This window comes from Streptomyces sp. NPDC051976 (assembly GCF_040680795.1).
In the GTDB taxonomy this organism is placed as follows: domain Bacteria; phylum Actinomycetota; class Actinomycetes; order Streptomycetales; family Streptomycetaceae; genus Actinacidiphila.
The window spans coordinates 115,344-164,069 of the sequence record NZ_JBFAXL010000015.1 but is presented as its reverse complement, the minus strand read 5'-3'; the positions used below and the strand labels follow the sequence as shown (position 1 = coordinate 164,069).

General features: G+C 70.7%; 41 protein-coding genes (1 of these 41 cut by a window edge). 26 read left to right on the top strand and 15 right to left on the bottom strand.

Features of this window, described 5'->3' with window-relative positions; genetic code table 11:
• Positions 1–87: 87 nt before the first annotated feature.
• Entirely contained in the window at positions 88–1,236 is a 1,149-nt protein-coding gene (locus AB0M29_RS18110; RefSeq protein ID WP_365383599.1) for a lytic polysaccharide monooxygenase, read from the bottom strand.
• 286 nt (positions 1,237–1,522) lie between these two features.
• On the opposite strand from AB0M29_RS18110, the gene AB0M29_RS18105 reads away from it, so the two are divergent.
• The 3 genes from AB0M29_RS18105 to AB0M29_RS18095 all read left to right on the top strand — a co-directional run bounded on the left by AB0M29_RS18105 (position 1,523) and on the right by AB0M29_RS18095 (position 6,494).
• Positions 1,523–2,755, top strand: coding sequence for a cellulose-binding domain-containing protein (locus AB0M29_RS18105; protein WP_365383597.1), 1,233 nt, complete (start codon positions 1,523–1,525; stop codon positions 2,753–2,755).
• A gap of 135 nt (positions 2,756–2,890) precedes the next feature.
• Positions 2,891–4,972: a cellulose binding domain-containing protein gene (locus tag AB0M29_RS18100; RefSeq protein WP_365383595.1), complete on the top strand. Its 2,082-nt coding sequence runs from the start codon at positions 2,891–2,893 to the stop codon at positions 4,970–4,972.
• Positions 4,973–5,720: 748 nt separating this feature from the next.
• Entirely contained in the window at positions 5,721–6,494 is a 774-nt protein-coding gene (locus AB0M29_RS18095) for a hypothetical protein (protein WP_365383594.1), read from the top strand.
• Positions 6,495–6,676: 182 nt separating this feature from the next.
• On the opposite strand, the gene AB0M29_RS18090 is transcribed toward AB0M29_RS18095, so the two are convergent.
• Positions 6,677–7,801, bottom strand: coding sequence for an FAD-dependent monooxygenase (locus AB0M29_RS18090; protein ID WP_365383592.1), 1,125 nt, complete (start codon positions 7,799–7,801; stop codon positions 6,677–6,679).
• Between the two features lie 102 nt (positions 7,802–7,903).
• Between AB0M29_RS18090 and AB0M29_RS18085 the strand changes: the two genes are divergently transcribed.
• Together AB0M29_RS18085 and AB0M29_RS18080 are read left to right on the top strand one after the other, a co-directional pair.
• Positions 7,904–8,641 carry a helix-turn-helix domain-containing protein gene (locus AB0M29_RS18085; protein ID WP_365383591.1) on the top strand — a complete coding sequence of 246 codons (738 nt, stop codon included), beginning with the start codon at positions 7,904–7,906 and terminating at the stop codon, positions 8,639–8,641.
• Between the two features lie 219 nt (positions 8,642–8,860).
• On the top strand, positions 8,861–10,351 hold the full coding sequence (locus tag AB0M29_RS18080) for a glycoside hydrolase family 6 protein (protein WP_365383589.1): 1,491 nt from the start codon (positions 8,861–8,863) through the stop codon (positions 10,349–10,351).
• Between the two features lie 124 nt (positions 10,352–10,475).
• On the opposite strand, the gene AB0M29_RS18075 is transcribed toward AB0M29_RS18080, so the two are convergent.
• The 3 genes from AB0M29_RS18075 to AB0M29_RS18065 form a co-directional block, all read right to left on the bottom strand.
• Complete coding sequence (locus tag AB0M29_RS18075) at positions 10,476–10,919, bottom strand: hypothetical protein (protein ID WP_365383588.1); 444 nt, start codon at positions 10,917–10,919, stop codon at positions 10,476–10,478.
• Positions 10,920–10,921: 2 nt separating this feature from the next.
• Positions 10,922–11,389 (bottom strand): MarR family transcriptional regulator, encoded by a 468-nt coding sequence (locus AB0M29_RS18070; protein WP_365383586.1) that lies wholly within the window; start codon positions 11,387–11,389, stop codon positions 10,922–10,924.
• 80 nt (positions 11,390–11,469) lie between these two features.
• Entirely contained in the window at positions 11,470–12,639 is a 1,170-nt protein-coding gene (locus AB0M29_RS18065; protein WP_365383585.1) for a metallophosphoesterase, read from the bottom strand.
• A 396-nt stretch (positions 12,640–13,035) separates the two neighbouring features.
• On the opposite strand from AB0M29_RS18065, the gene AB0M29_RS18060 reads away from it, so the two are divergent.
• Both AB0M29_RS18060 and AB0M29_RS18055 read left to right on the top strand, forming a co-directional pair.
• Positions 13,036–13,578, top strand: a complete 543-nt coding sequence (locus AB0M29_RS18060; RefSeq protein WP_365383583.1) for a hypothetical protein — start codon at positions 13,036–13,038, stop codon at positions 13,576–13,578.
• A 254-nt stretch (positions 13,579–13,832) separates the two neighbouring features.
• A complete protein-coding gene (locus AB0M29_RS18055; RefSeq protein ID WP_365383581.1) occupies positions 13,833–14,150 on the top strand; it encodes an EthD family reductase in 318 nt (105 codons plus the stop codon).
• An 86-nt stretch (positions 14,151–14,236) separates the two neighbouring features.
• Here AB0M29_RS18055 and AB0M29_RS18050 read toward each other — a convergent pair whose 3' ends face one another.
• Complete coding sequence (locus tag AB0M29_RS18050; protein WP_365383579.1) at positions 14,237–17,320, bottom strand: carbohydrate-binding protein; 3,084 nt, start codon at positions 17,318–17,320, stop codon at positions 14,237–14,239.
• A gap of 212 nt (positions 17,321–17,532) precedes the next feature.
• Complete coding sequence (locus AB0M29_RS18045) at positions 17,533–18,450, bottom strand: LysR family transcriptional regulator (RefSeq protein WP_365383578.1); 918 nt, start codon at positions 18,448–18,450, stop codon at positions 17,533–17,535.
• A gap of 62 nt (positions 18,451–18,512) precedes the next feature.
• Between AB0M29_RS18045 and AB0M29_RS18040 the strand changes: the two genes are divergently transcribed.
• The gene (locus AB0M29_RS18040) at positions 18,513–19,445 is read left to right on the top strand and encodes an alpha/beta hydrolase (RefSeq protein ID WP_365383576.1); all 933 of its coding nucleotides are present in this window, start codon (positions 18,513–18,515) and stop codon (positions 19,443–19,445) included.
• Positions 19,446–19,480: 35 nt separating this feature from the next.
• Here the strand turns inward: AB0M29_RS18040 and AB0M29_RS18035 are convergent, their stop codons facing one another.
• Complete coding sequence (locus AB0M29_RS18035) at positions 19,481–20,092, bottom strand: TetR family transcriptional regulator (RefSeq protein WP_365383575.1); 612 nt, start codon at positions 20,090–20,092, stop codon at positions 19,481–19,483.
• Positions 20,093–20,198: 106 nt separating this feature from the next.
• Between AB0M29_RS18035 and AB0M29_RS18030 the strand changes: the two genes are divergently transcribed.
• The 7 genes from AB0M29_RS18030 to AB0M29_RS18000 all read left to right on the top strand — a co-directional run bounded on the left by AB0M29_RS18030 (position 20,199) and on the right by AB0M29_RS18000 (position 28,579).
• The gene (locus AB0M29_RS18030) at positions 20,199–20,852 is read left to right on the top strand and encodes a hemerythrin domain-containing protein (protein WP_365383574.1); all 654 of its coding nucleotides are present in this window, start codon (positions 20,199–20,201) and stop codon (positions 20,850–20,852) included.
• Positions 20,849–21,535: an SDR family oxidoreductase gene (locus AB0M29_RS18025; RefSeq protein WP_365383572.1), complete on the top strand. Its 687-nt coding sequence runs from the start codon at positions 20,849–20,851 to the stop codon at positions 21,533–21,535. The genes AB0M29_RS18030 and AB0M29_RS18025 overlap by 4 nt, the downstream gene beginning before the upstream one ends.
• Before the next feature lie 92 nt (positions 21,536–21,627).
• Positions 21,628–23,781, top strand: coding sequence for an ATP-binding protein (locus tag AB0M29_RS18020; RefSeq protein ID WP_365383571.1), 2,154 nt, complete (start codon positions 21,628–21,630; stop codon positions 23,779–23,781).
• A gap of 129 nt (positions 23,782–23,910) precedes the next feature.
• Entirely contained in the window at positions 23,911–25,194 is a 1,284-nt protein-coding gene (locus AB0M29_RS18015) for a hypothetical protein (protein WP_365383569.1), read from the top strand.
• Positions 25,194–25,982 carry an alpha/beta hydrolase gene (locus AB0M29_RS18010; protein ID WP_365383568.1) on the top strand — a complete coding sequence of 263 codons (789 nt, stop codon included), beginning with the start codon at positions 25,194–25,196 and terminating at the stop codon, positions 25,980–25,982. The genes AB0M29_RS18015 and AB0M29_RS18010 overlap by 1 nt, the downstream gene beginning before the upstream one ends.
• A gap of 31 nt (positions 25,983–26,013) precedes the next feature.
• Positions 26,014–27,612, top strand: coding sequence for an acetolactate synthase large subunit (locus tag AB0M29_RS18005; RefSeq protein ID WP_365383566.1), 1,599 nt, complete (start codon positions 26,014–26,016; stop codon positions 27,610–27,612).
• Positions 27,613–27,757: 145 nt separating this feature from the next.
• Positions 27,758–28,579, top strand: a complete 822-nt coding sequence (locus AB0M29_RS18000) for a thaumatin family protein (RefSeq protein WP_365383565.1) — start codon at positions 27,758–27,760, stop codon at positions 28,577–28,579.
• Positions 28,580–28,597: 18 nt separating this feature from the next.
• Here the strand turns inward: AB0M29_RS18000 and AB0M29_RS17995 are convergent, their stop codons facing one another.
• Positions 28,598–31,528 carry a BTAD domain-containing putative transcriptional regulator gene (locus AB0M29_RS17995; RefSeq protein WP_365383564.1) on the bottom strand — a complete coding sequence of 977 codons (2,931 nt, stop codon included), beginning with the start codon at positions 31,526–31,528 and terminating at the stop codon, positions 28,598–28,600.
• A 142-nt stretch (positions 31,529–31,670) separates the two neighbouring features.
• On the opposite strand from AB0M29_RS17995, the gene AB0M29_RS17990 reads away from it, so the two are divergent.
• On the top strand, positions 31,671–32,495 hold the full coding sequence (locus AB0M29_RS17990; RefSeq protein ID WP_365383562.1) for a hypothetical protein: 825 nt from the start codon (positions 31,671–31,673) through the stop codon (positions 32,493–32,495).
• 48 nt (positions 32,496–32,543) lie between these two features.
• Here the strand turns inward: AB0M29_RS17990 and AB0M29_RS17985 are convergent, their stop codons facing one another.
• Together AB0M29_RS17985 and AB0M29_RS17980 are read right to left on the bottom strand one after the other, a co-directional pair.
• On the bottom strand, positions 32,544–33,089 hold the full coding sequence (locus AB0M29_RS17985) for a sigma-70 family RNA polymerase sigma factor (protein ID WP_365383613.1): 546 nt from the start codon (positions 33,087–33,089) through the stop codon (positions 32,544–32,546).
• 190 nt (positions 33,090–33,279) lie between these two features.
• Entirely contained in the window at positions 33,280–34,122 is an 843-nt protein-coding gene (locus tag AB0M29_RS17980) for a lytic transglycosylase domain-containing protein (RefSeq protein ID WP_365383561.1), read from the bottom strand.
• A gap of 471 nt (positions 34,123–34,593) precedes the next feature.
• Here AB0M29_RS17980 and AB0M29_RS17975 point away from each other — a divergent pair, with 471 nt between their 5' ends.
• From AB0M29_RS17975 to AB0M29_RS17940, 8 genes are all read left to right on the top strand, one after another.
• Positions 34,594–34,986, top strand: a complete 393-nt coding sequence (locus AB0M29_RS17975) for a hypothetical protein (RefSeq protein WP_365383559.1) — start codon at positions 34,594–34,596, stop codon at positions 34,984–34,986.
• On the top strand, positions 34,983–35,267 hold the full coding sequence (locus AB0M29_RS17970; RefSeq protein ID WP_365383558.1) for a hypothetical protein: 285 nt from the start codon (positions 34,983–34,985) through the stop codon (positions 35,265–35,267). The genes AB0M29_RS17975 and AB0M29_RS17970 overlap by 4 nt, the downstream gene beginning before the upstream one ends.
• 83 nt (positions 35,268–35,350) lie before the next feature.
• Positions 35,351–35,638: a hypothetical protein gene (locus AB0M29_RS17965; RefSeq protein WP_365383556.1), complete on the top strand. Its 288-nt coding sequence runs from the start codon at positions 35,351–35,353 to the stop codon at positions 35,636–35,638.
• 17 nt (positions 35,639–35,655) lie between these two features.
• Positions 35,656–36,405: a hypothetical protein gene (locus AB0M29_RS17960; protein WP_365383554.1), complete on the top strand. Its 750-nt coding sequence runs from the start codon at positions 35,656–35,658 to the stop codon at positions 36,403–36,405.
• A 1-nt stretch (position 36,406) separates the two neighbouring features.
• On the top strand, positions 36,407–37,564 hold the full coding sequence (locus AB0M29_RS17955; protein ID WP_365383552.1) for a hypothetical protein: 1,158 nt from the start codon (positions 36,407–36,409) through the stop codon (positions 37,562–37,564).
• A gap of 174 nt (positions 37,565–37,738) precedes the next feature.
• Entirely contained in the window at positions 37,739–39,232 is a 1,494-nt protein-coding gene (locus tag AB0M29_RS17950) for an SCO6880 family protein (protein ID WP_365383551.1), read from the top strand.
• Entirely contained in the window at positions 39,229–40,941 is a 1,713-nt protein-coding gene (locus tag AB0M29_RS17945; protein ID WP_365383549.1) for an ATP/GTP-binding protein, read from the top strand. The genes AB0M29_RS17950 and AB0M29_RS17945 overlap by 4 nt, the downstream gene beginning before the upstream one ends.
• Entirely contained in the window at positions 40,938–42,740 is a 1,803-nt protein-coding gene (locus AB0M29_RS17940) for a TraM recognition domain-containing protein (RefSeq protein ID WP_365383547.1), read from the top strand. The genes AB0M29_RS17945 and AB0M29_RS17940 overlap by 4 nt, the downstream gene beginning before the upstream one ends.
• A gap of 79 nt (positions 42,741–42,819) precedes the next feature.
• Here AB0M29_RS17940 and AB0M29_RS17935 read toward each other — a convergent pair whose 3' ends face one another.
• On the bottom strand, positions 42,820–44,058 hold the full coding sequence (locus AB0M29_RS17935; RefSeq protein ID WP_365383545.1) for a hypothetical protein: 1,239 nt from the start codon (positions 44,056–44,058) through the stop codon (positions 42,820–42,822).
• A 312-nt stretch (positions 44,059–44,370) separates the two neighbouring features.
• Between AB0M29_RS17935 and AB0M29_RS17930 the strand changes: the two genes are divergently transcribed.
• Together AB0M29_RS17930 and AB0M29_RS17925 are read left to right on the top strand one after the other, a co-directional pair.
• A complete protein-coding gene (locus AB0M29_RS17930) occupies positions 44,371–44,892 on the top strand; it encodes a DUF4913 domain-containing protein (protein ID WP_365383543.1) in 522 nt (173 codons plus the stop codon).
• A gap of 80 nt (positions 44,893–44,972) precedes the next feature.
• Positions 44,973–46,262, top strand: coding sequence for a hypothetical protein (locus tag AB0M29_RS17925; protein ID WP_365383541.1), 1,290 nt, complete (start codon positions 44,973–44,975; stop codon positions 46,260–46,262).
• A gap of 122 nt (positions 46,263–46,384) precedes the next feature.
• Here the strand turns inward: AB0M29_RS17925 and AB0M29_RS17920 are convergent, their stop codons facing one another.
• From AB0M29_RS17920 to AB0M29_RS17910, 3 genes are all read right to left on the bottom strand, one after another.
• Entirely contained in the window at positions 46,385–47,287 is a 903-nt protein-coding gene (locus tag AB0M29_RS17920; RefSeq protein ID WP_365383539.1) for a LysR family transcriptional regulator, read from the bottom strand.
• An 87-nt stretch (positions 47,288–47,374) separates the two neighbouring features.
• A complete protein-coding gene (locus AB0M29_RS17915) occupies positions 47,375–48,103 on the bottom strand; it encodes a TetR/AcrR family transcriptional regulator (protein ID WP_365383538.1) in 729 nt (242 codons plus the stop codon).
• Positions 48,104–48,431: 328 nt separating this feature from the next.
• A protein-coding gene (locus AB0M29_RS17910; RefSeq protein WP_365383536.1) for a thioesterase family protein crosses the window boundary here: on the bottom strand, positions 48,432–48,726 show its 3' portion. The gene runs 182 nt beyond the window's last position; only the last 295 of its 477 coding nucleotides appear in the window; the start codon falls outside the window, past its right edge; its stop codon occupies positions 48,432–48,434.

Below are 48,726 nucleotides of genomic sequence, written 5' to 3'. Positions count from 1 at the left end.
GGCGACCGGTCGGGGGCGGCAGCCCCCCCGCGCGGGGTGACTCCGGCCGCACGCCATCGGGACGTTGGCGTCAGGTGCGTCAGCGGGTCAGGAGAGCGTGCAACTGATCGAGCCGATGGGGAGGTTGTTGCCGGTCGAGTTGGCTGTGAAGCCGAAGGTGGTCGAAGCGCCGCCCGGTGGGATCGTGCCGTTGTAGGCGGCGTTGCTGACGCTGACGGTGCCGCCGCTACTGGACTGGATGCCGTTCCACAGGTTGGTGATCTGCGTTCCGGTACCAGGTGTCCAGGTCACCTTCCACTGGCTCGACGGCGTGGTGCCGTGGTTCATCACCGTGACCTGTCCCTGAAAGCCGCCGCTCCAGGCGTTGGACACCTCGTACAGCGCCATGCAGGAGCCGGGGTCGGTGCCGCCGGTCGTCCCACCGGACGTGGTCCCGGAGGTCGTCCCACCGGTTGTGGTCCCGCCGGTGGTGGTGCCTCCTGTGGTCGTCCCGCCGGTGGTGGTGCCTCCCGTGGTGGTCCCGCCGTTGTGGATGCCGGTCACCTCGCCGTGGCCGCCGTCGAAGGCGATGTCGGAGCAGGAGAAGAAGTTCTCGTTGCTGTCCGAGCGGACCCACTGAATGAAGATCATCGCGTTACCCGAGCGGTTCGCGGGGAGCGCCTGGTCCCAGTAGTAGTGGCCGCCGTCGGTTCCCGGCGATCCCACCGCGGGCGGGTTGGTGCTGCTCCCGATCTGTTCCAGGTCCGCCCAGGCCAACGGGGTGGTGGGGGACCAGCCCTGCTTGGTCACGTACACCCGGAAAGTGCCCGGGTGCGCGGCCCAGTTGCTGTACTGCAGCTGGATCGAGGAACCGGAGGTCAAGTGCGTCCGGGGCCAGTCGTCACGCGCCGCGTTGTAGGCGGCGAAGTCGTACGGCGACTTGTTGCCCGCGCTGCAGAGCGTCCCGTCGGGCACGTAACCCTGGCCGCGACCGGCCGCGTTGGAGTCGAGGACCGCGAACCAGTTGTACAGGGACGTCGATCCGCTCTGTGCGAGCGCCGCGGCGCAGGCGGGGTTGGTCGGGGTGAGCGCACCCGTGGCGCTCAGGGCGTCCTCGTAGCACAGGTACGTACGCGAGCCGGGCATCATCGCGACGCCGTGCGCCTGCGCGGAGCTCTGGCCGAGAAGGACGATGCCGAAGGCGGAGAGCAGCAGGGCGAGAGCGGCGGATAAGGACAGTTTCCAGTTTCTCTTCACTGTGGTGACCTTTCCGGGAACCTCCCCGGGGCCGTGGCTCACCGCCGCCGGGCCGCCGGGGCGGCGTGGGGGGAGGAGACGACCCGAGTGTGGGAGCGCTCCCATTCGGTGAACCTAACAGTGGATCAAAATCCTGTAAATACCGGCGGCGAGGCCATCCACGGCGTTGCCTCGGTGCTCCGGAGTGACGCCTGCGTTGACAGCGGGCAGTTGAGGCGCTGTGATGATGGGAGCGCTCCCACATTCCCGAAGCACCCCCCACGCACGCTTCCGGAGGAGGCCGTCCATGCCTGCTCGCGCTGTTCGCTCTCGCGCGTCTCGACTACCTCGATTACTCCGCGGCCCCTGGGCGGCGGTCACGGCCGCTGCCGCACTGGCCGTTTCGCTCCTCGTCGCGCTGCCCACCAGTGGCTTCGGCGCGACGACGTCCGGATGCCGCGTCGACTACACCGTGAACGAGTGGACCGGCGGCTACACCGCCCAGGTGCACGTGACCAACCTCGGTACGGCGCTGAGCGGTTGGCAACTGACGTGGACGTACGCCGGAGACCAGCAGGTCACCTCCGCCTGGAACGCGACCGTCAGCCAGAGCGGCCGTTCCGTGACCGCGGTCAACGCCTCGTACAACGGCGCGGTGGTCGGCGGCGGCACCGTCGACTTCGGCCTCCAGGGCACCCTGCGGTCGGGCGGCCCTCAACCGGTCGACTTCGCCCTCAACGGCGCGTCCTGCGGCGACGGGAGCACTGTGCCGCCGACGACACCGCCGACGACTCCTCCCACCACGCCGCCGACCACGCCGCCGACCACTCCTCCCACCACATCGCCGCCCACCGGCTGCGGCAACGCCACCATATGCACCGGCTTCGAGGACCAGGCCGGTCCCGCCCCGTCCGGGGACTGGCGGTTCACCGCGCCCGACTGCCAGGGCACGGGAACGGCCGCCATTGACACGGCGGTCGCCCACAGCGGCTCGAAGTCCCTGCGGGTGAACGGGCAGGCGGGCTACTGCAACCACGCTTTCGTCGCCTCCACCGCGGACCTCTCGTCGGTCGGCCCGGTGCTCTACGTCCGCATGTGGGTGCGGCACACCACCGCCCTCCCCGCCGCGCACGTCACCTTCGTCTCCATGCCGGACTCCTCCCAGGGCGGCCGGGCGCTGCGCGTCGGCGGCCAGAACGGCGCCCTCCAGTGGAACCGGGAGAGCGATGACGCCACGCTCCCGGCGCAGAGCCCGGCCGGGGTGTCGCTGAGCAGCCCGCTGCCGACGCTCGTATGGCAGTGCCTGCGGTTCGCCGTCGACACCTCGGCGCCGAACCTCGACACCTGGCTCGACGACAGGCAGATACCAGGACTGCACGCGGACGGCGTACCGACGCCGGACATCGACCAGCAGTGGCTCTCGCGCACCACGCCGCCGAGGCCGACGGCTCTGCGACTGGGCTGGGAGAGCTACGGGACCGGCGACGACACCCTGTGGTTCGACGACGTGGCGGTCGCCTCCTCACCGCTCGGCTGCTGAAGCCGCGACAGCGCCACGGCGCGCGGGGATTGACAACCCGTCATTCCGAGGGAGAAATTTGGGAGCGCTCCCACGCGCTCTCCGAAGCCCTACGCACGCCCCCCCACGTCCCGCCTCTCGAAGGTGAGAACTTCCGTGCGATCGACCCGTCCCACCACCATGCCCTGGCGCCGACGCCTCGCCGCCGGAGCCTCGGCGGCCGCACTGTCCGCCGCCCTGCTCGCGGCCGGCGGCGCCGCCCACGCCGACACCTCGCCGCCCTCCGGCGTCGACGTGACCGTCAACGCCAATGAGGGCCAGGGCACGATCCCCACCACCGGCTACGGCCTCAACAGTGCGGTCTGGGACTCCCAGATGAACGCACCCGAGGTGCAGGACCTGATCAAGGCGGCCAGTGTCGGTGTGCTGCGCTACCCCGGCGGCAGCTACGGCGACATCTACCACTGGCAGACCAACACGGCCCCCGGCGGCTACGTCGCCCCGGGCACCGACTTCGACTCCTTCATGGGCACCGTCAAGAAGACCGGCGCCCAGCCCATGCTCATCGCGAACTACGGCTCCGGCACCCCGCAGGAGGCCGCCGACTGGGTGCGCTACGCCAACATCACCAAGGGGTACGGCGCCAAGTTCTGGGAGGTGGGCAACGAGCTGTACGGCAACGGCCATTACGGCTCGGGCTGGGAGACCGACCAGCACGCCGACACCTCGCCGACCGCGTATGCGCGGGGCGTGCTCGACTACGTCTCGGCGATGAAGGCCGTGGACCCCGCCGTCAAGGTCGGTGCCGTTCTGACCATGCCGGGCAACTGGCCCGACGGGGTGATGGCGAGCGGTGAGAGCGCGGACTGGAACCACACGGTCATCCCGATCATCGCGGGCAAAGCCGACTTCGTGATCGTGCACTGGTACCCGAGCGTCTCCGATCCGGTGCACATGCTGGACTCGGTCTCTCAACTGACCGGCGAGCTGGGCCAGTTGCGTGACGAGCTCGACGCGGCGGGCGCGGCGGGGACACCGATCGCGCTGACCGAGGTCAACGGCACCGTCGACCAGGACACCCAGCCCGACGCCCTGTTCGGCGCGGACGCCTACCTGACCGCCCTGGAGCACGGCGTGTTCACCGTGGACTGGTGGAACACCCACAACGGCGCGGGCGCGATCGGCACCGCACCCGACGGCGCCACCGACTACGGTGACGAAGGCGTGCTGTCCAGCGGAGGCTGCACCGGCGCGGTCTGCGAACCTCCCGTCAACACCCCCTTCCCCGCGTACTGGGCGATCCGGATGCTCAGCCAACTCGGAACACCGGGCGACCAGTTGATCGGCGCGGGAAGCACCAGCACTCTGGTGACCGCGCACGCCGTGCACCGGGCCAACGGCGACCTGAGCGTGATGCTGATCAACAAGGACCCGTCCGCGGCGCGGGACGTCACACTGCACTACGCGGGCTTCACCCCGGACACCTCCGCGACGCAGACCGTGTCCACCTACGGCGACGAGGCCACGTCGATCGCCACCTCCACCTCCGCGTACTCCGACACGCGCACCCTGCCGCCGTACTCGATCACCACGGTCACCCTGCATCCGCGGGCGGGTACGGCGTCCGCGCTGACGGCGCCCGGCAGCCCGCGGGTGACGGCGGCGACCGACACGACCGCCACGGTGAGCTGGACCCCCGCCACGGGCGGCACGGTCACCCGGTACGAGGTCTACCGCCAGGTCGGCACGGTCAGCGAACTGCTCGGCAGCTCCACCGGCACCTCGCTCACCGTGCCCAACCTGACGCCGGGATCCACGTTCACCTGGAACGTGCTGGCCAGGGACGCCGACGGCAAGCTGTCCCGTCCGTCCGACCCGCTCACCGTGCGCACCGGCACCCCGGCCGCGTCCACCTGCCAGGTGTCCTACCAGCTCACCGCCGGCTGGGGCAGCGGCTTCAACGCGAGCGTCACGGTCACCAACACAAGCCCCGCCCCGATCACCGGCTGGACGCTGGCCTTCGACTTCCCCAGCACCGGCCAGTCGGTCGCCGGGTTCTGGAACGGTCATGTCACCCAGAGCGGCCGGACCGTCGTGGCCACCCCGGTGGACTGGAACAGCACCCTCGCCGCGAACGGCGGGAACTCGGCGTCCTTCGGGTTCACGGGCGCCAACACCGGTGCCAACCCGCCGCCGACCGTCTTCACCCTGAACGGCACGGTGTGCAGCACGCGGTGACCGCGATCCTCTTGCGGTGAACGGGGCCCGGTCCGGCGCGTCATGCCGGTCCGGGCCCCGGGGCTTTGGCCTGATGGCCGCCAACCTCCCCAACCACCCCTCAAGTAGTGGATCAGAATCCACGCAGACCCGCCGTCCGGCCGCCGCCGTGTCCAGGCTGGCAAGGCGCCGCCACCACCCTGGACACGGCCGGACATGGCACCACAGTCCGGGCACTCCGCCTCGCGCGTTGTCACCTCCGCTCCGCCCGGGACACGTTGGTTGACATGCCTCCAATCCAGGTGTCACACTTCGGAATTGAAGGTAGAGGTGTGTCCAAAATCCCCTCGGGCACGTCTTCCCGTATTCCCCCCGTATCCGGCCTTTCGGTTCGGATCCACGGGCCGGTGATTGTGGACCATCGGGTCAGGGACGTAGAAGTTCCTTGAAATCCCGGCAACGATCTGGAATGAACCCCACTCCACCGGCATGTGCTGGCCGTCCGCTGTCCACGTGCCGGTGGAACTGCCTTGCTGTGTGCGGCCATTGGAAGCACAGGAACTTCCGCTTGCCCAGCCTGGGCTCGTGACTGGACCCAACGCGCCGCGGAAGCCCGCAGGTACTCCACCCGGCCAACGTCAGCCGCGCGTCGGCTGCGTGGTTTCGGCACTCGTATGCAGCTCCACGGCACTCCTTTTTGCTGTCGGAGAATCAGATAGCCCGACTCTGCTGAATTCCCATTGGTCAAGAATCCGTTGAGGTGAAGCACATGGACAAGCACAACGCGGCGATGGACGTTCCGGGCGGGTGCGGCGACAGCCGCGCGACGTATCTGGACAAGCCGCAGCGGCCGGAAACGCTGGATCTTGCCTTCGAGGAGAACGTGCCCGTCTCGGCGATCGGGACACTGATCGTCAAGGCTCTGCTGGTCACCCATGTGGTGACGCTGCCGCCGTTGATGGTGATCCTTGTGCAGTGGCTGATGGGCGATGACATCAGCACGGCTCTGGTGTTCGTGACCGTTGCGCTTGCGATGTCGGTGTATTCGGCCGTGCTGTTCTACAGCAGGGTCACCGAGCCGGTGGCCGAGTGGCGGGTTCTCCTCGACGAGCGCCGGCACCGTGCGGCTGATGTCTTCCAGCAGATCAACATCACACTGCGGGATCTGCACAGCACGCCGCTCGTTTCTGCCCAGTTGGTGCGTCCTGAGAGCGGCCAGGACGTCCACCACCGGCTGCAGGTGAGCGAAGGACGCTACCGCGCGTACGTGACGGTGTTCTCCCAGGGCTCGGCCCTCTATGTGGGCTGGACCATGTGGAGTTCACGCCGGGGATATCTCCTGCTCGGCCACTTCTTCGGCGGCATGCTGGCCAGCTTCGCCGGGCAGGACGCCGACGAGAAGCCGGTCATACGCGCCGAGCGGCCCAGGGTCATGGTCGAGGCGGTCCAACTGGCTTGTCTCGCGGGTCTGTCCACGGCGGCGGAGGAAGACCGTTCGGTGGCCGGGACTCCCGACTCTCCCGCCGCTCGCACGCTCGTCTGACGGCGAACCGGACGGCGATCCGGGCGGCAACGGGCGCCCGCGCATCCTCGCCGCGAACGGGTCCCGGTCCGGCGCGTCACGCCGGACCGGGACCCGGGGCTTGGGCGCGGACGGCTGCACCTTCGACGCCTCCCCGCGCCAGCGGTTCAAGACCGCGTCCCGACGTCACGTACGGGTCCGCCTCAGGACAGTCTCGCCTCGGGGGCGAAGGCAGGCAGCCTCTCGAGAGAGGTGCGCACGGCCTCGGCGCCGTAGGCGAACATCTGCCGCTCGTAGGCGTCGACCGCGCTGAGCAGATCCTGGCGGCCGGCCTTGGCCTCGATCAGGCAGCGGCGCAGCAGGGCGGCGTCGCGCAGGGCGGTGTTCGCGCCGTTTCCGCCGGTGGGGGAGGTGGCGTGGATCGCGTCGCCGAGCAGGGTGACCGGGCCGGAGGCCCAGCGCTCAGCGGGCTTGACCACCCGGATGGACAGCAGCGCGCTGTTGTCCGGGTCGGCCTGCTCGATCAGCGCGCGCAGGAGCGGGTGCCAACCTTCCATCCGGGACAGCACAGCGTCCTGCGCGGTCAGGTCCTCCGGGGAGCCGTTGGGGGGAAGGATCATGGCCCAGCGGACGTAGTCACCGATGTCCGGCAGCGTGACCTCGGGAGCCAGCTGCTCGGCGGCCTGCTGAGGCGGAGTACGGAAGCGCATCGCGCCGAGCAGCAGGCTGACGCCGTCGCCGGTGATCTTCGAGCCGTATGCCTTGGACAGGCCGGTGAACTCCTCGGTCAGCGGGGTGCGGCCGATGACGAACCGCACGCCGGTGTCGGTCGGGGTGGTGTGCGGCGACAGCACCCCGCGGACGGCTGAGGTGACGCCGTCCGCGCCGACGAGCAGGTCGGCGGTGGCCGGGTCGCGCCGGGCGAAGCGGGCCTGGACGGTGCCGTCGGCCGCCACGTCGTAACCGGTGAGCGCGGCATCGGTGTGCACGGTCAGGCCGGTCAGCAGCAGGTGCCGCAGCACCTGCCGGTCGACGACGATGCCCGTGCGGCCCGCACCCATCCTGCCGACCTCGTTCAGCCGCGGGTCAAAGATCAGCTGCTCGGCGGAGGCGTCCATGACGATCTCGTCCAGCAGCGGGTGCCAGCGTGTGGGCAGGCAGTCGCGCACCGCCTGGAATCCGGTCTCGTCCAGCACGAGCCGGTAGCCCTGGAACCGCGCGACGATCCCCGGGTCGCGCTCGAACACCTCGGCCTCGATCCCGGCACCCCGCAGACCCTGCGCCAGGGCCAGACCTCCCAGACCCGCTCCGACGACGGAAACCCGCATCCCACACCTCCGCGACAACCAGCATCGAACGAACTTAGTTCGTTCTTGACGATCTAAGTTCTACGCAACGAACTTAGTTCGTGTCAAGCTATAGTGGACGGCATGCCCGCCGATCCCCGCCGACACCGCGCCGCCCGCCACGCCCCACCCGCGGCGCAGGCTGCCGCTCAGGCCGCCGCCCCGGCGCCGCGCAAGCAGCCCATCACCGCCGAGCGGATCACCGACGCCGCCCTGGAGGTCATCGCCACGGAAGGCTACGACGCCCTCACGATCCGACGCGTCGCCGCCGTACTCGGCACCGGCCCGTCGTCGCTGTACGCGCACATCGCCACCAAGGACGACATCGACGAGCTGCTGATCGGCAGGCTCTACTCGCAGGTCGTGCTCCCCGCACCGGACCCGGCCGCCTGGCGCGAGCAGTTGCTCGCCGTCTACACGCAGATCCGCGACCTGTACCTGAAATACCCCGGAGTCCCGCGCGCCGCCCTGGCCGTGGTGTCGACCAACCTGGACACGCTACGGGTCGGCGAAGGAATCCTGGCGATCCTCCTCGCCGGTGGCATCGAACCCAGGACCGCCGCATGGGCCCGCGACGCACTGTCCCTCTACGTCTGCGCCTACGCGCTGGAGCAGTCGATGGTCCGGCAACGGCGACGGCGCCAGGACCAGGAATGGGTCCTCGGCCACGAGGAGTTGCTGGACCGCTTCACCGCACTGCCCGCCGAGCGGTTCCCGCACACCCAACGCCATGCCGCCGAGCTGATCTCCGGCACCGGACACGACCGCTTCGAGTTCACCGTGGGCCTCCTGACGAACAGTCTGCGGCCCGCATCCGGCTGACCCGAGTCCCTGAGGCGGTCCCGCGGGTGGACCGCCCGGCAACGGTGTGCAGGCGCTGCCGCGCGGCTGAAAATGCATCCCGCACAGGGGATTACGCACTCTCGTCACAGTGGCTAGGCTCGCCCCGGTACGACATGGGAGCGCTCCCATGCTGCATCCGCGGAATCCGCCCTCACCTTTGAGGGCTCTCTCCCCCCCACGAGAGCACGGAGGACAACTGTGACACCCCCCACCGGCACCCCGCGCCCCGCCCAGGCCGCCGAGGCCCCCGCGCGCGGGTCGCGCCTGCGCAAGGCCACGGCGCTCGGCCTGGCCGCGGGCCTCGCCGCCACCGGTATCGCGCTGAGCACCGAGATGACCGCGGGCGCCGCGGCGCAGGGCAGCCTCCCCGCCGGGACCCAGCTCTACAAGGACCCCAACTCCCAGGTCGTTCGCTGGGTCGCCGCACATCCTGGCGACTCCCGTCAGCCGATCATCGCCCGGCGGATCGCCAGCCAGCCGCAGGCGGTCTGGTTCTCCAACTACAGCCCTTCCACCGTCACCAACGACGTCAAGGCGGTCACCACAGCGGCGGCCGCCGGGGGACAGGTGCCGGTGCTGGCCGTGTACGAGATCCCCAATCGTGACTGCGGAGGCGCCTCCGCCGGGGGTGCGCCGGACCTGGCCTCGTACGACGCCTGGGTGCGCAACTTCGCCGCCGGGCTGGGCAGTGGCCAGTCGATCGTCATCCTGGAACCCGACTCCATCGCCCTGACCACCTGCCTTTCCGCGCAGCAGCAGTCCGACCGGTTCGCCTCTCTCTCCCGGGCGGGTGCCGCAATCCACGCCGCCGCGCCCCACGCCAAGGTCTACATGGACGGCGGCCACTCGGCCTGGAACAGCGCCCCGGAGCAGGCCAGCCGGCTGCGCACCGCGGGCATTCTGACCAGCGCCGACGGCCTCTTCACCAACGTCTCCAACTTCAACACCACAGCGAACGAGGTCAACTTCGCCAAGAACGTGCTGGCCGCGCTGGGCAACCCGGGCAATCTGCACGCCGTGGTGGACACCAGCCGCAACGGCAACGGCCCGGCGGGCGGCGGCGCGTGGTGCGACCCGTCCGGCCGCGCGATCGGCGCCTACCCCACGACCAACACGGGGGATCCGGCGATCGACGCCTTCCTCTGGGTGAAGCCGCCGGGTGAGGCGGACGGTTGCGCCGGACCGGCGGGTACCTTCCTGCCGGACGTGGCCTACGCGCTGGCGTCCGCCGGAGCGTCGGACCCCACCACCCCGCCCCCGACCACAGCTCCTCCCACCACCACCCCGCCCACCACCGCTCCGCCGACCACGGCCCCGCCCACGACCGCCCCGCCCACGACGGCTCCGCCGACGACCGCCCCTCCGACAGGCGCGGCCTGCTCTGTCAGCTACAAGATCGCCAGCGCTTGGAGTGGCGGCTTCACCACGGACGTGACCGTGCGCAACACCGGCAGCGCCGCCGTCAACGGGTGGTCCCTCAAGTGGGCCTTCCCCGGTGACCAGCAGATCACCAGCGCGTGGAACGCCAAGACCACCCAGTCCGGCGCGAACGTGACCGCCACCGACCTGGGCTACAACGCGGCCGTCCCGGTGGGCGGCTCCACCGGCTTCGGCTTCCAGGGGACCGGCTCCAACACCGCCTCACCCACCGCGTTCACCCTCAACGGCACTGTCTGCACCGTGTCCTGACGCGCCACCCGGCTGAAGGCGCCGGCCCGGATCTTCCCCGGCCGGCGCCCGACGGGGCATCGCAGTCCGCTGAACCCTGTTTGCCTCTCCGCGTAGGACGTGGTGTGAGGAGTTGCGGGCCCGGCTAGACGTCGGCGAGTTCGGCGTTGGCCCGCGCCGTGATGACGGTCAGGATGCGGCCCGCGGTTGCCAGTTCGTCGGCGGAGAGCGCGCCGTAGAGCCGTGTGGTCAGCTCTCCGATCGCGCCGCGGATCTCGCGGTTCAGTGCCTGGCCGGTGTCCGTGAGCCGGAGGCGGGACGTGTCGCCGGGGAGGGTCTCCATCAGTTTCGAGTCGGTGAGCTCGGCGATGGTCGCCAGCACCGCCGCGGCGTCGATCTTCAAGGTGCTGGTCATCCTGGTGATCAACTGCTCGCGGTCGACCGCTCCGCCGCTGTCGGCGGTGGCGTTCAGCGCCACGGACTGGTGGAACGTGGTGCCGGTCCGCGCGAGAAGGTGTTCCAGGACAGCGCGGGTCGCGTAGTGGGCCTGGCCGATGACCTGGCCGTTGAGGGTCGGGGTGGTGGACATGTCTACTCCTTGGTCGGCGGTTCCAGTGATACGTCGAGCAGGACGGCCAGTTCGCGGGAGAACGCTTCGGTTCTCTTTCCGTTCAGACCGCCGAGGGGCTCCAAGAGCTGGTCGAGGAGCTGGTGGACGACCGTGATCGCGCGGCTGGTGACCTCACGCCCGTGCGCGGTCAGGGACAGTTGGACCGCTCGTGTGTCGGCGGGGTCGCGGACGCGCTGGATGATGTCGGCGGCCTCCAGGGTGCGGGCCAGCTTCGAGACGTAGAGCGGCTCGAGGCCGGTGTGGTCGGCGAGTTGGCGTTGGCTGGGTCGCTGCCCGGACCGCTCCAGTCCGAGCAGCGACCCCAGGAGTGAGTACTGCGCGTGCGTCAGGCCCAGTGGTGCCAGGGCTCGGTCGACGGCAACCCGCCACTTCATCGACAGGCGCCACACCAGGAAGCCGGGCGTCGCACCCTCGGTTGCTCTGCTCATGTATTTACAGTACATGGCTAGTAAGTACATGGCTACTATTTTTCTCAGAGCGTGCTGCCGCGTGACGAGGGCGGACGGGTTTAGGTAGGCGTGCCGTCCGCCGTGGTGTCCGCGGTGCGCGGTGCGGTGGCCGGTCCGTCGCCCGAGCGCAGGGTGAGGAGGGAGATCTCGCTCGGGGCGAACACGCGGAAGGGCGGGCCCCAGAACCCGGCGCCGCGGCTGGTGTAGAGCTGGGTCCGGGCGCCGTGCAGGCTGAGGCCGTGCACCACCGGCTGGTCGATCCGTACGAGGAAGTTGAACGGCCAGATCTGGCCGCCGTGGGTGTGCCCGGAGACCTGGAGGTCGATGTCGGCGTCAGCGGCGTGCCGGACGTACTTGGGCTGGTGGGCGACGAGCAGCACGGGCCGGTCCGGGTCCGTCCCCGTCAGCGCGCCTTGGAGGTTCGCGCGGTGTCCGGGCAGGCCGGACGACCCCGCGGTCACATCGTCCACGCCCGCGAGGACGAGGGCGTCCCCGCTGCGCTCCACCACGACATGGCGGTTGTGCAACGGCTCCCAGCCCAGCTCCGCCATACGGTCCAGCCAGCCCTGGGCCTCCCCGAAGTACTCGTGATTCCCGGTGACGTAGACCTTCGCGAGCCGTGCGCGGATCGTGCCGAGCGGCGCGGACTGCTCACGGCGCTGGGCGGGGGTGCCGTCGGCGATGTCACCGGCGTGGATCACGATGTCCGCGTCGAGCGCGTTGACGGTCTCGGCCACCCGCGTCGACCAGTCGACCCGGTCGATCGGTCCGAAGTGGGTGTCGGCGAGCACGACGACACGGGTCCCGTCGAGACCGCCGCCGAGCCGGGGGAGAGAGACGTCGAGCCGCTTCACCCGGGGCACCCGCATGGCTTCGTGGTGCCCCCAGGCCAGCAGTCCGGTGGAGACCACCACGACGGCGGCGGCGATGATCCTGGCCCGGTCCGGGCCGCCGGTACCGAGCCCGATCAGCAGGAGATGCACCAGGCCACCCAGCGCCGACCAGGTGAACAGCACCCAGATCATGCCGAGGGTGCTGTCCGCGATACGAGCCGCCCGGTCCGAATGCCGGCGCCCGTGGCCCCTGGCCATCAGGAAGGGGAAGGAGACCAGCCAGCAGGCGAAGACGACCGTGCCGGTCACGAAGACCGGGAACGGCCAGTCGACGCCGGAGGCGAACAGCGTCCACCAGGGCAGGAAGAACAGCGTCGAGAGGACGAGAAGGATCACGCACCCGAACAGCCGCCGACGCAGGGAGGTCCGAGGACGCGGACTCCCGCCCCCCGCCTCGCCCCCCGCCCCGGCTTCGTCCCCGTCTTCCGGCCGCATCGTGTCCGCGGCGCTCTCCGGTTCTCCGACGACCTTCCGGCGATCCGGCTTCGACCGGGTGGATTCACTGCCTGCCACTGCGTCCCCTCACATCCGCTGCCCTACCGTCACTACCCATCATCCGACAGTCGAGGCGCCGACAGGGTGGCAGGCGGGTTACGGCTGGGCGGATCGCCTCCAGCGACTTCCACCGGGTGGATCCGACCCTAGGACGAACCTAGGACGAACCTAGGGCCCGTGAAGCTAATTTCGCCTCGACCACATGAGAAACACGCTCCACAAACTGGGGAGAGTTAAATGTCCACACGCAGCATTGCGCGCCGCGTCGCGGCTGCCGTCGGCTCCGCCGCTGCAATTGCCGCCCTCGTCACCCTTCCCGCCGGCTCCGCGCATGCCGCCAGCTGCAGCAACCCTGTGCAGCTCGGCCCTTCTACAAAGTTGTCGATCTCTGACAACTGGGGCCACAATGCCACTATCGGGTACCTGTACATCGGCTGGTACGCCAACTGTGCGAGTGCATACGCTGAGATCGACTGGAGCGGCGGCTGGCAGAACAGCGTCGACGGCAGCGTGTACTTGAACTGGAACGACCCCGCGCACAACAGCGCGGAGGGCCGTGTCTACTTCCACCCCGGGGGCCCCATCTCCGCGAAGTCCGACAACCTGTACGAAGGCCCGGGGACCAAGTACACCCCCGGTCGGTCCTTCACTGCTGCCACTCAGATCACCGTCGCCACCGGCAACGGCAAGGTGTGCGGGCCTCGCATCCTCGTCGGCAGCACGCACGACTTCTCGGGTGGCGGGGACAGCGGCCCCGGTAACGGCAACTGCAGCGTCTGACCGGCAACAAAGGCCTCTTCCTCAACAAGCGTCGTTGAGGAAGGGGCCTTTTCGCATTTCCGGCCACCGGGCCACCACGCGGGCCGGCCACCCTGGCCTCGCTGCTCGCCCCCAGCTGGAGACTTCCGCCACCGATTCCGCCGGGGGCGATGAGTCGGTGCGGTGCCGCCGGTACGTACAGGTGAGCACCGACAGGTCCTGGCCGCCGAACAGGCCGGGCCGGCCGTCCTCGCCCGCTACCGAAAGGCCGCCCGATGACTGCCCGCTTCATCGCCCTGTACGAGACGCCCGCCGACCCCGCGGCATTCGACCGGCACTACCGCGAAGTCCACATCCCCCTCGCACGCGGCCTCCAGGGGCTGCGCCGGTACACGATCAGCCGCGACGTGGCCGCCCTCCGCGGCGGCGCGCCGTACTACCTGGTCGCTGAGCTGGAGTGGGACACGATGGACGAACTGCATGCCGCCTTCGCCTCACCCAAGGGACGGGCCACCGCCGCCGACGCCGCCCACCTGCAGGAACTCGCCCCGGTCCGCAGCATGATCGTCTCCGGGGGCGAGAGCGTGCTGTAGGCGCTCTCCGGACCAGGGCGGCCCGCGCCGCCGGCCCCGGCGGGAGGCCGGGGCCGGCAGCGATGGTTGGGGTCGTGGCGGGACCGCTACTGGTTCCAGACCTGGAACTCGGAGATCTGGCCCGCGGGCCAGCCGGTGTTGGCGGCGATCAGGACGCGCCAGTAGCGCTGCGAGACCGTCGGGAAGGTGAGCGTGACGGTGTTGTTCGCGGAGGGAGTGAAGGTAAGGGCGCCCGAGGGCTTCACGGTGGTGAAGGTGGTCCCGTCCGTGGAACCGAGGAGCGACAGCGTCTCGTCACGGGCACCCCAGCCCGCGGGCAGTTGGAGCACCACCCGGCCGGCTGCCTGGGCGGAGCCCAGATCGACCTGGACCCACTGGGGGAAGGCGTTGTTGCCGCTCTCCCAGTAGGAGTTCTGATTCCCGTCGGTGACGTTCGAGGACGGGTAGATGTCGGTGTGCGAGGACTCGGCCGTCGGCCTGCCGGCGGCCAGGTTGGTGGCGGCGGCGCTGGTCCCGTCGCCGGACAGGGATACCGTCGTGGGGCTGTTCGAGGCGCTGCCGCTGATCGTCAGGGTGCCGGTCCGGGTGCCGGTGGCGGTGGGGGTGAAGCTGACGCTCACCGTGCACGAGGCGTTCGCGGCCAGGGTGCTGCCGCAGGTGTTGGTCTGGCGGAAATCCCCGGAGGCGGCGATCGAGGAGAGCGACGCGCTGACGGTCCCGGTGTTGGTCACGGTCACTGCGCGAGCGGTGCTGGTGGTGTTCACGTTCTGGCTGCCGAAGGCCAGCGAGGACGGGTTGGCCGACACAGTGGCCGTTCCCCCGGAGCCGGTGGCGAAGGTGAGCTGGTTGATGTTCCAGCCGCCGTTGTCCTCGGCCAGGGTGAGTGTCTGCTGTCCGGCGGGGAGGGCGATCTGGGTGGTGACGGTGGCCCAGTTCTGCCAGCCGCCGGTGGCGGGGATGTCGATGGTGCCGGTCAGGTTGGTGCCGGAGGCGTTCGCCAGGTGGAGGGCGTCGGTGACGGCGCTGGGCGCGGCCAGGCGCAGGGTGAGGGTGTAGGTGCCGGCGGTGGCGGCGTTGACGGTGTACTTGAACCACTGGCCGGTGCTGGTCCAGCCGAGGTCGTGGCCGCCGCCGGTGTCGCTGGTGGTTTCCAGGTCGACGCCGTCGGCGCGGTAACTGTTGCCGGTGCCGTTGACGGAGTTGACGCTGTAGGCGGTGCCCTGGCCGCCGGTGTCGTAGTTCTCCGCCTGCACCGTGCCCGGCACCGCCGCCGCGGTGCCGCCGTAGGGGCCCTCCGGGGTGCTGCCGCCCTGCCAGCTGTTGTTGCTGGTGGTGGCGGTGAAGCCGGAGGAGTTGTTGAGGTAGGGCTGCATCGCGGACCCGAGCCCGGTGACGGTGTTGCCGGTGATGGTGGCCGAGCCGCTGGGCGCGGGGTAGTACGGCGGGGCGATCACGATGCCGCGCCAGGGCGCGGTGACGGTGTTGTTCTGCAGCAGCGTGTTGGTGGAGGTGGAGAAGCCGATGCCGTCGTAGAGCGCGTTGACGACGGTGTTGTTGCTCGCGGTGACGTGGTCGACGACACCGACGTTCTGCCCGTCGCCGCCGTTGCCGATCTGCAGGGCCGGTTGCCCCTGGCTGTAGCCGTTGCCGCCGGAGCGGACGATGGTGTTGCCGCTGACCGTGGCGGTGAGCAGGTCGCTGCCGTTGACCCCGAAGCGTCCCGCGCCCAGGCCGATGTAACGGGCGGTGTCGGCGATGTAGTTGTTCTCGACGTCCTGGTTGCTGCCGCCGTAGATGCCGATGCCCTTGCCGCCCCAGGGCGCGATCACCGTGTTGTGGGTCATCGTGATGTGCGACATCGCGGTGTAGTAGGTCTTGTTGCCGGACGGGTCGGTGTTGTAATTCACCGAGTTGATGGCCATGCCGTCGTCGCCGGTGCCGCGCACGAAGTTGTTGGTGGCGGTGAGGTCGCTGCCGACGGAGTTGCCGAGCGAGACGTTGTTGAGGTTGATGCCGTCGGCCCAGATCGCGGTCAGACGGCAGTTCTCGACGGTGCCCCCGGTGCCGGAGGCCCAGAAGCCGGATTCGGTGTGCTGGCTCCAGATGTCGTTGGCGACCCAGTTGGTGCCGGTGGTGTCCATCGCCCCGCCACCGCCGTCGACCATCTCGCGGCTGGTGGCGTCGGTGTCCAGGTGGAAGTCCTGGACCGTGTCCGAGGTGAGGTTGAACAGGGCGGCCAGCGGGGTGGAGTTGGGCAGCGGGACATCGCGGTAGATCGTGCTGTACCAGGGCCCGGCCCCGGCGATGGTGATGCCCTGGGCGGTCAGCCCCTTGGTGCCTTTGAGGTAGAAGGTTCCGGCGGGTATCCAGAGCGTCTTGGCCTGCGACTCGGCCTGGTTGATGCAGTTCTGGATGGCGGTGGTGCTGTCGGTGGCGGCGGGGTCGGCGGACCCGTTCGTGGGTGTGTTGTCGGCCACCGCGCCGCAGCTGGTGATCGAGATCGAGTTCGCCGGCTGGGCGATCGGCGCGGGCGGGTTCTCCGCGTCCAGGGCGTCGATGTCGTAGAAGGCCGCGGTGTTGGCGGCGTCCTTCCTGAGCATGATCGTGCTGTTGGGGGCGATCGGCGCGCCGGTGACGAAGGTGCGGGACTCGTCGAAGACATCGCGGGGGTTGCCGTCGGCGGGGTTCTGGTCACTGCCGTTGTAGGTGCTGGAGTTCTCGTAGAACCAGCTCTGCTTGGAGTTCAGGTTCAGCGTCTGCCGGAAGACGCCGTCGACGTAGAGGTCGAGCGTGGCGGTGGTGCCGCCGCCGGTCGCCGCGTCGGGGATGCTCTCACGGAGGTTGATCGCGCTGACCGGTCCGCCCGTGGTGTTCGTCCACTGGACGCTCTGGCCGGTGCCGGTCAGGTGCACGTAGGCGTGGCCGGAGGCCTCGACGGCGGCACTGGAGTACTGGCTGGTGGGCGGCGCGGTCAGCGACACGACGGCGGCCCCGCCACCGAGCGTCCCGGCCTCGCCCTCGAAGCTGCTGAACGGCAGCGTCGCCCCCACCCCGGCTGCCGCATGAGCAGCGGGTGCGGTACCGAACGCGACCAGCGCGCAGGCGGGCAGTAAGGCGGCGACGGCCGCGCCGAGCCAGCGGCGGGGCGCGGGGTGCGGATTGCTTCTCATGAGGGGTCCCTTCATCGGCATGAGCGCAGGGGGGAGCCGAAGGCCGACCCGAAACGTAACTTGACGATGAGTCAAGAGCAATACATCGACACCACGACGCAAAAAAAGTTTTGGACATCAAAAATCCAGGACATCCGAGTGCGGCGAGCGAGCGAGCGGGCGCGGTGCGGTAGCGAGGGCGGCCGGGACGTCCTGTCGCGGGCGGCGGCCGCTCAGGCGGCGTGAGGACCCGTGGCCGCGGCGAGGGTGGCGGTGATCGTGTCGCGGAGCCAGCGTTGGGCGGTGTCGTTGTCCAGGCGGGGGTGCCAGGTCATCGCGTAGGTCATCGGGCCGATGTCACGCGGTGCCGGGATGACGGTGGTTCCTGGTGACATGTGCTGGAGCGCGAAGCTCCTTGGCAGGGTTGCCACCAGGGATGTTCCCGCTACCGCGGCGGCTGCCGCCGCGTGGTAGGGCACGGTCACGCTCGCTCGTCTCGGGCTGCCGAGCAGTGCGAGGGTGCGGTCGACGTGCCCCTGCTGTCCGTCGGCGACGTCCACCACGATGTGGGCGCACTCCAGGTAGTCCCGCAGGGATACGGCGGAGCTCCCGGCGAGCGGATGGTGGCCGGCGACCAGGCAGGCGTAGTCCTCCTCGAACAGCACCTGCGAGCGCAGCGGTGGCGGGGCCGAGCCGCCGTGGACGAGCAGGTCCACCATGCCGTGCTCGGCGTCGCTGAAGACGGCGTGGTGCCAGCGTGAGAAGAGCACGGTCGAGCCCGGTGACTGCTCGAACACCCTGGCCAGCAGTGCTCCGCTGAGTACGGAGACCGTGTAGTCGGTTCCGGCCAGGCGGAAGGAGCGTGCCGCTGTCGCCGGGTCGAACGCCTCACCGGCGAAGAGGTGTTCCAGCCGGGGGAGTGTGTGCCGCAGTTCGGCCTGGATCCGTTCGGCGCGGGGGGTGAGCTGGTAGCCACCGGGCCCGCGCACGAGCAGTTCGTCGCCGAGGGTGGCACGCAGGCGCTGGAGGGCCCGGCTCATGGCGGGCTGGCTCATGTGCAGCCGCTCCGCCGCGCGGGAGACGTGCCGCTCCTCGAGCAGCGCGTGCAGCGGCGCCAGCAGATTCAGGTCCACCGATTCTATGCGTGACACGCATACAGCGTATGCGGAAGACGGCATTGCCACATAATCCCTGGTGAAGGAGGCTGGGCGGCATGAGTAGAGAACAGCGCGCAGCGCTCGACAGCCTCCTGCGCAACGGACCGCTCGACGTCGGCGGCGACCACCTGAAGCAGCGTGAGGTCTTCACCCGGATGCTCACCTCCCGGCCGCCGGCCGAGGACGTGGTGCTCACGCCCGGCACGCTCGGCAAGGTCCCCGTACTGGAGGTCGGCATCGACGGTGTCACTCCGAACGGCACGCTGCTGTGGTTCCACGGCGGCTTCTACGTGTTCGGCTCGGCGCGCGCTTCGGCGGGTCTGGCATCCGACCTCGCCCGCCGGACCGGGACGAGGGTCGCGCTGGTGGACTACCGGCTCGCGCCCGAGTGCCCGTACCCGGCCGCACTGGACGACGCCGTGGCCGCCTATCGCGGCCTGCTCGACGAGACCGCGGGCGGCGACCCGGCCAGGGTCGTTGTCGTCGGGGAGTCCGCCGGTGCGGGACTGGCCGCCGCACTGCTCGTGCGTGCGCGTGAGCAGAACCTGCCGATGCCGGCTGCCGGCGTGCTCTTCTCGCCGTATGCGGACCTGACGCTGAGCGGCGAGAGCATGACGACCAAGACCGCGGTCGATCCGGCGTTCACCCCTGACGCCGTGGCGGTCCGGGCCAAGGACTACGTCGGTGCCGCCGACCCCGCGGATCCGCTGATCAGCCCGGTGTTCGCCGGCCTGCGCGGACTGCCGCCGCTGCTGATCCAGGCCGGATCGAACGAGTTGCTGCTCGACGACGCCGTCAGGCTCGCCGCACGCGCGGCCGCGGACGACGTCCAGGTCACCCTTCAGGTCACTCCGGGAGTCCCGCACCTGTTCCAGGCTTTCGCCGCGATGCTCGACGAAGGCGAGACCGCGCTCGGCCAGGCAGCCGATTTCCTGCGCGCGACGCGCGGACCGGGGTGCGGCGCCGATGTGCGGCAGGCGGAGGTGTGAGGGGATGGCATGGGGGGTGCCGTCGCCGGGGGCGGTCAGCCGAAGAGGATGTGGCGCAGTGTCCGGGTGAGGTGGTCGGTGAGCTGGTCGGGCGGCATGGAGGCGAGGGGTTCGGTCCGCGCGATGTACCTGCTGAACGCCACGCCCATCAGCTGCGCCCCTACCAGCGCGACGCGGGTGTCCAGGTCGTCGTCGGGTTCGGTGGAGGCACCCGGTGAGAGGACGGCTCGGTAGACGGCCGTGCTGTGCTCCTGCATCGCGTCCAGGAGGTGGGAAGCGGCCCGCTCGTCGGACGCGGCACTGCGCAGCAGGGTGATCAGCGGGTCGTTGACGGCATCGGTCTCCAACCGGCGTACGAAGGCGTGCGCGATCCGGTCGGGCAACGTCTCCGCGTCCCCGGCCGCGATGCCCTGCAGGTCACGGTTGCCGGGCACCGCCTGCAGGAAGAGCCGTTCCTTGGAGGCGAAGTGACGTGTGATCAGGCCGTGGGTGACTCCTGCCCGGCGCGCGATTTCGCGCAGCGTCGTACGGGCGTAGCCGCGCTCGGCGAAGGTGTGGCGGGCCGCGTCGAGAATGGCCGCCCGGTGTCCCTCCGGGTCCCGTCGCCGCCTGCGTGGCTGCTCGCCGTCCGGCTCTGTGTCGTCCACGGCACCTCCTTCATGTGATCACTGTACGGCGGCCGAAGTCCGTCAGCCGCCGCCTCTGCTACGTTAATATCCAGATGGATATTAACGATCTGAGGGGGAACCTGAAGTGAGCGTCCAAGAGCCGGAATGCGCGGCGGTCCTCGAGACCCGACTGCTGCACAAGATGCACCGGGCGGCGACGTCCCTGCTGGCGCAAGCCGCGCACAGCCCCACCGCGCCGCCTGCTGCGATACAGGAGTTGCGTGACTTCCTGGTGGCAGCGCTGCGGCACCACCACGAGAGCGAGGACGACGTACTCTGGCCGCAGTTGACCGCCGCGGACCCCACGGCAGCCGACGGTCTGGCCGGGCTCCACGCCGAGCACGACGTACTGGACGCCGCGCTTGACGCACTGGCAGGCGCTCCCGTCGAGGACGGCCACGAGCGTCCGATGCTGATCGCCGCGGCGGTGGCGGTACGCGACCTGGTGCACACGCACCTCGACCACGAAGAAGCCGTGCTCTTCCCGGCGTTGGCGGCGCAGATGCCCGACGAGGCCTGGTCGCGGTTCTCCCGGGCCGTGATCGCCTCGGCCCCGCCGGTGGGCGCGCATCTCACCATCGGATTCTTCGAGCAGGTGGGCACCCCCGCCGAACTCGCCGCGGTCACGGCGAACCTGCCGCCCGCCGCCCTGAACCTCCTGCCGGCCATGCGCCAGCAGGCCGAGGCCACTCTCGGTGGCCTGCGGGCCACCGACCACGCAGGGGCCGTGGGCGCATGACCAACTCCCTTGTCGTCGGCGGCAGCGGCGGCCTCGGCAGCGTCATCGCCCAGCACTTCGCGAGCCGCGGTGACGACGTCATCATCACCAGCAGGGACAAGGCGCGCGCCCAAAGCGTCGCCGCCCGGATCGGCCACAGCACCCGCGGACTGGCCCTCGACCTCGCCCGGCCCGAGACGATCAGCGACTCACTGGCGGATGTGACCGGAGTCGACAACCTCGTGATCACGGCTGTCGGCCAGGCGGCCAACACCCTGGCGCAGTTCAGCATCACGGACGCCGTCTCCGCGGTGACCATGAAGCTCGTCGGCTACGCGGAGACGGTCCGCGTACTGCACGACCGGTTCAATCCGCATGCCTCCGTCGTCCTGTTCGGCGGGCTCGCCAAGGAACGCCCCTACCCCGGTTCGACCATCGTCAGCACCTTCAACGCCGGCATCACCGGCCTGGTGAGAACCCTCGCGGTGGAAATCGCCCCGCACCGCGTGAACGCCCTTCACCCGGGCCTCATCGGCGACAGTCCCAAATGGCGCGACGTCCCCAACCCACCGCACTCGGCGCAGACACCCATAGGACGACTGGTGACCATGGCCGAAATCGCCGACGCCACCGACTTCCTGCTCCGCAACACCGGTATCAACGCCCACGACCTGCACATCGACGGCGGCCTGCTGGCCACCTGACCGCAGCCGGTTGCCAGGTGCGCGGCGTTGGGCGCCCGACGGCCCGACGCCGCCGAACAACCGAGGCCGATCAGCATCGTTACCCTGATCCGGTGAGCTCCTTCAGAAGGTCTTCGATCGGCGAACGGCTGCGGGATGTGCGGCGGCGCATGTTCGTAGGACGCGGTGGCGAGGTCGAGTTGTTCCGCTCCGCGCTCCTCGCGCCGGGTGACCCGGTCACCGTGCTGTTCCTGTACGGGCCGGGAGGTATCGGCAAGACCTCGCTGCTGGATGTGCTGGCGGACGTGGCCGCCGAGGACGGGGCCAACGTGGTACGGCTCGATGGCCGTCACGTCCCGCCGACCCCCGGCGCACTGCTGGGGGTGCTCGCGGCAGTCCTGGGCCGGGACGGCGACCCACTGCGCGAACTGGCCGAGTTGCGCCGGCCGGTACTGCTGATCGATACGTACGAACTGCTGGAGTCGCTCGACGAGTGGGTGCGTGACACCTTCCTTCCCGCCCTGCCCGGCGACGCCCTGGTGGTGATCGCCGGGCGCCGGCCGCCGGAAGCGGAGTGGACGGCGGACCCGGCGTGGCGTGAGCTCGTGCGGGTGGTGTCCCTGCGCAACCTCGACCCACGGGACGGGCGAGCGTACCTGGTGGCGCAGAACGTGCCGGAGACACTGCACGAGCGGCTGCTCGCCGTCAGCCACGGGCATCCGTTGACACTGTCCATGCTGGTCGACGGGGTCCGCCGGCGGTTGGCCGCCGGCGGGGACGCGGCAGACGCCGTACCCCGGGGGCTGGGCGATCTGCCTGATCTCGTACGGGTGTTGCTCAAGCGCACCATCGAGGAGGCACCCGGTCCGTGGCACCGGATGGCGCTGGAGGTGTGTGCTCACGCGTACGTCACCACCGAGGAACTGCTGCGCGTGATGCTCGGCGATTCCGGCGTTTCCGCCGCCGAAGCCGCAGAGATGTTCGCCTGGTTGCGCACGCTGTCGTTCGTCGACGAAGGACCGTACGGGCTGTTCCCGCACGACCTGGTCCGCGACGCCCTCGACGCCGACCTGCGATGGCGTGACCCCGACCGCTACGCCGAGTTGCACCACGGTGTGCGTGCGCACCTGTTGGCACGGATCAAGTCCGGGGGAGACGAGCGGGAGAAGCAGCGGTTGCTGGCCGACGCGATCTTTGTGACGTGCTCCCGGACGTCGCTCGCCGTGGAGGTGGCCACCGCGCGGATGGTCGAGGAGTTCATCGACGAACTGCGGGAGGGGGACGGGGCGGCGATCGTCGAGATGACCAGGACGTTGCAGGGCCAGGACCAGGCGGATCTGGTGGCGTACTGGATGCGACGGCAACCACACGCGTTCCGGGTCTTCAGGGACGCGCGGGGAGAGCCGCGCGGCTATGGCGCCTACCTGGAGTTGCACGAGGCCACCGAGGCCGACCTGGCCACCGACCCCGGGGCGGACGCGATGTGGCGGTACGCACAGCGGCACGGGCTGCCGCGAACCGGCGAGCAGGTGATGGCGTGGCGGTTCTTCCTCGACGGTACCCACCATCACCGCTCCTCGCCGTCGGTGACCCTGGCCGCTGTCTGGCACGTACTGGACATCCTCACGCGGGAACGCGTGTCGTGGTCGTTCGTCGGCACCTACACGGACGCCGAGCTGTGGGGACCGACGCTGGCCTATCTCGATTTCTGGCGCGCCGAGGACGCCGACTACGAGATCGGTGGCACGCGGTACGTGGCATTCGCCCACGACTGGCGGCGCACCGGAGTGGGGCAGTGGCTGGAGGTCACCACCGCCCGAGAGCTGGGTGCCGCTGTCCGTCCGGCAAGCGAGGACCTGTCCGAACTGGTGCTCTCGCAGGCGGAGTTCGCCGAAGCCGTCCGGGCCGCCCTGCGCGACCTGCACATACCCGAGCGACTGGCCCGGAACCCGCTCCTTCATTCGCAGGTGCTCCGACGGGAGAGCCGAGACGAGCACGAACCCACCGACGCGCTGCGCGAACTGCTGGGCAGGGCCGCCGACTCGCTGCGCGGGGACCGGCGTCTCCACGGCCTCTACGAGGTTGTCGACCGTACTTTTCTGCGCCCCAGCACCACGCAGGAACGGACTGCCGAGGCCCTGCATCTGTCCTTCAGTACCTACCGGCGGCACAGGGACCGGGCGGTGACCCACATCGTCGAGTGGATGTGGAAGCGCGAGGTCTACGGCCAGGCCCCCGACGTTGAGCACCAGGTGAGCACCGGCTGACCTGGTGAGTGGCCACCGCGCCGACCCATTGTCTACCTCGTCGGGAACGAACCGAGAGGAGGCACGACAGTGCCGAACGGACATGCTGTCGTTCTGGGTGGCGGTTTCGCCGGAATGGTGACGGCGGGGGTGCTCACCGAATTCTACGAGCGGGTCACGGTGCTCGATCGGGATCCGCCGTCGGCGCCAGGTGACTACCGGCGTGGTGCGCCGCAGGGCAGACACGCGCACGGTCTGATGCCGAGGGGCGCGCAGTTGGTCGAGGAGGTGTTTCCCGGGCTGCTGGCGGAGATGGCCGCGGACGGTGCGGTACGCGCGGAGATGCTTGTGGGGCACCGCTTCCGCGTCGGCGGCGACGAGTTGCCCCAGGTGGCCACCGGACTGCGGTCGGTGCAGGCGACGTTGCCGTTCCATGAGGAGCATCTTCGCCGGCGGCTGCTCGAACGTGAGGGTGTGCGGTTCCTGCCGGGCGTCGATGTGGTGGGACTCGTCGCCGACGACGCCCCGGCACCGGGGATCGTCGGTGTGCGGATCATCCTGCGAGAACCCGGCAGTACCGAGGAGACCATCGCGGCCGACCTCGTCGTCGACGCCATGGGCCGGGGCGGACGCACCCCCCACTGGCTCGATCAACTCGGGTACGAACGGCCACCGGAGGAGCGTCTGACGGTCGACGTCGCCTACGCCAGCCGAGTCGTCCGCCTCACCCCTGAAGGGGCCGAGTGTGTCCGGGACCTGGTCGGCGGCGACGCCAAAGGGGTCCCGCGCGGCATCTTGATGCACGCTGTCGAGGGTGGCCGCCGGTACGTGGTGACCGTCACCGGTTCCGGGAGTGATGACAGCCCGCCTACCGACGAGCCCGGCTTCACCGACTTCCTCTCCACCGTGGCGCCCCCCGACGTCTTCCAAGCGGTGATGGCGGCGGAGTCGCTCGGGCCGATCGCGGCCTACCGGTTCCCGACCGCCACCTGGCGACGCTACGACAAGCTGGATCGCCTTCCGGCGGGCCTGATCGTGACGGGGGAAGCCCTGTGCAGCCTCAGCCCCCTCTTCGCCCAGGGCATGACGGTAGCGGCGTTGGAGGCGGCGGCACTGCGGAAATGCCTGGCGGGTGGCCGCCACGACCTGCCCCGGAGGTTCTTCCGGGAGGCTGCCCGGGTGGTGGCACCCCCTTGGCGCATGGGCCTCGGCGCCAGCGCGTCGGAATCGCAGCCCCGTGCGGCCGACCGACTGCAAGCCGCTCTCATGGCAAGGATCATGGCCGCCGCCACGCGCGACGCCGTGGTCGCGACACAGCTCATACGGGTGCTGATCCTGCTCGACCCACCGACCGCCCTCATGCGACCGAGAGTGCTGTGGAGCGCTCTGACGAAAGGCGCTCCGGCGACCGACTCCGGAAATCGAGACCGATGATGACAAACGAACCGACTCTGGTCTTCGTCCCCTGCTCCACCGGGGCCCCGTGGACCGCACAGCACCTCGCGCCGTACAGCGGTCGACCGGTCCGCACGCTGCGGCTTCCCGACGGCGTCAACGACATGGAAGCCTACGCCGACGCCCTGGCCGAGCGCGTCGCCGATCTGGACACGTATGTCCTGGTGGGCGACTCCTTCGGAGCCAACATCGCCCTCGCTCTCGCCACCCGCGGCCCCGTGGGGCTGCAGGGCCTCGTGCTCTCCGGCGGCTTCGCCGCCAACCCGATCACCCAGCCGGTCATGAAGAACGCGTTGCGGCTGATGGGCAAGATGCGTGGCGTCCTCTACCGGAGGGTGGTGCTGCCCCTCTACGTGCGCCAACTCGCCTCGCCCTACGACGCGGAGGGGCAGATCCCCTGGAGCGTGAGCGACACCCACCGTCTCTTCCTCGACAACACCCCCGCCACATCGTTCGACGCCCGCATCACCGCCGTCCTCAACGCCGACTACACGCACCGTCTCGACCGCATCAAGGTTCCCACCCTGATCCTGACGCCGTCTCACGAAGGACTGGTCAGCGAGGACGCCTCCAGGGTCATGCGGGAGGGCATCCCCGACGCACGGGAGGTCGTGATCGAGCGGGCCGGCCACATGTTCCGCTTCTCCCACCCGGAGACCTACGGGCGCGCGGTACTGGACTTCCTCGACGAGTGTGTCGACGGGCGGCAAGAGGCGTGTCGGCCTGAGCATCCCTCTTCCGAGCCGTCAGCCACGAGCGGGCTGTGAGACCGCACCGCCGATAATAAGGTGATCTTCTATGAACGGTGCCGAGACTCTTCTGCGCACCCTGCTCAACAACAACGTCGAGGTCTGCTTCGCCAATCCCGGCACGTCGGAGATGCAGTTCGTCGCGGCGCTCGACCGACACCCGGCCATGCGCGGTGTGCTGTGCCTGTTCGAAGGGGTGGCGACCGGGGCCGCCGACGGCTACGCGCGCATGACCGGACGACCGGCCGCGACCCTGCTCCACCTCGGCCCCGGGCTGGCCAACGGTCTGGCGAACCTCCACAACGCCCGACGCGCGCGCACCCCGGTGGTCAACATCGTCGGTGACCACGCCCGCTCACACAAGCAGCTCGACTCGCCCCTGGAGTCCGACATCGACGGGGCCGCCGCGACCGTCTCCAGCTGGATACGTCGGCCCACGACCGCGGCCGACATCGGCCCCGACACCGCCGCGGCGGTGGCCGCCGCCCTGAGCGCCGGCGTGCCCGACGACGGGGACGCATCACGCACGGGCACCTCCGGCGCGGTCTCGACACTCATCGTCGCGGCCGACCTGTCCTGGGGTGAGGGTGCCCCGCCCGCGCCGCACCTTCCAGCACGGCCACCGCGAATCGTCCCCCGCCCCCACGTGGATGCCACAGCCGCACTGGTCGCCGGACCCGAGCCCGTCGCCTTGCTGATCGACGGCGCCGGGCTGGGCGAGCGCGGTCTGCGAGCCGCCGCCCGGATACAGAAGGCCACGGGGACCGCCGTCTTCTGCCCGACCTGGCCGGCGAGAGTGCGACGCGGTGCGGGCGTCCCTGCGATCGAGCCGTTGGGCTACCGGGCTGAAGCCGTGGCCCAGCAACTCGCAGGCGTCAAGCACCTGATCCTGGTCGGAGCACGCGAGCCGGTGGCGTCGTTCGCCTACCCCGGCCGTCCGGGCATCCTCACCCCACCAGGAACGCGCGTGCACCGCTTCGTTCCCGACGCGGGCTTCGATGTCGTGGAGGCGCTGACGGAACTGGCCGACCGTGTCGCCCCGGGCCCCCTCGCACCGTTGCCCGCCCTGGACGCCGTACGCCCCACCATGAACGAGCCGTTGCGTACGGAGAATTGGGCACACGTCGTCGGTGCCCTGCTCCCGCGGGAAGCGATCGTCGTCGACGAGTCCATCACCGAGGGGATGGACACCCTTGTCCCGGCAACCGCCCACTCCGCACCGCACGATGTGCTCGGCCTGACCGGCCTCGCGATCGGACAAGGCATCCCCGTGGCCGCCGGCGCGGCCATCGCATGTCCCGAACGGCCGGTGGTCTGCCTCCAAGCGGACGGCAGCGCGCTCTACACCCTCTCCGGACTGTGGACCCAGGCCCGCGAGAAGCTCAACGTGACCACCGTCCTGCTCAACAACCGTGCCTACGCCATCCTCCGCGCCGAGCTGGAACGTGTCGGTGGCAGTCCGGCGGGACCGGCCGCCAACGCTCTCCTGGACCTGGGCCGTCCGGACATCGACTTCACCGCCCTGGCCACCGGCATGGGAGTCCCCGCCACCCGGGCCACCAGCACAACCGAGCTGGCCGACCAATTCTCCACGGCGCTCGCCACACCCGGGCCCCACCTGATCGAGGCGATCCTCCGGCCCGCGTAAGAGCCGGCAACTTCCGGGGAAACCCCTCCGCATTGAACCCTCGTGCCGCCGCATCCGTCGTGCCTGCGTAGACGACAACCGGTCGGCCGCTCGGCCTTCCGGGCTCGTCGCCGATCCGGCGCAAGCGATGCGAGAGGCATGGTCCATGCGGAAGCGTTCCACGAACAGACGTCCCCTCCTGTTGGATCTGTTCCTGGTGGTGGTCGCGGTGACCGCCACGACCTCGGTGATCCTGAGTCGGCACACAGACGCCGCAGGCATCCACGGGGCGCCGGCCGCCCAGGTGGGTGCCGCGGAGCACACCGTCACGCTGGAGAACAGGACGGACAGCCGTGTCTGGGTCGGCAGCAACGTCAACGCGGACGGCTCGGCCGCGCTGACCGGGCTGCCCGTCCTCGACCCGGGGGAGTCCGCCACCCTCACCGTCCCCGAGTACGAGGGGGACGGGCACTGGCGCGGAACGTTCTTCGCCCGGCAGGGCTGTTCCGGCGAGGACGGCACCACCTTCCACTGCGAGGTCGGCGACTGCGGGCCCTTCGCCGATCACTGCTCCACCGGCCAGCAGCCCACCAGCCTCGCCGAGTTCAACTTCGACCCGAGTGACTCGCTCGGACCCTGGTACGACGTCAGCTATGTCGACGCCGTGTCGACCGCGGTCACCATCACCCCGGACGACGTGACACCGCCCCCGACAGGTGAGTGCGCGGTCGCGGGCTGCGCCCTGGACCTGCTGTCGTCCTGCCCGCCCGAGGACCTGACCTGGGGTGCCACGGGCCGGCCGCTCGTGTGCGTCAATCCGGACCGGGACGCGAAGACCCCCTACAGTGACGTGATCAACCAGAGGTGTCCCACCGCCTACGCCTGGTCGCAACAGGACGCGGAACCCGGAAACCGGACCATGTACCAGTGCACCAGGTGCGGCGGCATGACGGTCACCTTCAACGGGACCGGCGGCGCGGGCACTTAGGGCACCGAGCGGCCGGGCCTACCGTGAGGCGGGCTGAAGGGAATGCAGCTTCTTCTCGATCTTCGAGGCGTCCGGATGGTCGAACTCCGCGAAGACCTCCAGGGCCTGCCGCCAGTTGTCGGCCGCGTCCTCCGGTTCGTCGTAGGCAAGTTGGATGTCGCCGAGGTGGCCCAGTGTGTGGCCCTCGCCCCACCGGTTGCCGATGCCCCGATGGGTCGCGAGAGCCTGCGCGTAGTAGTCGACGGCGCGGTCGCGGGAGCCCAGCTTGTGGTGGACCGTACCGAGCACGTCGAGGGTGACGCCCTCGACCCAGCGGTTGCCGCTGGCACGCAGGACGACCAGAGCCTGCTCCAGGCAGCTCACGGCTTCGTCGAACCGGCCCAGCCGCTGGTAGGCGTCGCCCAGGTTGCTCAGGGCGATGCCCTGGACCCAGGAGTTGTCGAGGGCCTTGCCCAGGGCGAGCCCCCGGCGGCAGTACTCGACGGCCTTGGCGAGCACGCCGGTCTGGAGGTAGGCGTCGCCCAGGTTGCCTACGGCCCTCAACCTGCCGTAGGAATCACCGAGTTCCCGGCATACCGTCATCGACCGGTGCAGGTGTCCGATGGCCTCCTCGTAGCGACCCGTGCCGCGCAGCGCCGCGGCCGTGTCCGCGTGTGCCTGCGCCTCGCCCGGACGGTCGTGGGCGGCGCGGGCGGCGGTCAGACCCGTGCGGGCGGTGTCGAGCCAGTCGCCGAGATGACTGCGGAGGTAGAAGAACCCCCACAGAACGGCGGGCAGCCGCCAGGCGATGCCCGCCTGCCGGGCCGCGGCGGCCTGGTGGACCGCGCCGACCAGGTTGGACCGTTCGGTCTCGCACCAGTCCAGGGCCTGGTCGTGGGTGGTGAACGACAGGGGTTTGCAGGAGCCCGGCACGGTGTCGAGGGGGATCCGCTGCCGGTTCGGGGTGATGAGGGGATAGGCGGCGTCCGCGGTGTGCAGGTACCACGACAGCAGCCGCTTCACCACGAGGTCCCGCTCCTGCGGTGTTTCCTCGGCGGCGACGCGCTCGGCGGCGTAGACGCGCAGCAGGTCGTGCAGGGCGTAGCGGCCGGGGTAGTGCTCGGCGAGAAGGTGGGCGCGGGTCAGCTCGACGAGCAGTCCGCGGGCCTCCCGCGGGTCGAGCCCGGCGAGAGCGGCCGCGGCCGGCGCGGAGAGGTCCGGGCCGGAGTGCAGGCCGAGCAGCCGGAAGAGCCGCGCGGCGGGCGCGGACAGGGCTTCGTACGACCAGGAGAAGACGGTCCGTACGTCGATGGTGATGTCGCCCCCGGCGAAGGCGTCGAGGCTGTCGTAGCTCTCCCGAAGTTCACCTGCGATGGCGCTGAGCGGGAAGTCGGGGTGGGCGGCGGCGCGGGCGGCGACGACGGCGAGGGCCAGCGGGAGCAGGGCGCAGCGGGCGACGATCTCCTCCACCGCCGCCGGTTCCGCCGCCACCCGCTGGGCTCCCAGGCGGCGTGCCAGGAACTCGTGTGCCTCGGCGGACGTCAGCTCCTTCAGCGTCAGCGGGTGCGCTCCCTCGCCGGCCACCAGGCCGCTGAGCTGGTTGCGGCTGGTGACGATGACCAGGCAGCCGGGAGAACCGGGCAGCAGCGGACGGACCTGCTCGCTGTCGCGGGCGTTGTCGAGGAGGATGACCACCCGCCGCTCGGCCAGCACGCTGCGGTAGAGCGCCGTCTGGGCCTCCAGACCGACCGGCAGCCGCCGCGGCGGGACGCCGAGGGCGTCGAGGAGGACCCGAATGGCCTCCTGGGCGGGCATGACCGAGCCGGTCGGATCGAAGCCGCGCAGGTTGACGCAGAGCTGCCCGTCCGGGAAGCGGTCGGCGACCTGGTGGGCGAGATGCACCGCCAAGGTGGTCTTGCCGATGCCGGCCATGCCGCTGATCGCGGTGATCACCAGCGTGGCGGGGCTGCTCCCGTCCCGGGGCAACAGATCGCGGGTGCGCTCCAGTGCGGTGTGCCGGCCGATGAAGGTAGGCAGATCGGCGGGGAGTTGGGCGGGGCGGGGAGTGGCTTCCGGGATGTCGGTGGAGTCGGCGAGCGAGGTGTGCATCGGGTCGGCTTGTGTGGGGGTCGTGGAGGCCGGGGGGTCTGCCTGCTGGCGCGGCCCGGAGTCCGGGGGCGGGGTGAGGGTCAAGGACGCGTCGGCCGCCAGGATGCGTGAGTGCAGGTCCCGCAGGGGGGCGCCGGGTTCGACGCCTTGTTCCGTCACCAGCGTGGTACGGGTCCCACGGTAGGCCGCCAGCGCCTCGGCCTGTCTCCCGGACCGGTAGAGGGCCAGCATGAGCAGCCGGCTCAGCTCCTCCCGCAGCGGGTGCTCACCAGCGAGCGACTTCAGCTCCGCGATCACCTGGCCGTGGCGGCCGAGCCGGACATCGAGATCCAGCCGCCGTTCCAGCGCGTTCAGCCGCTCCTCCGCCAGCCGGGAGCGCTCGGCCTCGGCCAGCGGTCCCGGCAGGCCGGCCAGCGCCACGCCCTGCCAGCCGTCGAGGGCGCCGTGCAGCAACTCCGCGGCGGTGGACTCGTCTCCGGCGGTGGACGCCCTCCTCGCGTCCGCGACCTGCCGTTCGAACACGGCCAGATCCAGGGCGTCCTCCGGTACCCGAGCCCGGTATCCGTCCCCTACCGAGACGAGCGTCCGCGTCGGGTCGGCCGCGTCACGGCCCGGCTCCAGCACCTTGCGAAGGCGCGAGACATACGTGCGCAGGACGGACACGGCAGCCGTCGGTGGCTCGAAGCCCCAGACGGCGTCGACGAGTTCGCCGCGTGTGACGGCCCGCCCCCGGCGCAGCAGCAGCGCGGCCAGCACGACCCGCTGCTGCGGAGAACCGAGATCCAGTTCCCGGTCGCAGTGCCAAGCCCGTATCGGCCCCAGTACCGCGAAACGTAAGGACGTCGAGTTCGCTTCATACACGCTGCGCACTCTAGCCACAGTTGACGCGCGACCGCGCCGGGCCCAGGGCGCTGGGCACGGATCACACCCCGGACGCGGCCACGGCCGTTGAACCGCACGACGGAACGGGCCGTCGTGTTCTGTGCCGAGAGAAAGGACGGACATGGCCGACAGCACCCCGGCTCCCGGGCAGCGAAATCGGTTGACCAAGGGGAGCACTGACGCCGGATGGGCCGCCGAGTGGGCGCAGGCACTGGTCACGGCCGAGTACGCACTGAGACACGAACCACGCGACCGCGGCGCGAGATCGCGGGCCGAGCCCGATCGGAGGGACCGGCAGGATGGGGAGAGCACATGGCGCGGCCTGTGGCGCTCGGCGCGGGAGATGTTCTCCGGGAGCGCCGGCGCCGGACAGTCGCCGTTCGACACCGTGAGCGGGCTCAGCGAGACCATCCACCGGATGCCGCGCGAACAGCGCGAGGCCGTCGAGGATGCGGTGATGCATCTGCTCCGGACCAACAAGGCGTACGGGGACGCGTATGACACATCCCCCGCGAGCATGCTCCACACCGCGAGGTTCGCCAACAACGCGTACGAGCGGCAGGCGAAGGGGGAGCGAGGCCCCGGCGTGGAGATCGCGGAGGCGCTGAACGCGGCCACGGAGATCACCCGGACCGACCCGGAGCAGGACGGGCAGTACCAGGCGCGCTGGGAGCGCTCGGCATCGACCGGGGGTCCCGCGCCTGCCGAGGTCGGTGCGAGGGTGGGGACGGTGGGCGGCGAGCCCTACAGCGGCATGGAGTTCTTCGCCATCGCCGGGGGTTCGAGTCCGGCATCCTCCGGGCCCGGCGCATCCCTGCTCGGTCCCGAGGGGGTCAAGGCTGTCCACGACACCCCGCCCGGCTCCAGGTCGTCACGGACTCCGAGTGACAATCCCGCGGGCCCGAACGTTCCGGAGTCCTCGCGGAAGCGGCGCAGGATGCGGTGAACCGGCGTCGCGCGGGAGCCGGAGGTGCTGACCGGGTGACGCGGGCGCTCAGCGCACCTCGTCCTCCTCCAGGGCCGACTTCAGGCTGCGCAGTGCGTAGTGCACCCGGGACTTCACGGTGCCCGGCGGGACACCCAGGACCTCGGCCGCCTGTTGGGTGGTGTGGTCGGCGAAGATCGTCGCCCGGAGTGCCTCGCGGTGTGCCGGTGTCAATGACCGCAGGGCGGCCTGCACCACCATCGACGACAGCATCCGTTCGATGTCGTCCACCTCGAAGCACATGTCGCTCAGCCAGGAGTTGGCGCCGATCTCCGTCGGCCGCGCCATCCGTGACCGGTGCGCGTCGATGACGAGATTGCGGGCGATGCGGAACATCCAGGGGCGCACCGCCATGCCCTCGCCGTCGGCCAGGGTCTGCTTGTTCCAGCAGCGCAGCAGCGTCTCCTGGAGGATGTCCTCCGTGCGGTGGGTGTCCCCGTCCAGCATGCGCAGCACGTACGAGTAGAGCGCCGGGCCGTGTTCCAGGTAGAGATCCCGCAGCGCCCGCTCCTCGGCGGAGGCGGCGCCCGCCGATCCGATGACCGTCACGTTCATGGTGTGCCCCTGCTCCTTGGCGTAGCCCGGCCGTCCGGTCCGCGGATCGACGGACCGGGCCTCGTGGAGCTCGGAGTGTTCCAACGTGCGATGCACATCAGCTTGACGTGCGGTCCACGCGTCGATCGACGATCGGTCCACGCGGCGACGTACGCGCGGGCCGCGAAACCGTGGCCGGGCGCGGAAGAGATCAGGGACTCGGTGGGGGGGTTGTGGGTGGGGAAATCTGAATGCCGGTGGGTGTGGGGGTGCCGAAGGGAATGGCGGCGACCCCGGCGTACTTGGCGAACTGGGCCCGGACGGCGGCGACATACCCTTGGGCCTCGGCGGTCATGCCCTTGGCCGTGCGGACGGCGTCCATCCCCACGTCGTAACCGTTCAGGGCGAGGTCCAGCACATTGCCGACGGCCTCGTCGGCGTCGATCAACCGCTGCGCCTGGTCGGCCAGATCGCACATGTAGCGGCCCTGCGCCATGATCGAGTCCTTCGCGTCCAGCGCGGAGATCGTGCCGTTGCCGTCGTCATCCTTGCCGTACTTGGTGAAGATGCCGGGCGGCAGTTGTGAGATGCCCTGCTTGCCCTCCGGGCCGGTGAGGGAGGCGTTGAAGCCGGACGCCTGCTCGATCTGCGACGCGATCACGATCGGGCCGATGGCGGCGCAGATCCCGCCCGCCTGCTGGATGGGATCCACCAGGTCGTCGGGGACGGTCGAGGGGTCCAGATCGCCGTGGCCATCGCTCTCGAAGACGGCTATCACCGAGTTCGCGTCGCTCGGGCCCGGCTGGTGGCCGCCCCCGTGGAAGATGCCGTGAAAGAACAGGTAGATCGCGATCAGCGGGGCCAGGAGGACACCGAACCCGCCGAAGATGATGACGATGACGGCCGCGCCGGCCAGGCCGAGCGGGAACAGCAGGCAGCCCGCGCCGCCGGCGGCGATCGCCGTGTTCCTGGCGGTCTTCGAGCCGTCCTCGTCCTCCTTGTCGGCCGACGCCTGCCCTGACGCGCCGCTCTTGTCTCCGGTGTCCACGCCCATGGGTGGCCGCCTTCTTTCCCTCACCTTGAACCACTGTGCCGGGACGGCCCGTTGTGTTGTCCGACGGGCTCGGCAGATCAAAACGGGCCTCTACGCAAAGAAGTTCAAAGCGGTGGAAACCAAATGAGTCAGCACAGCGGACCTACGAGTCAAGAGGGGGGCGGGGCACAGATGGCCGCACCTTCGGCGACGCCGACCACGACCAGCCAGGGGGGCTGGGTCCGGGGGCCGAAAACCCCTCAGGCAGCTCCCTCGCAAACCCCTCACCCCGGCCCCCCGCCCCAGCACACCGTTCCTCAAGGGGGCACGAAGACCGCCGTACGCCCGGCGCCCCAGCCCCAGACCCGACCGCGTCAGCGCTCCACCGCCCCGTCGCCCGATCCGGCCTGGGGTGAGCCCCGTAGGCCGGGTCCGAGCCGGGGCAGGCCGCGGGACGAGGTGGGCTGGGTCAAGGCGCACGGCGGTGCCGGCGTGACCTCGCTGGTCGAGGTACTCGGCGGGATGGACGTGGGGGCCCGCTGGCCGGACCCGTCCCTGGGCGAGCCGCGGCGGATTGTGCTGGTCGGGCGGACCAGCGCGCGCGGGCTGCGGTCCGTGTCCCGGGCGTTGGGCGCGCTGAACGACGGGCGCGCACCGCAGGGGCTCACGCTGCTCGGCGTGGTCCTCGTCGCCGACGCCCCGGGCCGACTGCCGCTCGCCCTGCTGCGCCGTATCCGTGTGCTGCGCTCCGCGGTCCGGGTGCAACGGGTGCCGTGGATACCGGCATGGCGCACCGGCAGCGACCCGAAGTCCCTGCCCCCGCAACTCGACGCGCTCGCCGACCTGGTGGGCAGCGAGCTCTACAGCGAGGGAGCGGTGTCATGATTCCCGCCCTGCCCGGTGCCCGGCTCCTGGCCGACACCTACACGCCACCCGCCGGCGCGCACACCATCATCGACGCACTGGCCTGGTGCGCAACCGCCGCGGGCGTCTTCGGACTGATGGCCGTCGGGATCGCCATGGCCATCCAGCTCAACCGCGGGGAACCGGGAGAGGGCGGCGCGCACTTCCGCGGCGTCTTCATCGTGGCCCTCGCCTGTCTGATCGCCTCGACGGCCGGTCCGCTCGTGAGCTTCCTCGGCGACCTGTCCCTCCTCGGGCCGTAGGCCCCGCCACTCAACCTTCGCGTCCCCACCGCCCATCCTTCGCCCCACCGCTCGCGCGGGCACTCATTCCACGGAGATCCACCATGCCCTCACTGCTCATCACAGCGATCAACGTTCTCGCCGCGGACGTGCCACAGCCGGTCAGCAAGGCCCCCGGCGAGCTGTCCACCAAAGTCAACACGGTCCTCGGCATCGTCGCCTGGGCGGGCACCGCGGCCGGCGTTCTCGGGGTTCTGGCCACCGGCGCGATGATGGCCGTCTCCCTCAAGCGCGGCGAGAGCTCGGAGCACATGAGCCGCCTCGGCATGGTGCTCGGCGGCTGCGTGCTGGTCTCCACCGCCGGCCCGCTGGTCGGCTTCGTCTTCGCCTGAGCCGGCGGACGATCGAGATGCTGATACGCAGGAAGCGGCGGCCCGAGCCGGCCGGGCCGTACTGGAAGCAGCGCAGCTGGCAGTTGTCGGCGGGGTTCCTCGGCCTCGTGGTGCTCCTGGGCGGGTTCGTGGCACTTACCTCCCATGGTGACGGCGCGACGGCGGTGGTGCCCGAGGGCCCCCTGCCCGGCGACTCCGTGCCGCGGGACGGGCGGCCCCAGGGCTGCCAGACCGACGACAGCGCGGGGGGCACGCTCCCCACGTCGGCGCCGAAGGACATCAGCTGGCACACGCTCGGTATCGGCCGGGTGCCCGAGTCCACCTCGGCCGGGCCCACCCGCACCAGCGGGCCGGTGCGCTGGTGCTACGCGCACACACCCGTCGGCGCCGCACTGGCCGCCACCGTGATCCCGTCCGAGATGAGCGGCTCCGGCTGGAAGACCGTCAGCAGGCAGCAGGTGGTGGCAGGGCGTGGACGCGACATGTTCGAGTTCCAGCGCTCGACCGTACAGAACATGGACAGCGCCGCCCAGACAGGCGGCGAGTCCGTCGGCACGTACGCCGGCTTCTCCGTGACCTCGTACGCGAGCGGGGCCGCGAACATCAGCTTGCTGATCAGGACGGGTGAGGGCTACGCGACGACCGGTATCGCCCTGCGCTGGAGCGGCGGGGACTGGAAGGTCGTACCCGATGACGACGGTTCCCTGCACACACCGGTGACCACGGTCCAGGGCAGCCCCAACGGCTATGTCTTGTGGGGGAATTGATATGAAATGCTCGACCGGCAATCCGCTCGGGGACCTGGTGAAGGGCTTCTTCAGCTTCCTCAACGACCCGATCGGGACCATCGTCGAGGAGATCGCGAAGACGATCCTGGCGAGCGCGATCGACGTGTTCGGCGCGCTGGACACCGGAGTGCCCACCCTGACGGGAACGACCACGGCCAAGAACGTCAACGGCCAGACGCAGTGGCTCGTGGTCTACCTCGCCGTCGGCTCGCTGCTCTACGCGGCCGCCCGTATGGCCGTGGAGCGCCGCGCCCACGCGGGCACGACCGCGCTGAAGGGCATGCTCCGCGTCATCATGGTCTCGGGCGCCGCCACCACCATCGTCACGGCCGCGGCCGCCGTGGCGGACGACTACTCGACGCACCTGTTCAACACGGGCTCACACGACGTGCTGACCAAGTCCGGCGCCTGCTCCAACAGCACCGGGATCCTGCCCTTCCTGATGCTGCTGCTCTCCTTCCTGCTGCTGATCGCCGGGATCATCCAGACGATCCTGATGTACATCCGGCTCGGCGTCATGATCCTTCTGCTCGGCACCCTGCCGCTGGCCGCCGCGGCCTCGATGACCGACTGGGGCGGCGGCTGGTGGCGCAAGCACATCGGCTGGATGATCGCCTGGCTGCTGTACAAGCCCGCGGCCGGACTCGTGATGTACGCCGGTTCGGAGATGATCGTGTCGAGCCAGACCGGCAACCACGACAGCCCTGCGGTCAACGAGAAGATCGCCGGTATCGGCGTGATGCTGCTGTCCGCGGTCGCCCTGCCCGCGCTGCTGAAGCTCGTGGTACCCGCCACCGCCGCGCTCGGCGGGGGCTCCGCGTACTCCGGGGCGATGCAGTCGGTGGGCAGCGGCCTGGCCAGCGGCGCCCGCTCCCTCGGCGGCAGCGGCGGCAGCGGTGGCCAGGGCCAGCCGGGACCGAGCGGCGCGTCGGGAGGTGCGGGCGGCGGCGGTCCGGCCGGCGCGGGCGGAGCCTCCAGCGGCGCGGGCGGTGCCGGGCGCGCCGCGGCGGCCGCCGGCGGACCGGCCGGTGTGGCGGTCGCCGCGGCGGTGACCGCCGCGCAGATCGTCGGCAAGGCCGCCGCCGGCACCGTGGACGGCGCCGACGGCGACCAGGGCCACAACCCCAGCCCGCGCTGACCCAGGTGACCGGGCGGCGCCGCGGCCGACCGCGGACCGCCACCCCCTGAACGGGCCGCCGGACTCCGCTCCCCCCGACGCGGAGGCCGGCGGCCCTCCCTCTCACCCGGATCCCCGGCTCTCCGGCCCCCGGCGCCGCGGCCCCACCACTTCACGAAGGGAAATCGGACCCTCATGTCCACGGAAGCCGTCACCCATCCGACCTACGGAAACTGGCGCCGCCCACGGCGGCCGGGGCTCGGACCGCTCGGGCTCGTCGGCACGTTCGGTGTCTTCGGCGGGCTCGTCGTCACCCTGCTCGCGTCGCTGATCTCGCTGTACGCGGCGCTGGTCGTGCTCGTCCCCGTCGTTCTGTTCCTGACGCCGCTCGCCATCCGCACCCAGGACGGGCGCAACGTCTACCAGTTGCTGACCCTGCGCGTCGGCTGGTGGCGGCGCAAGGCCAGAGGCGCGCACCTGTACGTCTCCGGCCCGCTGTCCGCGCGGCCGGGCGGCAGGTTTCGCCCACCGGGCCTGCTCAACAACGTCGCCGCGACCGAGGGCCGTGACGCCTACGACCGGCCCTTCGGCGTCCTGCACCACCCGGCGCGCAGCCTGTTCACGATCGTGCTGGGCTGCGACCCCGACGGCGGCTCGCTGGTCGACCCGGACCAGGTCGACGTCTGGGTCGCTCTGTGGGGCGAGTGGCTGGCGCGGCTGGCCCACGAACCCGGGTTGCGCGGCGCCTCCCTGATCGTGGAGACCGCGCCCGACCCCGGCACCACGCTCGCCCACGAGGTGCTGCCCCGCATCCACCCCCAGGCGCCGCCCGCGGCCCGCGCGGTGATGGAGGAGGTCGTCGAGCGCTACCCGACCGCCTCCTCCGAGATGCACACGTATGTCACTCTCACCTATGGCATGCCCCCGGGCCAGAAGCGCAGCAGGGAGGATGTGGTCACCGACCTCGCCATCCGCATCCCGGGCCTGCTCGGCAGTCTCGTCGCGGCCGGCGGCGGGGCCGCGTACCCGCTGTCCGCCGAGCGGATCGCCGAGGTCGTCCGCGTCGCCTACGATCCCGCGGTGGCCGCCGAGGTCCTCGACGCCCGTGCCCAGTACGGTGGAACGGGCCTGGAGTGGGAGGACGCCGGACCGGCCGCCGCGGTGGAGACCGTGGGCAGCTACAGCCACGACTCCGGGGTGTCGCGGTCCTGGATGCTGACCCTGGCGCCACGCGGCACCGTGCGGTCCTCGGTGCTCAAGGGCCTGCTGGAGGCGACCCCCGGCACCCGCCGCAAGCGGGTCGCACTGGTCTACCGGCCCCTTGACCCGGCCACCTCGGCACGGATCGTCGAGGCGGACCGGCGCGCCGCCCAGTTCATGGCCACCTCCGGGCGGGGCATGGTGCAGGCGCGAGCCGCCTCCGAGATGCGCGCGGCCGAGCAGACCGCGGCGGAGGAGGCGTCGGGCGCCGGGCTCGTGGAGTTCTCGCTGATGCTGACGGTCACCGTCGACGACATGGATCAACTGGCCGACGCGAGCGTCGCCGTACGCAATCTGACCGCTGCCTCCCGGGTGCTGATGCGCCCCGCGGACCGCATGCAAGCGGCGGCGTTCACCTGCACGCTGCCCGCCGGGATCCTGCCGTGGGAGCAGACCCTGATCCCGCACGAACTGCAGGAGGCGCTGTGAGCCGCCGGAGCGAGGAGAAGAGGGCCGAGCGGGAGGACCGGCTCGCCGAGGAGACGCTGTGGCTGGCCGATCTCGGCGAGCGGCCTCCGGCGGTCGACTCGCCCTGGGCGCAGCGGAATCCGCAGCGCACGACGCGGAGCCGGAAGAAGGAGGTCGGCAAGAAGGCCGCCCACCCCAAGGAGTTGTACGTCCCGCCGCGTGGCTGGTACGGCCCCGGCGGAGGCCGCGTCGGGTACATGGATCCGCCGACCATGTGGCGTGCCACCACCGTGCAGGCGTGCGGCATGTGGCCGTTCGTCGCCGGTTCCGGCTCTCCGATGACCGGAGTGCCGCTCGGCCAGCACCTGTTCACGGGCGCCACGGTGTGCGGCGATCCGCTGAACTGGTTCACGCGGGCCCGCTACATCTCCAACCCGTCGCTGTTCATGCTGGGCATGCCGGGCCTGGGCAAGTCCACCCTCGTCAACCGGATGCTGATCGGGCTCACCGCCACCGGCGTGGTCCCGCTGGTCCTCGGCGACCTCAAGCCCGACTACGCCGACACCGTACGGGCGTTGGGCGGGCAGGTGATCACCATCGGCCGTGGCCGGGGCGGCATCAACGTCCTGGACCCCGGCGCGATGGGCGCGGCGGCGGCGCGGATCGGCGGCGAGGCGGGCGAGATCCTGAAGGCGGAGACACACGGCCGCGTGCTGAACATGGTGGCCGCGCTGGTCACCATCGTGCGCGGCCGCCCCATGGACGATCACGAGCAGTCGGTGCTCTCCGCTGTGCTGCACCACCTCCGCGAACGCACCCCGGAGGGCCGTCCGGCGCTCCTGCCCGACCTTCTGCGGGTGCTGACGGAGGGGCCCGACCGGGTCCGCGCGGTCACCCTCGACCGCGGCGACGACACCCGTTACCGGGACGCCGTCGACCCGTTGCACCGCTCCCTGCTGGGCATCCTCGACGGGCCGCTGGGCGACACCTTCGCCTCGGAGACGTCGACCCGGATCGATCCGGCCGCGCCGGCGGTGTGCATCGACATCTCCGGCATCGGCGAGGCCGACACCCAACTCACCGCGGCCGCGATGCTCGCCGCCTGGTCCGACGGGCTGGGCACGGTGGCCGCCTCGCACGCCCTGGCGGACGCCGGGCTGGCGCCCCGGCGCTGGTTCTTCACCGTCCTGGACGAGTTGTGGCGCCCGCTGCGGGCCGCCTCCGGCATCGTCGACCGCATCGACGCGCTGACCCGCCTCAACCGGTCTCTCGGCCTCGGCGACGCCAAGATCACCCACACCCTCAAGGACGCCGAGGCCCTCGGTACCGACGCCGACCGGGCCAAGGCCCGCGGCTTCGTCGAACGGGCCGGGATGGTGGTCTGCGCGGGACTGCCGAAGGCCGAGATGGAAGACCTCGGCAAGGTGGTGGGCCTGACCCGGCGGGAGATCGAGCTGGTGTCGTCCTGGTCCTCACCGCCCGGCTGGGGCGTGTCCGGCGAGCATGAGGAGCCGCCCGGCCGGGGCCGCTTCCTGATCAAGGTCGGCGGTCGGCCCGGCATCCCCATCAAGGTGGCCATCACCGACGCCGAACGGCGGCTGCACGACACCAACACCCGCTGGACGCCCAACGAGACGGCCGTCGAACAGGCCGTCGCGCACACCGCGGCGCAGGTCGCGCGGGCCGCCCAGGACGAAGCCCGGCAGCCGCCCGGGAGGTGGACCCGATGACCGGCGGACCGCCTTCCACGAGCGGCGCCGCCGACCTGGCGCCGTGGGCGATCGTGGCCGTCGCCGCAGCCTCCCTCACCGCTTTCACCGTCGGCTGGGCCGGCGGCACACTGGGCGCCGGGGCCACCGGGCACGGCTGGAACGCGCCGCCGTTCGCCCTGTCCACCGCCTCGCACCTCGTCCGCGACGGTCCCGGCGCCCTGTGGCCGGACACCCCGCCCCTCGCGGTCTACGGCGGAATGCTCGGCCTGCTCACCCTGATCGCGGTTCCCGGGGTGGTCGTCGTACGGCTGCTGCTGGCACGGGCAGGCCGCACCGAGGGCCTGGCCGGCCGACGTGAGCTGGCCGGCATGGTCCCCAAGGGCATCGAGGCCAGGGCCCGCGAGCTGCGCCCCAGCCTCAAGGGCCGCGACCGGCTCCACCCCGATGAGACCGGCAACCTGCTCGGCGACCTCGACCCCAAGGGGCCCGAACTGCGCAGCAGCCACGAGGACGTCGAACTCGACCTGATGGCTCCGCGGGCCGGCAAGTCGACTGGAATCGCCGTTCCCCGCGTCCTGCGCGCCCAGGGCGCCGTCCTGCTCACCTCCAACAAGTCCGACGTGTACGCCGTCACCCGCGCCGAGCGCACGAAAGCGGGCCGGGTGTGGACGTTCGACCCGCAGGGCATCGCCCACACCGAGCGCTCCATGTGGTGGAACCTGCTCGGCGACTGCCACACCATCGAGGGCGCCCGCCGGCTGGCCGGGCACTTCGTCGCGTCCGTCAACGACGACAGTGCGAAGAAGGACTTCTGGATCTCGGCCGCGCAGAACACGCTCACCGCGCTCTTCCTGGCCGCGGCGCGCGGCGGGGCACCGGTCACCGACCTGCTGGGCTGGCTCGCCGACCCCGCCGACCGCACCCCGGTCGACCTGCTGCGCGACGCCGGGCTGCTCGCGATGGCCGAGCAGTTGCAGGGCACGGTGCGCGGGGCGGTGGAGACCCGGGACGGCATCTACGAGACCGCCCGGCAGACCGTGTCCTGCCTCCTGGACCCGGAGATCCTCGCCTGGGTCACCCCGGACCCGTATCTCCCGGAGTTCCGCCCGGACCGGCACGTCGTCGGCACGGACACCCTGTACCTGCTGTCGAAGGACGGCGGCGGCTCCGCGGCCGGCGTCATCGCGGGCCTCGCGGACGCGACGATGCGTGCCGGTGTGGCAGCCGCGGAACGCATGGGCGGACGCCTCGACCCGCCGCTGACCGCGGTCCTCGACGAGGCCGCCAACGTATGCCGCATCTCCGATCTGCCCGACCTGTACTCGCACTTCGGCTCCCGCGGCATCAACGTGGTGACCCTGCTGCAGAGTTACCGGCAGGGCGCCAGGGTGTGGGGCGAGGTGGGGATGGACGCGCTGTGGAGCGCGGCGACCGTCAAACTCCTCGGCGCGGGCCTGGACGACGCCGACTTCGTGCAGAAGATCTCCACGCTCGTCGGCCAGCACGACGTGAAGACGCCGAGCCTGTCCCGCAGCAAGGACGGCACGCAGCGTTCGTACTCCTACCGGCAGGAGTCGATCCTGCCGCCCGACAAGATCCGCGCCCTGCCCAAGGGCACCGCCCTCCTGCTCGCCACCGGCATCCGGCCCGCCCTGATACGGCTGCGCCCCTGGTACAAGGAGCCTGGCGCCGACGCCATCGCGGCGCAGGCGAAGGCCGAGGCGAACGCCATCACGGCCCGGGCCGCGGTCCGGGCGACCGGCGGGGTGCCGCTGACGAAGAAGACCCGTTGGGAGCGGGACGCCACGCCCGCGTGAGGGCGCGGGCGTGAGCTGCCCGGCCGGACCGCCCGCGTCCGGCCGGGAGCGCCGCACCGAACGGTCCGGACGAAGACCGCTACCTGCGCTTCTTCGACGGCTTCGACGGCGTGCCCGCGAGCCACTGGAGGGTCGAGGAGGCCTTCTTGTCCTTCTTCTCCTTGGAGGGCCGCTCGGGCGACCGACCGGTGTGTGCCTGGACCCTCGTCAGTTCACCGCCCCCGTCGAAGGACCCGGCCGACGCCGTGCTCAGCGTCGAATCGCGATGAGGGAGCGGGGTCGGGTTGGAACTCCCGGCGTACGCTGTGGAACTGGCGCTCCCCCTCCGCTGCGCGGCCTCGAGGGCTTGCAGCTTGGCCATCAGCGAGTCTGCCGAGCCCTGCCTCTCCCTCGTCGTGGACCACTGCGCCGAGGCGTTGGTCTGTGCCCGGGAGAGGTTCCGCGGGGTCTCCGAGAGATCGAGGCCGAGGCCCGTCCCGTCCACCGGAGACAGCATGAATGTTGTCGGCACGTCGTCCTTCGTCCAGTACCGTCGGAAGTTGTCGAGTGAAGTCTGCACACCCTCACGGTTGCGCTGAATGGACCGTGCGATGTTCTGGGTGACGAACTGCTGCTGCTGCCGGACGATGTAGGAGTCGGTGCGCGGGGCTGCCGGCAGGCTCTCGAAGTCCTCCTGCGTCGTGACGGTGTACGAACCGACCCGTTCCGGCATGCCGGTTTTCGAGTTCCTGCGGATCACGTTGACGTGCAGGTTGTCCACCTTGCCCTGCTCGATCAGCTCCGCGAGGACCGGCCACTCCTGTTCCCTGAGGACGCAGTGCTCCGGGAGCCCCTCCCACACGGTGGCCTCGGCGGTGCCCCGCGTGCCTCGGGCGAACTCCTGTGAATGCTGTCCCCACAGCGCCCACAGTGTGGGTGAGTACGAGCCCTGCGTGAAACCGAAGTTCAGACCGTCGAGGAGTCCGCCCGCCGCTCCCGCCTCCAGGGTCTGGCCGAGCTGTTCCGCCGGGCGTGCGGTGGACTTGACCCAGAAGGCCAAATTCTCGCGGGCCGCCGCGGCCACGTTCTGCCGCTCCTCAGTCAGACTCTCCCAGTTGCCGATCTCCTTGTTCTGGGTCGCCCACAGGGCGGAGACGTGATAAGCGTTCGCATCTCTCAGGCCGGCGACGAAAGCGTTGCGCGCATTCACCGACTCCGCCCGCGTGTCCCAGCCTGCTCCGCGGGGTTCTCTTCCGTGCTTGTCGATCCAGGTGCCTTCGTTCCTCATCTGCTCGACCACACCGCGGAACGCCTCCGCGATCTGGGTGGTGCCCAGCACCGCTTGCCACCTTTCGATGCGGGCCCAGGCGGTCCGGACGTCGTAATTGAATTTCTCTTCACTCCATGGCATTTGGTCCTCTCCCTTCCACTGGATGGATGTGCCACACCGCCGCCCGGTCAGGACGCCGGCGTCGAGCCCGGCGCGCGCGGCAGCCGGAGGGCCGCCCCTTCTCATGGGCCGGAGATGTCCCTGGGGGACACAACGGCACGCGAGGACGGGCGGTTCACTCAGGCGGGCGTGAACCGTGGCCGTCGCGGACACGTTTCGTCTCAGTGCGGTTGAGTCCCCGACCGAGGAAGGGCACCCGCCATGACCACTCAGACGTCCGAAACCCTCACCGGCGTCCCCGCCACCGCGGCGGGCGACGGTACGGACCCGGACCAGGCTGTTGCCCAGCCCGAGCCCCAGCCGCCCGGCCCACCGCCGTTCATCCTCTATCTCCAGGGCGCCGAGTACGTGGAGACGCTGCGCCAGCTCACCCTCTGGGTGCACCACGTGCTGCTGCCCGTCTACGGCCGGGAGGTCACCTCCACCTCCCCTTGGTGCGGCCGCTGGTGGGAGCACCACGAGGGCGTGGCCCAACTGCACGGACTGTGGCTGGCCTGGGGCGAACTGACCGGTCCCGACGGCGGAATGACCGGGCCGGCCTCCTGGCACCGGGACTACCTCGGCCCGGTGATGGCAGCGCTGCGCGATCCGCAGGGGCCCTTCGCCGGATGCAAGCCCGGCGGTCACCGCGAGAAGGAGACCCCGGCTGTCGATTCCATGGACCCGTTCGGGCCGCCGCCGGTACGGCCTGACGCACCCGTCCGGGACCGGTCGACGAGTTGAAGGTCGACGGGCCGGGGGTTGAACCGCGCCCGCGCGAGGCCCGTTGTACCTCGCAGTCAGAGCGCAAGGAAGGGAAGGGCATGAGCGGGGACGAAGAGACGGAACACTTCTCGGTGGTCATCGCCGCCGACGGTTCCGCCGCCATCGACGGGGTACCGGTGCGGGTCGTGGAGGGGGAGTCCGTCGACTCGGCGGTCCTCGACGCGCTGCACGGATACGCGCGCGACCGCGACGCCGCCGTCACGGCGGCCATCTCGGACCCGGCGGTGCAGCAGGTGACCTTCGTCGAGGTCGCCCCCGACGGTTCGAGTCGGCTGGTGGAACGGCCGTACGAGGCAGTCGGGGTCGAGACGGGACATGGCGCGCCGGCCAGCCGGCCGGAGGGCCCGGGCCCGGCGCCCCACGGCCGTACGCCAGAGGCCGAGCCCCCGTCCGGCGCCCCGCGACTCGACGATGTGGACGATGACGACGGGCCGTACGCGACGTGGCCGTCCTCCGGAAGGAAGTCCGTGCGCGGCCCGCTGCTGCGCCGCCCCCAGCCCGAAGCCGGCAACACCTCCCGTCAGTCCGACGACGAGTACCGGGCGTCGGGCCTGCTGCACCGCCCGCTGGTTGTCGGGACGGTGGCGCTCGGGGTGGCCGCGCTCGTCGTCGTGCCGCTGGTGCTGCTGGGCAGCGGAGGTTCGGGCGGCGGGCAGAACAAGGCCGCCGGCGCCAATGTGGAGTTGAGCGAGTCGCCGCCGGACCATGGCCCGCGGCTGACATCCACGCCGACGGTCTCTGTCTCGCCCAGCCTGTCGTCCCTCTCGCCCAGCACCTCGCCGACAGGAACGGACAGCAGCGCGACGAGCGGCAACGCGACGGCGACCCCTAAGCCCGCCGCGGACACCGCCGCCACCGCCGTCAACCGCCTCGCCAGGAACGGCCCCGGACGGCACGTCTGCTACCGCGCGTACGTGTCCGGGCAGGGCTGGCAGAAGCCCGTGTGCGACGGGGGAGTGGCCGGCACGTCGGGTCGTACCGGGTCGATCATGGCCCTCGACCTCGCGGTACGCGGGACAGGCGGTGTGTCGGCCAACGCCTTCGTGTACAAACCCGGTTCGACCGACGGCAAGGGCGTGTGGATGCCGAAATGGACCCCCAACACCGGCGACGGCCAGGACATCTACATCGGCCACGCAGGGACGAACGCGCCGCACATGCTCGGCTTCGCCATCAGCATCGGCAGCGGCGGCAAGGTCTGCCAGTCCGCCCGCGTCCACAACTCCGACTGGAAACAGTGGGGTTGTGTCGGTCCCCAGCCCGAGTACATCTTCGGCGGCACCCTCACCAACGACGTGTGGCTGGAGGCGGTCAAATTCACCGTATGAGCTCTCGGCGCGGGAATTCCGCGAGGGAGTATCAGCGCTTCGCTTGCCAGAGCACCGCTACTCCACAGCCAACCTTTGGTCAGCCGCCCCGCCGGAAGTGATCAACGCGCTGTCCGGCTCCGTCAACTCGTCGGGCCGGTCAGCGCGGTGCGGGCCAGATCGCGTAGCCAGGCGTGGGCGGGGTCGGTGTCGTAGCGCTGATGCCATGACAGGTATATCGCTGCCGACGGCAGTTCGAGGGGGAGGGGAAGCACGACCAGGCCGAGGTCGGCGATCGCTGACCGCGTGGTGGCTTCGGGGACGCTGATCACCAGATCGGAGCTGCGGGCGAACTCCAGCGCGGCTGCTTCGGTGGGCGCGGTCGCCACCACGCGGCGGGTGAGGCCGAGACGGGCGAGGGCGTCGTCGACGGCGTTGGTGAGGTTTCCGCGGCGCGAGACGGTGACGTGCTCGGCGGCGGCGTAGCGCTGTGCGGTGACGTTCTTGACGCGGGTGAGGGGGTGGCCTTGCCGTACGACGACGACGAGGCGGGTCTCGCCGACGTTCTCGGCACGGATGTCGGGTGCGCTCGGGCGGTTGGCGTTGGCCTCCAGGTCGACCTGGCCGCGCTGCAACTCGGGGGTGTCGACGCTCGATTCCGCGACGAAGCGCAGTCGCACGCCCGGCGCCTGCCGGAGCACGGCCGAGAGCAGGGTGGGGCCGCTCAAGGCGACCAGGGAATCGTGCCAGCGGAGGGTGAACGTGCGCTCCAACGTTGCCAGATCGAGTTCACGGCTCGGCGCCAGCACCCCCTGGACCTGGTGCAGCAGCTCGTGCACCTGTTCCCGCACGGCGATCGCATATGGCGTCGGGGTCATCGTGCGACCGGTGCGCACCAGGATCTGATCCCCGGTCGTGCGCCGGATGCGGCCCAGACTCCGGCTCATCGCGGGGGCGGTGACATGCAGGCGCGCTGCCGCCCCGGCCACACTTCCCTCCTCCAGCAGCGCGTCGAGCGCGGCGAGCAGGTTCAAATCCAATTGCATGTGGGTAATTCTAGCCATGCATGACATGCCTTTTCGGTTAATCGAAGCACTGCGAGGCTGCCCCCCCGCCCGGTGCGTCTCGCCGAGTCACCGGCGGGTGGCGAGTCCCAGGGCGCTGCCGAGGCGACGGGCCTCGTGATCGAAGAATGCTCGGGGGTCGGCGATGATGTCGCGGCGGTGGCCGAAGACTTCGAAGGAGATGGCACCGAAGAGGTAGGTCCAGGCCATCAAGCTGCCCATGACGAGGTCGTCCGGAGTGTCCCGGGGGAGCCCCGTAAGCAGTGGTGCCAGTGACTGCCGGGCGTCGTCGGGAATCACGGGCCGGGTAGCGCCGGGGCGGTCGTCCCTGCCGGGGAGGCCGGTGAAGAGCGCCCCGATCAGAGAGGGGACCCGGGCCGCCTGAGTCACGGTGTCCCGCGCGGCGGCGTAGCCGTGCAGCGGCGAACCGTAGATCAGCGCGTACTCGTGCGGATGCGCCAGCGCCCAGTCGCGCACCGCGTGGCAGATGCCGACCCAGCGCTCCAGTGCGTCCGCTCGATCCGTGTCGGGCGCCGCGTGTGCGGCCTCGGCGGCGTCGCCCAGGGAGGCGTAGCCGTCGAGGATGAGCGCGGTGAGCAGGGCGTCGCGGCTCGGGAAGTAGCGGTAGAGCGCGGACACCGAGCCCAGGCCGAGCTCCCGGGCGACGGCGCGCAGCGAGAGGGCGGCGCCGCTCTCGGCGAGCTGTCTGCGGGCCACCGCCTTGATCTCCGCGGTGAACTCGATCCGGGCCCGTTGCCGTGCGGTCGTTGCTTTTGATGGATGGTCGGGTGGGCACATCGTGGAGTCCTCGTTCAGCGGTGTATGTGCCGGAGGGACGGGGTGCCGTCCGCCGCGGCGCGTCTTGGCCGCGGCGGACGGCCGCTCGCTGACATGCGCGGGCTGGACCCGGCGCGATGCTTCAGCGAGCCCTCCGCGCCACACGCCCAAACTGGTCGGCAGGGCGGCGCGGGTTTCCCTGGGCACAGCCGGGGAGGGGCTTGGCCTGTGCCCAGGGGCCGCCGCTCGTCCCGACGGGGGCGCGGGTCGTGCGGCGGAGTCAAGGCCCGCGGCGCAGCAACGGCCCCGGCGCGTACGGCCACGGCCAGGCAGCGACACGGCTACGTCATCAAGAGGCGGGCCCCGTCCTCACCTGGGGCTGGTCGCTGCTCTTCGGCAGTCCGATGGTCCGGGACACCTCACGGGCTCGGTCGGACCACGGCGTGGGCCGCAGCGTGGTGCTGTCGAGGCGAACGAAAGTGCGAGTACCGTGCGCGTGCGTGGTTCTGCCCTCATCTGAACACACCCGATAGCCAATGGTGGCCGAAGCGTTGCCCACATGCTCCATCCACAGGTGCACCGCGCACTGACCAATGCCCATCACAGGGACGTCGTAGGTGATGGTGAACGCCTTCACCACGTGG

Excerpts from the sequence above, each read along its gene's own strand:
- AB0M29_RS18075 (WP_365383588.1), bottom strand. The coding sequence starts at position 10,919 with ATGTCCACCACCCCGACCCTCAACGGCCAGGTCATCGGCCAGGCCCAC.
- AB0M29_RS17985 (WP_365383613.1), bottom strand. The coding sequence starts at position 33,089 with ATGAACGTGACGGTCATCGGATCGGCGGGCGCCGCCTCCGCCGAGGAG.
- AB0M29_RS18070 (WP_365383586.1), bottom strand. The coding sequence starts at position 11,389 with ATGAGCAGAGCAACCGAGGGTGCGACGCCCGGCTTCCTGGTGTGGCGC.
- AB0M29_RS17920 (WP_365383539.1), bottom strand. The coding sequence starts at position 47,287 with ATGCAATTGGATTTGAACCTGCTCGCCGCGCTCGACGCGCTGCTGGAG.
- AB0M29_RS17930 (WP_365383543.1), top strand. The coding sequence starts at position 44,371 with ATGACCACTCAGACGTCCGAAACCCTCACCGGCGTCCCCGCCACCGCG.
- AB0M29_RS17955 (WP_365383552.1), top strand. The coding sequence starts at position 36,407 with ATGAAATGCTCGACCGGCAATCCGCTCGGGGACCTGGTGAAGGGCTTC.
- AB0M29_RS18005 (WP_365383566.1), top strand. The coding sequence starts at position 26,014 with ATGAACGGTGCCGAGACTCTTCTGCGCACCCTGCTCAACAACAACGTC.
- AB0M29_RS17965 (WP_365383556.1), top strand. The coding sequence starts at position 35,351 with ATGCCCTCACTGCTCATCACAGCGATCAACGTTCTCGCCGCGGACGTG.
- AB0M29_RS18060 (WP_365383583.1), top strand. The coding sequence starts at position 13,036 with ATGTCCACACGCAGCATTGCGCGCCGCGTCGCGGCTGCCGTCGGCTCC.
- AB0M29_RS18050 (WP_365383579.1), bottom strand. The coding sequence starts at position 17,320 with ATGAGAAGCAATCCGCACCCCGCGCCCCGCCGCTGGCTCGGCGCGGCC.
- AB0M29_RS17925 (WP_365383541.1), top strand. The coding sequence starts at position 44,973 with ATGAGCGGGGACGAAGAGACGGAACACTTCTCGGTGGTCATCGCCGCC.
- AB0M29_RS17980 (WP_365383561.1), bottom strand. The coding sequence starts at position 34,122 with ATGGGCGTGGACACCGGAGACAAGAGCGGCGCGTCAGGGCAGGCGTCG.
- AB0M29_RS18040 (WP_365383576.1), top strand. The coding sequence starts at position 18,513 with ATGAGTAGAGAACAGCGCGCAGCGCTCGACAGCCTCCTGCGCAACGGA.
- AB0M29_RS17950 (WP_365383551.1), top strand. The coding sequence starts at position 37,739 with ATGTCCACGGAAGCCGTCACCCATCCGACCTACGGAAACTGGCGCCGC.
- AB0M29_RS18085 (WP_365383591.1), top strand. The coding sequence starts at position 7,904 with ATGCCCGCCGATCCCCGCCGACACCGCGCCGCCCGCCACGCCCCACCC.
- AB0M29_RS17960 (WP_365383554.1), top strand. The coding sequence starts at position 35,656 with ATGCTGATACGCAGGAAGCGGCGGCCCGAGCCGGCCGGGCCGTACTGG.
- AB0M29_RS18095 (WP_365383594.1), top strand. The coding sequence starts at position 5,721 with ATGGACAAGCACAACGCGGCGATGGACGTTCCGGGCGGGTGCGGCGAC.
- AB0M29_RS18000 (WP_365383565.1), top strand. The coding sequence starts at position 27,758 with ATGCGGAAGCGTTCCACGAACAGACGTCCCCTCCTGTTGGATCTGTTC.
- AB0M29_RS18055 (WP_365383581.1), top strand. The coding sequence starts at position 13,833 with ATGACTGCCCGCTTCATCGCCCTGTACGAGACGCCCGCCGACCCCGCG.
- AB0M29_RS18025 (WP_365383572.1), top strand. The coding sequence starts at position 20,849 with ATGACCAACTCCCTTGTCGTCGGCGGCAGCGGCGGCCTCGGCAGCGTC.
- AB0M29_RS17990 (WP_365383562.1), top strand. The coding sequence starts at position 31,671 with ATGGCCGACAGCACCCCGGCTCCCGGGCAGCGAAATCGGTTGACCAAG.
- AB0M29_RS18090 (WP_365383592.1), bottom strand. The coding sequence starts at position 7,801 with ATGCGGGTTTCCGTCGTCGGAGCGGGTCTGGGAGGTCTGGCCCTGGCG.
- AB0M29_RS18105 (WP_365383597.1), top strand. The coding sequence starts at position 1,523 with ATGCCTGCTCGCGCTGTTCGCTCTCGCGCGTCTCGACTACCTCGATTA.
- AB0M29_RS17940 (WP_365383547.1), top strand. The coding sequence starts at position 40,938 with ATGACCGGCGGACCGCCTTCCACGAGCGGCGCCGCCGACCTGGCGCCG.
- AB0M29_RS18010 (WP_365383568.1), top strand. The coding sequence starts at position 25,194 with ATGACAAACGAACCGACTCTGGTCTTCGTCCCCTGCTCCACCGGGGCC.
- AB0M29_RS17915 (WP_365383538.1), bottom strand. The coding sequence starts at position 48,103 with ATGTGCCCACCCGACCATCCATCAAAAGCAACGACCGCACGGCAACGG.
- AB0M29_RS17970 (WP_365383558.1), top strand. The coding sequence starts at position 34,983 with ATGATTCCCGCCCTGCCCGGTGCCCGGCTCCTGGCCGACACCTACACG.